This window comes from Micromonospora sp. NBC_01699 (genome assembly GCF_036250065.1).
In the GTDB taxonomy this organism is placed as follows: Bacteria; Actinomycetota; Actinomycetes; order Mycobacteriales; family Micromonosporaceae; genus Micromonospora_G.
In genome coordinates this window covers 1-57,671 of sequence record NZ_CP109199.1, presented here as the reverse complement: position 1 = coordinate 57,671, position 57,671 = coordinate 1, and the positions used below count along the sequence as shown (strand labels likewise).

The following is a 57,671-nucleotide window of genomic DNA, read 5'->3' as shown; positions in this document are numbered from 1 at the left end:
GTCGACACTCCGCCGTCCCGGTCGGCGCTGGACTTCCTGGACGCGCCGGCCCGGCTGTCCCGCTTCCTCGACGGGCGGATGCTGCGGCTGTTGCTGGCGCCGGCCCGGTCCGGTGGGCGGAGCATGTTCAGCCTGGTCACGGCGTCGTTCGGGATGTTCTCGCGGGCGGTGCAGAAGGTTCTGGGCGCCCAGTTGCTGACTGACCTGTCCGGCTTCGTCGCGGCGCTGGACTCGATGTTCGGCGGTTTCCGGCAGCGGGCGGAGCAGACGTACCGGATCCTGCAAGCCAGGGAGACGGCGTTCCTGCTGGTGGCGGCACCGGAGCCGGACGCGGTACGGGAGGCGGCGTACTTCGCCGGGCGGCTCGGCGAGGAGCGGATGCCGCTGGCCGGGCTGGTGATGAACCGGGTGCACCGCACGGTGGTGGACGAGCCGACGGCGCAGGAGAGTCTGGCCGCCGCCGATCGGCTGGCCGAGTTGGGCGGTCACGAGACGACGGTGGAGACGCTGCGGGTGCACGCCGCGCTGGCCCAGCAGGCGGCCCGGGAGCAGCGGGTGGCGGCGGCCTTCACGGACGCGTACCCGCAGGTGCCGACGGTGGCGGTCACGGCGCAGCCCGCCGACGTGCACGACGTCGACGGGCTGCGAACGATAGGCGCCGCGATCAGCCGGTCGTGACCAGAGACTTGTCCTTGTTCTTCAGCGCGGCCTCGAACATCTTGCGCCAACTGGCCACCTGCGGGTGTCGACGCAACAGGGCCCGCCGCTCCCGCTCGGTCATGCCACCCCAGACGCCGAACTCGATTCGGTTGTCGAGCGCGTCGGCCAGACACTCGTAGCGCACCGGGCAACTTCGGCAGATCCGCTTCGCTACGTTCTGTTCTGCGCCCTGTACGAACAGCGCGTCAGGGTCACCGTTCTGACATGCCGCCAAAGTGGGCCAGTCTGTGATCATGCCCATCTGTTCACGTCCCCCCTTGCTTTCCCGCTACCGACTCGTGCCGATCAGCCGGCCACTAACCCCCCGGCCATCCGTCGCGCCTGCCCCCAGGCGGCACGGACGACGTGCGATTTCCCTCGCCGGACCATCATGCTCTGTAGTCGACTGATTACGCAACGTTGTCGGCCAAATTCATTAATCCGGACACTCCGGGCTTCTTGCCCGGTCGTCTGTGCTGTCTACCCGGCTGCGATGTACGAAAACGCTGCGGAGATCCGTCGGATAGAGGAGACTCGGCAGCACGGTGCCCGCAACCGCATGCCTGGGTCCGTGCGTTTAGCACAACGAGAGCAGCGCCCGCAGGAAATGGGGAAAGTACGCGGAGCGCGACCTCGATGCTGACTCACGTACCCTGACGAGGTGACCCGGATGCGGAAACGCGACCACAATGTCTTTGCCAACGGCGCATCGCTACTGATCTGTGGCCTGCTGGCCGGGGTGGTGGTCGCTGCGGCCGCCTTCCCCGCGGTGGCGATGTCCGGCCTGGCCGCCAAGGCCGGCGCCGAGACCTTCGACAAGCTGCCGACCGAGCTGACGGTCAAGATGGCGCCGCAGATCAGCTACCTCTACGCGTCGGACGGCAAGACGGTGCTCGCCACCATGTACGACGAGAACCGGCGCGACGTTCCGCTCAAGGACATCGCCCCGATGATGCAGAAAGCCATCATCGCCGCCGAGGACCACGACTTCTACGAGCACAACGGCGTTGACATGAGGGGAATCGCCCGCGCCTTCGTCGCCAACAACAGCGCCAACCAGACCACCCAGGGCGCCTCCACCCTCACCATGCAGTACGTCCGGCAGGCGATCGCGTACTCGGCGACACACCCGCAGGACGTGGTGGCGGCCACCGAGGACACCACCGCGCGCAAGCTGCGCGAGATGCGCTACGCCCTCCAGATCGACAGCGAACTCTCCAAAGAGGAGATCCTGGAGCGCTACCTGAACATCGCGCCCTTCGGCAGCGGTGCGTACGGCGTCTTCGCGGCCAGCCAGGTCTATTTCAACAAGCACCCGAGGGACCTGACGATCGAGGAAGCGGCGATGCTCGCCGGCCTGGTCAAGGCACCCTCGGAGTACAACCCGACCACCGCCAGCGGCTACCCGCAGGCGGTCACCCGGCGTGATTACGTCATCGAGAACATGGTCGACATCGGCGCGATCACCCGGCAGGAGGCTGACACCGCAAAGGCGGTCAAGCTGGTCATCACCGGCAAGCGCGCACCAAACGGATGTGTGGCTACCAGCAAGAACCACTGGGGCTTCTTCTGCGACTTCTTCTACCGCTGGTGGATGGACCAGGAGACCTTCGGCGCCACCACGTACGACCGGGAGCGGCGGCTGAAGTCCGGCGGCTACAGCATCGTCACCACGCTCGACATTCAGGCGCAGGAGGCGGCGAAGAAGTCGGTCGAGAAGTACCTCCCGACCTCGCGCAAGGAAGCGTTGATGCTCGCCGGCATCGAGCCCGGCACCGGCCGCGTACGCACCCTGGCGGTCAACCGTAACTTCAAGCTCGACGACCCGGACAAGCCGGCGAACGGGCCCTCCACCAACCCGAAGGCCCGCAAGGGCGCCCGGGGCACCTACCCCAACACCACGAACCCGCTACTCAGCGGCGGTGGCGACATCACCGGCTACCAGGCCGGCTCGACGTTCAAGATGTTCACGATGGTGGCGGCGCTGGAGAAGGGCCTGCCGCTGGCGACGACCATCAACGCGCCGGAGGAGTACGTCTCCAAGTACCCGGTCGGCTTCAACAGCGACGCCGCGTGCAAGGGCACCAACAAGTACTGCCCACGCAACGCCAGCAAGAGCATGGCCGGTCCGCACAACATGTGGAGCGCCTTCGGTGCCTCGGTGAACACCTACTTCGTCCCACTGGAGGAGCAGGCCGGCGCGCTCAACACGATCAACGTGGCGAAGCGGCTCGGCATCCAGTTCCGGTCGAGCAAGGACGCCGACATGGCCACCGCGGAGGGCGGCGGCGACCTCTGGGGCGCGTTCACCCTCGGTGTCTCCGCGACCACGCCGCTGGACCTGGCCAACTCGTACGCGACCCTGGCGGCCGACGGCAAGTACTGCGAACCGATCCCGGTGCAGGAGATCCGCGACCTGAGCGGTAAGACGCTCGACATCGCGAACCCCCGCTGCGAGCAGCGGTTCAAGACCGAGGTCGCCCGCGCCGCCATCGACGCCGCCCGCTGCCCGGTCGGGGACAACTCGTCGACCACCCAGTGCAAGGGCCGCACCGCCGCCGGCGTACGCGGCATCGTGGGCAAGCCGGTCGCCGGCAAGAGCGGCACCACCGACTCGGACCGGACCGCCAGCCTGGTCGTCACGACCAAGCAGCTCGCCGTGGCCGGCATCCTGGCCGACCCGGACTGGCCCGAGACCACCGAGAAGATGGACCACGACAAGGTCAACCCGGCCGTGTACGAGACGCTGCGGGACGCGATGAAGGGCAAGCCGGCCCAGCAGTTCGTCGCGCCCAGTGGCAAGCTGGTCCAGGGCGACCAGCGGTCCATCCCGAACGTCGAGTGCCAGTCGATCGAGTCGGCCCGGTCCCGGATCAAGGGCGCCGGCTTCGAGGTGGACGTGGCCCGGTCGCAGATCAACTCGAAGTGCCCGGCCGGCACCGCCGCCGGCACCAGCCCCGACGGACGCACCATCAAGGGCGGCGTCGTGGTGATCCAGGTCAGCAACGGCAAGGGCGGCGGCAGCCCCACGCCGGGCGGAAACGGCCCCGTCCGGCCCGGTACCGGCCCGGACGGCCCCAACGTGGTCCGACCCCCGGGCGACTGACCAACGGGTACGCAGAACAGTGATGGGCGGGCACCGGAGGGTGCCCGCCCATCGTCGTCATGTCCACCGGTGCCGCCACCCGGACCCATCGATCGGGACCGGAGCCGGCGAGCCGGTCAGGAACCGGCGAGCCGGTCAGGAACCGAGCTGTCGCCGTACCTCGGCCGCGACCCGACCACCCTCGGCCCGGCCGGCCACCGCAGCCTGGCTCGCCTTCATCGCCGGGCCCAACTGGGCCTTGCCGTCGAAGCCGCCGACGGCGAGCGCGCCCCGGACCAGCTCGGTCAACTCCTCGTCACCGAGCTGCTTCGGCAGGTAGCGGTCCAGCAACTCGCCCTCGGCCCGCTCCTTGGCCGCCTGCTCGGTACGGCCCGCGTCAGCGAACGCGGTTGCCGCCTCCCGGCGCTTCTTCGCCTCCTTGGTCAGCACCGACAACACCTCGTCGTCGGAAAGCTCCCGCTTCACCTTGCCGGCGACCTCCGCGTTGCCGATGGCGGCGAGCGCCAACCGCAGGGTCGACGTGCTCAGCTCGTCCCGCGCCTTGAGAGCGGTACGCAGGTCAGCGGTCAGGAGGTCCTTCAGCGTGCTCATGACTCGTCAAACTACCCTGGTCGCCATGCAGAAGCGCACCGTATTCCGACTGGCAGCCGGCACCGTCGCGGCCGGAGCGGCCACTCTCGCGTACGCCTCACTCGTCGAGCGAAACCTGTTCACCCTCCGCCGGTTCGACGTACCGGTGCTCGACACCGACGCGGAGCCGCTGCGCATCCTGCACCTCTCCGACCTGCACATGACCCCCGACCAGCGGCGCAAACAGCGCTGGGTCGCCTCGCTCGCCGCCACCGACCCGGACCTGGTGGTGGTGACCGGCGACAACCTGGCCCACCCCGAGGGCGTACCGGGGGTGCTGCGGGCGTTGCAGCCGCTGCTGGACGTACCGGGCGCGTTCGTCTTCGGGTCCAACGACTACCGGGGCCCGGTCTGGAAGAACCCGCTGAGCTACGTCCTGCCGGAACGGGACTACGTGCAGGGCGTCGACCTGCCGACCGAGGATCTGCGCGACGTACTGGTCGGGGCCGGCTGGGCCGACCTGAACAACTCCCGTACGACCATCAGGGCCGGCGGCCGTACGGTCGAACTGGTCGGGGTGGACGACCCGCACGTCGAGCGGGACGACTACGCGTCGGTGTCCGGGCCGGTGTCCGAGCAGGCCGACCTCACCATCGGGCTGACCCACTCGCCCGAACCACCCCTGCTGGACGAGATGGCGGCCGACGGCTTCCAGCTGCTGCTCGCCGGGCACACCCACGGTGGCCAGGTCTGCGTGCCGTTCTACGGCGCGCTGACGACCAACTGCGACCTGCCGCTGTCGATGGCCAAGGGCCTGCACCGGTGGCCCGGCTCGGACGCGTGGCTGCACGTCTCGGCCGGGGTCGGCACCCACCCCACCGCCCCGGTCCGGTTCGCCTGCCGGCCCGAGGCGTCGCTGCTGACCCTGATTCCGCGCTGACCGGCCGGACCGGACCGGGGCGTCCGGGTGGCCCGACAGGCTCCGGTCCAGGTGGGCGCCCCGCCGGGATACCGAATTTGACCACCGGGGCTGGTGGGCTACTATTTGTCGGCAGCTCGGGGTGTAGCGCAGCTTGGTAGCGCGCTTCGTTCGGGACGAAGAGGTCGTCGGTTCGAATCCGGCCACCCCGACGAGTTGAGGGCCAGGTCAGAGCAATCTGACCTGGCCCTTCGTCGTTCGTGGCGCATATTCTCACCGATCAGGCCGAGGACCTGCCATGACGAGTGGCAGGTCCTCGGCCCACCGGGTTCGGGGGTCGTCGTTTACTTCGGCGGGCCCAGCGGTTGCCAGTGCACCCCGTCCTCCGACCGGTAGATGGTGTTGTAGTCCCGGTACAGGAAGAGGTCCTTGTCCACGGCGATCGGTGCTATTCCGATCGGCGGCAGGCCGACCGGTGCGAACGGCTGGTAGACCCGGCCGTCGGTGCTCTCGAACAGCCTGATCGGAGCGGTCGGCTCCGCGCGGTCGATCACCACGTGCCGACCTCCCGCGACGACGAGGCTCCGCGGTGTCCGGGGCACGTCCCACGATCGCGCGTCGGGATTGGTCCGCTTCCAACTCTGCCCACCATCGGTGGTGCGGTAGATCCGGACCGGTCCCGCCCCGGCAGCGAACATGGCGAAGGCGGTCTGACCGTCCGCTGTCCGTACCTCCGGCCTGCTGATACCCAGACGAACCGGAGCCTGGTCCCCGACCTGCTTCTCCGCCTCGAAAATCGACGTGACCCAGCTCGCACCGCCGTCCCGACTGACCGCGACGGCCGGCCTGCGGGTGGTCGGATCCAGGCCCTCCAGCCACACCCCGGCACTGAGCGGAACGGCGATCTTCTCGTACTGGGTCAGGGGGGGCTGGTTCGCCAGCGGGGCGATCCGGCCCATCTCCGGATCGACGGCGTAGAGACGACCGCGTTGGGTGGGCTGGGTGTTCGTCGTCATCAGATCCATGACGACACCGCCCGAGGGCGGCGCCGACTCCACCGGTTCGTCATCGACAACGAGGTCTCGCCAGGTGGCTCCGGCATCAGCGCTGATCCGCAGGGTCGCTTCCTGGGCGTGCGTCGTACACTCCGGCGCCGGCCGCAGGCACGGCTCCTGGCTCGGCTTCCGTTCCCAGATGCCGGCCATGATCGCGCTCGGTCCGACGACCCGAATCAGGTCGGATTTGTCGAGCCGGAGGCTCACCGCGAGCCGGGTCTGCCACGTACGTCCACCGTCCTGCGAGCCCATCAGCCAACCCTGGCAGTCGTCACAGTCCTCGACCACCGCGTAGAGGTGGTCCGGGTCCCCGGCCAGGAGTTCGCGTACCACCGGAGGCGAACTGGACGCCGGCCTCGACGGCAGCACGGCCGGCGCCGGAGGGGACGTGGGGGCGACGGGGCCGGACGGGCTCGGGGTGGCCGCCGGAAGATCGCTCGCGGCGGGTCGGGTCACGGTCAGTCCGGCGGCGCCGAGCACCGCCACGACCGCCAGCCCGGCTCCCGCCACCACCAACTGCCTTCGGGTACGCAGCCGCCGCGCACGACGCTGTACGAGGTCGAAGCCGGGCTGCTGGGTGATCCGGCCCACGTCGACGAGCAGGCTGTGGAAGTCGGCACTGGGCACGCCCTCGCGGCCACCCGGTTCAGACAGGTTGTGGTCCAGGTCGACCGGCTCGTTCTCACGCATGGCTGATCTCCTTCCGGATGGTGGGTCGTTCTTCGGCGGGGGCGGCCGGAGGCTCGTCGGCCAGTTCGCGGGCCAGCAGGGCCCGCCCGCGGGAGAGCCGGGCCTTGACCGTGCCGACCGGCACGCCGAGCATCGCCGCGACCTCGGTCACCGGCAGGTCCGCCAGGTGGTAGAGCACCAGTGCCTCACGGGTCGGCCGGCCGAGCTTGCGCAATGCCGCGACCAGGGCGACCCGATCGGGGCTGAGCCCGGGGACCTCGTCGGACTGGTCCACCCGTCCCGAGCGGATGAGCCGGTCAAGGGCCCACCTGCGCCGGTAACGGCTGCGGGCGACGTTGAACGCGACCGTACGCAGCCACGCCTCCGGGTCGGTGATCTGGAGAAACTGCTGTGGTCGGATCAGCGCTCGGGCGTACGCCTCCTGCACGACGTCCTGCGCCTCGGGCAGGTCACCGGTCAGTCCGTAGACCTGCCCCACTAATCGCTGGTAGTACGCCTGGTATGCCTGATGCACCGCATCGACGCCATTCATCCCTGCTCCCTCCGGCATCGGTCATAGAGGGGACCAGCGACCGCAGCGCCAGGTTGCATCGGGTCCGCCACCACCCGTCAACGCGGTACGCGGACACACTCCGGGCCGGCGACAAGCCGCATGATCAACCTGTGACAGTGCCCACACGGACGGTGCCGCCGACCGGCCGCCAAGGGTGGTCAGCGCCTGGCGGCACGGCGACCTGGCCGGATTCATGATCCACTCAGGGAAGCCGCCAAGAACCCGTGGGTAATCTTGGTGACGCGCCGCCGGGCCTGCCACCTGGCGACCATCCCTCCCCTGCCCCTCCTGGAACGACAAAAGGTGCCCCCGGAACTCGAACGAGTCATCACCGCCGCAACGGCCCGCCTCCCCCTGGCGTCGACCGCTCTGGAGGCGTGCCAACTCACCGTTGCCGCCCTCGGGCGGCACGCGACGGCGCGGATCTCCGTACTCCTGCCGCTGCACGACCGGCTCCGACGGGTTGCCGCGACCGGCTCCTGGCAGATCTTCGCCACCGTCCCCCTGGACACCGGCGCCGCCGGCCGGGTCTTCACCTCCGGCCGGGCCCGGACGACCGAGGCGGCGCCCGACGGCAGGCCGTCGCCGACCTCCATCGCCGACGGCGCCCTGACGCAACCGGACGTCGTCGCCCAGACCTGCGTACCCGTGATCTCCCCGACCGGCGCCCCGATCGGGGTGCTGACGCTCGACTGGACCGAGAAGGTCGACCTGGCGGCCTGGCAGGCCACCGCCGAGCGGGTCGCGGCCCGGCTCGGCGCCCGGATCACCCAACTCGGTGGCCCGCCGGTGGAGAGCCGCGACGAGAAGCTGCTCCGGCACGCCGCCACCCTGACCGCCGCCTCGGACGAGTCGGACCTGGTCGCCGCCGCCACCAACGCCGCCCGGGACGTGTCCGGGCTCGACTCGGCGATCCTGCTGCTCTGCGCCCCCGGCGGGCTCCGGCCGGCCGATCCGGGCGGGGACGGCGGCGGGCGCGACGATGCGCAGTGCCGGCTCCGGGCCAGGCTGACCGGCGAGGACACACACGCGGCGCTGGCCCGGCTGATGGAGCGGGTGCACGACTGCGGTTCGACGTACACCCTCGCCCAGGCCGGCACGACGACCGGCGCCGACGAGTACGACCCGCCGCTGCCGGACGGGGTCGGCACGCTGATCGCCGTACCGTTGGGTCCGGCCGACACCGGCGGCCTGCTGCTGGTCGCCGACGAGCGGGTGCGGCGACCAGATCCGACCACGGTCAACCTGCTGGAGTTGCTCGCCGCGCAGGCGTGGATCTGCCTGGACCGGCTGCGTAGCCTGGCCGGGCTTCGTGAGCGGGCCGGCTCGGACCCGTTGACCGGGCTGCGCCACTACGGTTCGTTCGGGGAGCGGATCACCGCGACCACCCCGGGCCGCACGGCGCTGCTCGCCATCGACGTGGACGACTTCAAAATCGTCAACGACACGTACGGCCACCAGGCGGGTGACCAGGTCCTGGTGGAGCTGGCCCGGGCGCTGGAACTGGCACTGCGCCAGGGCGACGAGTTGTACCGTGTCGGCGGCGACGAGTTCATCGCGGTGATCGAGGTCGGGCGCCCCGAGGAGGCGGCCGGGATCGCCGAACGGCTGGTCGCCGCGGCCCGCCGGATCGGCCGCACGATCAGCGTCGGCGTGGCCCTGCAACACGACGCCGAGTCCCCCGAACTGACCCTGCGCCGCGCCGACGCCGCCCTCTACGACGCCAAACGCGAAGGCCGCGACGGCATCCGCCTCTCCGCCGCCTAACGCCCCACCCCCTTACCCCCGTTGCCCTTACCCCCTTCCCCTCGCCCCCTTGCCCCCGCGCGACCCATTCGCCCGTCGATCTAGGGCAAATACGTGTGAGTTGATCTCTAATCACCACCATTTGCCCTAGATCGACGGGGCTGGGGGTGGCGCGGGGGTACCCCCGGGGGGGGTACGGGGGTACGGGGGGCGGGGGGTTAGCGGGTGGGGGAGGAGTATTCGGCGGCTAGGAGTTCGGCGATCTGGGCGGTGTTGAGGGCGGCGCCCTTGCGGAGGTTGTCGCCGGTGATGAAGAGGTCCAGGGCTCGTGGGTCGTCCATCGAGCGGCGGATCCGGCCGACCCAGGACGGGTCGGTGCCGACGGCGTCGATCGGCATCGGGAACTCGCCCCGCTCCGGGTCGTCGACCACGATCACGCCGGGCGCGTTGCGCAACGCCTCGCGGGCGCCCTCAGCGTCCACCTCGGACCCGAAAACCGCATGTACGGCCACCGAGTGCCCGGTCACCACCGGAACCCGTACGCAGGTCGCGGAGACCTTCAGATCGGGCAGGCCGAGGATCTTGCGGGACTCGTTGCGCATCTTGAGTTCCTCGGACGACCAGCCGCCGTCGCGCAGTGTTCCGGCCCACGGCACCACGTTGAGCGCCAGCGGGGCCGGGAACGGGCCCAGCTCGTCCCCGACCGCCTGCCGTACGTTGCCGGACCGGGAGCCGAGCCCCCGGTCACCGGCGATCTTCGTGAGCTGGTCGTGCAGGGTGTCCACGCCGGCCTGACCGGCCCCGGAAACCGCCTGGTACGACGCCAGCACCAGCTCCCGCAGGCCGTACTCGCGGTGCAGGGGCGCGATCGCGACGATCATGCCCAGGGTGGTGCAGTTGGCGTTGGCGATGATCCCCTTGGGCCGGTTGCGTACCTGCTCCGGGTTGATCTCCGGCACCACCAGCGGCACGTCCCGGTCCATCCGGAAGGCCCCGGAGTTGTCGACGGTCACCACGCCCCGGGAGACCGCGATCGGCGCCCACTCGGCTGCGACCTCGTCCGGTACGTCGAACATGGCCACGTCGACGCCGTCGAACGCCTCCGGCGTCAGTGCCCGGACGGTCAACTGCTCGCCCCGACAGAGCCGCTGCTGCCCGACCGACCGCGCGGACGCGATCAGCCGGATCTCACCCCACACGTTCTTTCGCGACGAGAGCAGGTCACACATCACGGTGCCGACGGCACCGGTCGCCCCGACGATCGCAAGGGTGGGCAGCTGGCCCATGAGGGGTTACCTCCCGGTTCCGGCGTACACGACGGCTTCCTCTGTGCCACCGAGGTCGAACGCGTCGTGCACAGCGCGGACCGCGGCGTCGAGATCGGTGTCCCGGCACACCACCGAGACCCGGATCTCCGAGGTGGAAATCATCTCGATGTTCACCCCAGCCTCGCCGAGGGCAGCGAAGAAGCTGGCCGCGACACCCGGGTGGGAGCGCATGCCGGCACCGATCAGCGACACCTTACCGACGTGGTCGTCGTAGAGCAGCCCCTTGAACTTGACCGGCTCCTGGATCTTGCTGAGCGCGGCCATCGCCGTCGGGCCGTCGGTCTTCGGCAGGGTGAACGAGATGTCGGTGCGCCCGGTGCCCTCGGTGGAGACGTTCTGCACGATCATGTCGAGGTTTATCTCGGCACTCGCCACGGTCTCGAAGATCCGCGCCGCCGCGCCCGGCTCGTCCGGTACGCCGACAACAGTGATCTTCGCCTCGCTGCGGTCGTGGGCGACCCCGGTGATCAGCGCTTGCTCCACGGCGGGTTCCTCCATCGATCCGGTGACCATCGTGCCGGTGTTGGTCGAATATGACGAGCGGACATGGATCGGCAGTTGCGCTCGGCGCGCGTACTCGACGCTGCGCAAGTGCAGCACCTTCGCGCCGCAGGCGGCCAACTCCAACATCTCTTCGTACGTGATCTGCTTGATGTGACGTGCGTTGGGGACGATTCGCGGATCGGCGGTGAAGATGCCGTCGACGTCGGTGTAGATCTCGCAGACGTCGGCGTTGAGCGCGGCGGCCAGCGCCACCGCCGTGGTGTCCGAACCGCCCCGGCCCAGCGTGGTGATGTCCTTGGTGTCCTGGGACACGCCCTGGAAGCCGGCGACGATCGCGACCGCGCCCTCGTTCAGCGCCCCCTGCAACCTGCCCGGGGTGACGTCGATGATCCGGGCCTTGCCGTGCACCGAGGTGGTCAGCACGCCGGCCTGGGAACCGGTGTACGACCGTGCTTCGTACCCCAGGTTGTGGATCGCCATGGCGAGCAGTGCCATCGAGATCCGCTCGCCGGCGGTGAGCAGCATGTCCAGCTCGCGGCCGGGCGGCAGCGGGCTGACCTGGTGCGCCAGGTCGAGCAACTCGTCGGTGGTGTCCCCCATCGCGGAGACCACCACGACCACGTCATCTCCGGCCTTGCGAGCGGCGACGATCCGCTCGGCGACCCGCTTGATCCGTTCGGCGTCGCCGACGGAGGATCCGCCGTACTTCTGCACGACCAGTGCCACGACGGTCTACTCCTTCCACGGCCGGCTGACCCAGCCGACCACCACGCTGCCGACCGGCCGGTTTCCACCGGTCGGGGGCAGCCTGCTCCGATCAACCCGGAGCGTGCCGACGCCGCCGGCCACAAACCGACGGCGCCGTATGAACGACCCTCAGGGTACCGGCCCGGCAGGGACCGGGGGCAGCCACGATCCCACCATCCGGCCCACCCCGGGCGGTACGGCGGGCGGGTAGCGGTGATGCCCGCGACACGCCGAACGCCGCCGACCCGACTGACTGATCAGTACGCCCGGACGCACCCGACAATGGCACGATGCGCTCGGAAGCCGCCCCTCCCGACACCGATCCGGCCGCCCCTCGGCCCGACCGGCCCCAACCGTCGGCACCGGTCACCAATCCCGGGTCCGGGTCCGGGCGGTCTGGAACCCGTGCCGGACTCGGCGGCGGGTCGCGGGTGGTGGCGGGTGTGCTGCTGGTCGGCTGGGCGGGGCTGCTCGGCGGGTGCGGGGGCGGCGACGTACCGCCGGTCGACCCGCCGGCGGTCGACGGTTCGGTGCCGGTGAGCGAGTCGGCGTCCGCCCCGGCCGGGGTGACCGACGCGCGGGCGCAGCTCGCCGGGCTGGCCGCGGCGGCCGAGGACCGGCACCTCACCGCCCGCTACACGCTGTCCCAGTCCGGCCAGCCGAATCGGACGGTGACCCTGGTCAGTGCCGCCGACGGCAGCTGGCGGGTGGACATTCCGGGCGGGGCGCTCGGCGGCATCGCCGACGTCGCTATCGCGCAGACCCGCGACGGGATCTTCCAGTGTGGGCTGCCCTCGGACCGGCGCCCGGACCCGTCGACCTGCGTGCGGGTCGCCGCACCGGACCGGGCGCTGCCCGCCGGCATCGACCCGAGGGTGCAGCACGTCTTCACCGACTGGCGCAAGGTGCTCACCGATCGCCAGGCGTCGTTGGCGATCTCGACCAGCCAGCCGTTGCCGAACTCGCGGGGCGCGTGTTTCTCGGTCGACTCCACCGCGGCCTCGCTCAGCGCCCCACTGGACATCGGCATCTACTGCTTCGACACCGACGGCACGCTCACCGCGGCCCGGCTGGGCTTCGGCACCCTGCTGCTGACCGGCAACCCGACGGCGGCACCGCCGACGGTCACGCTGCCCGGCCCGGTGGTGTCCGGCCCGGCGCTGAAGACGGCCGCGCCGCCCACGCCGAGCGCGGACCCGACGCCCGGCAGCACCCCGACCAGATGATCTCCGTTCACGTACCGGGTGCGGTCGAACACAAGAGGTGACCCCGGCCGTCGCACAGATGGTGCGATACGGCACACTCGGGCGCATGGTGGAGCTATCCCCGCTGCTCGCGGCCAGGTGGAGCCCGCACGCCTTCGACCCGCACGCCACGGTCACCGACACCGAGGTGCTCTCGCTGCTGGAAGCGGCCCGCTGGGCGCCGTCCGCGGGCAACAGCCAACCGTGGCGGTTCATCGTGGGCCAGCGCGACGACGAGACGTTCAAGCGGATCCTGACCAACGTCGGAGCGGCCAACCAGCGTTGGGCGGGCAACGCGGCACTGCTGCTGCTCGGCGCGCACACCGCGACCATCCCGGCCGGCTGCCCGACCACCCAGGCCGCGTACGACCTCGGTCAGGCAGTGGCCCATCTCACCATCCAGGCGACCGCACTGCACCTGCACGCGCACCAGCTCAGCGGCATCGACCTGGCCGGGCTCCGGATCGACCTGGAACTGCCGGTCGGCGTACGGCCGCACGTGGTGGTGGCGGTCGGTCGGCTCGGTGACCCGCTCTCCCTCCCGGACGACCTGCGCCGCTGGGAAACGGGTCTGCGCCAGCGTCGCCCCCTCGCCGACCTGCTACTCGGCTGACCCGAGCAGCAGGTCGAGGCCGCCGATCCGCCGGGAAGCGGGTGTCGATCCGCCGGGAAGCGGGTGTCCGGCCTGCCCGGGTGCGATTCGCATCCCAGACTGCGGACCGAACTTCCCGATCCGAGGATGCTCACGTAGGGTGACCGATGTCATGTGGCAGGCGCTTCTCCTCCTTCGCTGCCGCGACGAGGCCCATCTGGCCGGCACCTCGTCGCGGAGTTGACGCGCGCCGTCCGCCCCGCCGGTTGACCATCGTCGACCAGCCGGTTCCCGCCCGACACCTCGTCCTTTCCGGCGCGAGCAGCGCCTTCAACGTCCGCTTCACGACGTCCGACGCCGCATGACCACGGGAGTCTTCGACCATGCCCAACCCAGCAGACACCGACACCGACCCGATCGCCCGGCAGCGCCCCAGCCGGATGCCGTACCAGCGTTACCAGGCGTACCAGCAGCAGTTTGCCGTGGACCTGCCGGACCGACGGTGGCCGACCCGGCGGGTCGAGGCCGCCCCCCGGTGGTGCGCGGTCGACCTGCGCGACGGCAACCAGGCGCTGATCGACCCGATGTCACCGGAGCGCAAGCGGCGGATGTTCCAGCTGCTGGTGCAGATGGGCTACAAGGAGATCGAGGTCGGCTTCCCGTCGGCCAGCCAGACCGACTTCGACTTCGTCCGGCAGCTCATCGAGCAGGACCTGATCCCGGACGACGTCACCATCCAGGTGCTGACCCAGTGCCGGGAGCACCTGATCGAGCGGACCTTCGAGTCGCTGCGCGGCGCCAAGCGGGCGATCGTGCACTTCTACAACTCGACCTCGACGCTGCAACGCCGGGTCGTGTTCGGGCTGGACCGGGCCGGCATCACCGACATCGCCACCCAGGGCGCCCGGCTGTGCCAGAAGTACGCCGAGATCCACACCCCGGACACCGACATCTACTACGAGTACTCGCCGGAGTCGTACACCGGCACCGAACTCGACTACGCGCTGGAGGTCTGCGCCGCGGTGATCGAGGTCATCGACCCGACGCCGGACCGGCCGCTGATCATCAACCTGCCGGCGACGGTCGAGATGGCCACGCCGAACGTCTACGCCGACTCGATCGAGTGGATGGACCGGCACCTGCCCCGGCGGGACAGCGTGATCCTCTCCCTGCACCCGCACAACGACCGGGGCACCGGCGTCGCCGCCGCCGAACTGGGCCTGCTGGCCGGGGCGGACCGGATCGAGGGCTGCCTGTTCGGCAACGGCGAACGCACCGGCAACGTCGACCTGATCACCCTGGGGCTGAACCTGTTCTCCCAGGGCATCGACCCGCAGATCGACTTCTCCTCGATCGACGAGATCAAGCGGGCGGTCGAGTACTGCAACCAGCTGCCCGTGCACGAGCGGCACCCGTACGCGGGTGACCTGGTCTACACCGCCTTCTCCGGCTCGCACCAGGACGCGATCAAGAAGGGCCTGGACGCACTCGTTGCCGACGCGCGGGCGGCCGGGGTGCCGATCGACGAGTTCACCTGGGGGGTGCCGTACCTGCCGATCGACCCGAAGGACCTGGGTCGCACCTACGAGGCGGTCATCCGGGTCAACTCGCAGTCCGGCAAGGGCGGCGTCGCGTACGTCATGAAGGCGGAGCACAACCTGGACCTGCCGCGCCGGCTCCAGATCGAGTTCTCCGGCGTGGTGCAGCAGGTCACCGACCACTCCGGCGGCGAGGTCGAGCCGGCCCGGATGTGGACGATCTTCGCCAACGAGTACCTGGTCGACCACCGGCCCGAACCGGCGCTGTCGCTGGTGTCGTACCGGACCGGCACGGTGGACGGCAAGGTCGAGGTCGAGGCCGAGGTCCGCTTCGGCACCGAGCACCGGTCGCTGTCCGCGGTCGGCAACGGCCCGATCGACGCGTACGTCAACGCGCTGCAAAGCCTCGGCGTACGGGTCAGGGTGCTGGACTACCACGAGCACGCGCTCTCCTCCGGTGGCGACGCCCAGGCGGCGGCGTACGTCGAGGCAGAGGTCGACGGTCGTACGGTCTGGGGGGTCGGGCTGGACGCGAACATCGTCACCGCGTCGATCACCGCCCTGACCAGCGCGGTGAACCGGGTACACGGCTGACCGCAGGGGCGTACGACGGTGGTGGGGCCGACCGGCGGGTAGCCGGCCGGCCCGACTCCGCCGCGGGCGGTCAGTCGGACCTCGGGGTTGGTTTCTCGGGCGGCGGGCGGTGGACGAACAGCAGGGCCAGCACCGCGCCCGCGATCATCAGCCCGGCGCACCAGAGCATCGCCGCCCGGAACGCGCCCGCGAGTTCGGTCGGCATCCGGTAGGCGGCCCCGGAGAGGCCGACCAGCAGCGGCAGCGCCGCCACCGCGAGCACGCTGCCAACCCGGGACGCGGCGTTGTTGAAACCGCTGGCCACCCCGGCGAACCGGTCCTCGGCGGCGGCCAGCACCGAGGTGGTCAGCGGTGCGACGACGAAGGTCAGCCCGAGCCCGAAGAGGAAGACACCCGGCACCACGTCGGTCCAGAAGGACGCGTGTTTGTCGATCCCGCGCAGCAGCAGCACGCCCGGGGCGGCGATCAGTGGCCCGACGGTCAGCGGCAGCCGGGGGCCGATCCGGGCCACCAGCGCACCGGCCCAGGGTGAGCCGACCAGCAGCAGCGCGGTCATCGGCAGGTTCGCCAACCCGGTCTTCAGCGCCGAGTACCCGGCCACGTTCTGCAACTGTACGGAGAGGAAGAAGCTGAACCCGCCGAGGCTGGCGTACACGACCACGGTGTAGAGGTTCAGCACCGAGAACAGGCGACGGCGGAACAGTGCCGGTGGCAGCATCGCTGCGCTGCCCTTGCGCCGTTCGAGCAGTACGAACGCCACCGCCGCGACCACCCCGACCACCGCCCCGACCACGACCAGCACCGGGCCGCCGCTGCTGCCCTGCTGGGCGGCCTCGATCAGGGCGAAGGTGATCCCGGCGAGTCCGAGCGCGCCGAGCAGGGCCCCGGTGATGTCGAAGCGCGGTGCGGTGCTGCCGGCCGCCCCGATCACCGCCCCGCCGGTGCCGGCCGCCGCCTGGCTCGCGGAGCCCGCGGCCCGGCTCTCCGGGGCCCAGCGCAGCGCGGCGAGCACCACGACAACCGCGAGCGGCACGTTGATCAGGAAGATCCAGCGCCAGGAGAGGGCGTCGATCAGCCAGCCGCCGAGCAGCGGGCCGAGCGCGGTCGACACGCCGGAGAAGCCGGACCAGGCGCCGATCGCCCTACCCCGGTCGTCGGGGTGGAAGCTGGCCTGGATCAGCGACAGCGAGCCGGGTGTCAGCAGCGCACCGCCCATGCCCTGGAGGAACCGGGCGGCGATCAGCCACTCGATGTTCTGCGCGATGCCGGAGAGGACCGAGGCGGCGGTGAAGCAGACCACGCCGATCAGGAAGACGCGGCGCCGGCCGTACCGGTCGCCGAGTGCGCCGCCGAGCAGGACGAACGCGGCCAGGGTGAGCATGTAGCCGTCGATCGTCCATTGCAGACCGGAGACGCTGGCGTCGAGGGACCGGCCGAGATGGGGCAGTGCCACGTTGACCACGGTGCCGTCGAGGAAGACCATGCCGGAGGCGAGGACCGCGGCGAACAGCAGCCCTCGGCCGGCCGGGCTGGCGAGCCGGATCGGCATTGACGGTTGAGGCACGTTGTCCAACATGCCTCGCGTGATACGGCGAATGTCACGAAACGCCGAAACCAGTGCCGACACTGTGCGGATACCGGGGGCAGCCCGCAAGCTTGGCGGGTGTCGTATTCGCGTACCAGATCAACAGCTCGACGGGTCACCTCGGCCGCGCTCGCCGCGGTGCTCGCCCTCGGCGGCGCCGGCTGCGCACCGGCCGGACCGGCGGCGCCGGGGTCCGACCCGACCGGCGAGGCCGGTACGGGCGGTGCGGTAAGCCAACTCGGCCAGCTGACGGTGGCGCAGGCCGGCCCGATGAAGGGGTACAGCCGGGAGAGCTTCCCGCACTGGCGCGACGCCGGCAAGAACTGCGACGTCCGGGACACCGTGTTGCAGCGCGACGGCGAGGACATCAAGCTCTCCGGCTGCAACGTGGTTGGCGGCCGCTGGTCGAGCGTCTACGACAAGAAGATTCTGACCGACCCGGCTGACGTCGACATCGACCACATGGTCCCGTTGGCGAACGCCTGGCGCTCCGGCGCGGACGAGTGGAGCGATGCCGAACGCGGCGACTTCGCCAACGACCTCACCCGGCCGCAGCTCCTCGCCGTGTCGGCGGGCAGCAACCGGGCCAAGGGCGACCGGGGCCCGGAGGAGTGGCAGCCGCCGAACCGCGACTACTGGTGCACGTACGCCCAGAGCTGGGTCGCGGTGAAGTACCACTGGAAGCTCACCGTCACCGCCGCCGAGAAGACCGAACTCGACGAGATGCTCGGCACCTGCTGAGACACGGGAAAGGGGCCCCTCCGGAGAGCGAGGGGCCCCTTTCCCGTGTTCACGGCTAGACGGTGGGGATCAGGTCACCGGTCTCGCCGGGGGTGGCCAGATCGGTCGGGCGGATCAGTTCCGGCTCGACGTCGTGCATGCCGATCCGACCGGCCGCGATGTCCTCGGCGAAGTGGCAGGCCACCCGGTGTCCGGTCGACAACTCCCGCAGCGCCGGCCGCTCGTCCCGGCAGCGGGTCGGCTGCGCCCACGGGCAGCGGGTGTGGAACCGGCAGCCGGACGGCGGGTTGCTCGGCGAGGGCAGGTCACCGGCGAGCAGGATCCGCTCCCGGCGGTCCTCGACCACCGGGTCCGGCACCGGCACCGCCGACATCAGCGCCTTGGTGTACGGGTGCATCGGCTCCCGGTAGAGGTCGTCGCTGGACGCCTCCTCGACCAGTCCGCCGAGGTACATCACGCCCACCGTGTCGGCGATGTGCCGGACCACCGCCAGGTCGTGCGCGATGATCAGGTACGTCAGTCCCCGCTCGGCCTGCAAATCCTCCAGCAGGTTGATCACCTGGGCCTGGATCGACACGTCGAGCGCGGAGACCGGCTCGTCGGCGACGATCAGGTCCGGTCCGAGGACCAGTGCGCGGGCGATGCCGATCCGTTGGCGCTGGCCACCGGAGAACTCGTGCGGGAACTTGCGCAGGGCCGAGGCCGGCAGGCCGACCGCGTCCAGGGTTTCCCGGAGCCGGCGTACGGTGTCCGCCTTGTCGTCGGCCAGCCCGTGCGCCTTGAGCCCCTCCACCAGCAGCGACTGCACCGACTGGCGCGGGTCGAGGCTGGACAGCGGGTCCTGGAAGATCATCTGCATTCGGCGGCGGGCCCGGCGCATCGCCTCGCCCTTGAGCGCGCGTACGTCGGTGCCGTCGAAGATGACCTGCCCGTCGGTCGGCTCGACCAGCCGGAGCAGGCCCCGGCCGAGGGTCGACTTGCCGCAGCCCGACTCACCGACCAGCCCGTACGTCTCACCGGCCTGGATCGACAGGGACACACCGTCGACCGCGTAGACGTAGCCGACGGTCCGGTCGACCAGCAGCCCGCTCTTGATCGGGAAGTGCACCTTCAGGTCGCGCAGCTCGATCAGCGGCGCCTGGGTCTTCGACTCCTGCGCCTGCGGCGCCTCGGTCACGGACTCGGTCATGCCGCCACCTCCTCCAGAACCGGGTTGTTGCAGCGCAACCGGCCACCGACCGCGGTCGGCTCCAGCGCCGGTGAGCCGTCCAGGCAGGCATCCACCACCCGGTCGCAGCGGGGTGCGAACGCGCACCCCTCGGTCCACGGGATGTTGTCGGAGACCGAACCCCGGATCGCGTGCAGTCGCTCGCCGCGCAGCGAGTCCAGGCGCGGCACCGAACTGAGCAACCCGTGGGTGTACGGGTGCCGCGGGTGGGCGAACAGTTCGTGCCGCTCGGCGGTCTCGACCACCTTGCCGCCGTACAGGACGTTGACGGTGTCGCAGAGGCCGGCGACCACCCCGAGGTCGTGCGTGATCATGATCAGCGCGGTGCCGGAGGAGTCGACCAGGTCCTTGAGCAGGGTCAGGATCTGCGCCTGGATGGTCACGTCGAGCGCCGTGGTGGGCTCGTCGGCGATCAGCAGGCGTGGCTTGCAGGCGAGCGCGATGGCGATCAGGGCCCGCTGGCGCATGCCACCGGAGATCTGGTGCGGGTACTCGCTCAACCGGCGGTCCGGGTCCGGGATGCCGACCGAGTCGAGCAGGTCGCGGGCCTCGCGCAGCGCCTGCTTGCGGTCCCGGCCCTGGTGGCGTTCCAGCACCTCGGCGACCTGCAAGCCGATCGGCAGCACCGGGTTCAGCGACGACAGCGGGTCCTGGAAGATCATGCCGATCTCCCGGCCGCGCCGGTCCCGCATGTCGTTCGCGCGCAGCTTGAGCAGGTCGGTGCCCTCGAACAGCACCTCGCCGCCGACCTTGTTACCGCGCTTCGGCAACAACCCCATGATCGCCAGGCTGGTGACGCTCTTGCCGCAGCCGGACTCGCCGACCAGGCCGACGGTCTGTCCCGGCTCCACCGAGAAGCTGACCTTGTCCACCGCGGTGAAGGGACGCTCACCCCGGCGGTTGAAGACCACACTCAGATCGCGTACGTCGAGCAGGCTCATACCGGTTCTCCCTCTGACCCGTGGTGCCCGGGCGAAGCGACCGGGTGTACGTGCGAAAGCATCACGATCACCGCCGGTTCTTCGGGTCGATCGCCTCGCGCATCGCCTCACCGAGCAGGGTGAAGCCGAGCGCGACCACGATGATCGCGAGGGCGGGATAGTAGGCCAGTTCCGGCCGGATCTCGAAGTAGCGCTGGCCGTCGACGCCGAGCATCAGGCCCCACTCGGCCCGGTTGATGTCCGGGTCGCCGAGACCGAGGAAGGACAGCGCCGCCGCCTCCAGGATCGCCACCGCGAAGGTGAGCGTGGCCTGGGCGATGACCGGGGTCAGCGAGTTCGGCAGCATGTGCCGCAGCACGATCGAGCGTTCCTTGACCCCGAGTGCGCGGGCGGCGAGCACGTGGTCGCTCTCCCGTTGCGCGAGCATCGCGCCCCGCAGCAGCCGGGCGAAGATCGGCACGCTGACGATCGAGACCGCGAAGATCACCGTCCACTGGCTGGACCGGCTGGCCAGTGCGACCAGGGTGATCGCCAGCAGCAGGCCGGGCAGGGCCAGCATGACGTCGGTCAGACGCATCAGGACGACGTCGACCCAGCCGCCGAACGCGCCCGCGATCGCGCCGATGACCACGCCGAAAGCGAGCCCGATCAGGGTCGCCAGGACGCCGACCAGGAGCGTCTGCCGGGCGCCGTAGACGAGTCGGGAGGCGAAGTCGCGCCCGAGCGGGTCCGAGCCCAGCGGGAATCCGTCCTTCGCCCCGGAGATGGTGTCGGCGGTCAGGCCGTCGAGCAACTCGTCGAAGCGCTGGTTCGGGTCGTGCGGGGCGATCAGCGGGGCGAAGATCGCCACCAGGACGAACAGACCGACGATCACCGCCCCGGTCACCGCGACCGGGTTGCGGGACAGCCGCCGTACGATGTCGCGGAACATGCTCACGCCGCCGGGTTCGGCGCTCGCCCGCGCCAACTCGTCCAGCCGGGCCTTCTTCCGCTCGGCCAGGGCGGTGACACCGCGCCCGCTCATCCCGCCGGTACCGGCGTCCTGCTTGTTCGGTCCGCTCACGTTCTCGGTTGGTTCGCTCACGTTGCCGCCTTGCTCACTCATCGCACACGCACCCTGGGGTCGATGACCGCGTAGGAGAGGTCGACCAGCAGGTTGACCACGATGAAGACCAGGGCGGCGACCAGGATCAGCGCCTGCAACACCGGATAGTCCCGGCTGCCGGTGATCGAGTCGGTGATCAGGGTGCCGAGCCCGCCCCAGTTGTAGACCTTCTCGGTCAGTACGGCACCGGCCAGCAGCGCGCCGGTCTGCAACCCGATGGTGGTCACCACCGGCAGCAGGGCGTTGCGCAGCACGTGCCGGCCCCGGACGGTCTGGTGGCGCAGCCCCTTGGCCTCGGCGGTACGGATGAAGTCCTCGTTCAGCACGTCCAGCACGCTGGCCCGGGTGATCCGTACGATCACCGCCAGTGGGATGGTGGCCAGGGTGACCGCCGGCAGGATCAGGTGCCAGAGCGCGTCGGCGCTGGCGTCGAACTCGCGGGTGAGCAGCCCGTCGAGTACGAAGAAGCCGGTGACGTTGGTGTTGTCCAGTCCGGTGCTGATCCGCCCGGAGGGCGGGAACCAGTGGATGTTCTGGGTGAAGACGTCCTTGAGCAGGTAGCCCAGGAAGAAGATCGGGATCGAGATGCCGAGCAGCGTCCCGCCGACGGTCAGGTTGTCCAGCGTCCGGCCACGGTGGCGGGCGGCCAGGTAACCGAGCGGGATGCCGAGCCCGACCGCGATGATCATCGCGGCGAGGGCCAGCTCGACCGTTGCGGGAAAGGACCGCCCGAGCACCTCGACGACGGAGTCGCCGGTACGGATCGAGTTGCCGAAGTCACCGGTGAGCATTCGCTGCATGAACTTGCCGTACTGAACCAGGATCGGCTGGTCGTAACCGAGCGCCTTGGTCAGGAGTTCCCGCCGCTCGGGGGTGGCCCGTTCGCCGAGTAGTGCGTCGACAGGGCCACCGGGCAGGTTCCGGAGCCAGATGAAGATCAGCGCGGTCAGCGCGATCAGGGTCACCACCAGCTGTAGCAGGCGGCGAACTATGACTCGCAACATCTTTCACACACCATGTTCTCGATACCCGCAGGCGCGGCCCGAGCCGGACGATTCGCCCGGCCCGGGCCGCAGCTGTACGCGGGATGACCGCTGGGTCAGCTGGCCGAAACCGTCACCGTGTTGAACTCTTCGGCCGTCAGCGGGCTGGCAACCAGACCCTTGACGTCCTTGGTGACGACGATCGCCGGCGGGGCGTGCCAGATCGGGATGGCCGGCAGCCACTTGCTGGCGATGTCCCGGTTGACCTGCTCCCACGCGGCCTTCTTGCCGGCCTCGTCGACGGTCGCGTCGGCGGCGGTGATGGCGGCGAACATGTCGGTCAGCTTCTCGTCACCGAACTCGGCCTTGGCCCGGCCGAAGAAGGTGCCGACGAAGTTGCCCGGGTCGTTGTAGTCGCCGGTCCAGCCGAGGATGTGCAGGTCGTGCTTGCCGAACTGCTGCACGTCGTCCTTGAAGCCACCGTTCCACGGGCGAGGAACACCGTTGACCTTGATGCCGACGCCCTGGAGGTCGTTGGCGAGAACGGTGAAGATCTCCTGCGGGTTCGGCATGTACGGCCGGGAGACGTCCGGCGGGTAGTAGAAGTTGAGCGTCAGACCCTCGGCGCCAGCGTCCTTGAGGAGCTGCTTGGCCTTCTCCGGGTTGAACTCGTACTTCTGCGCGTCCGGCGCGTAGCCGAGCACGGTGTCCGGCATGAACTGGCTGGCCACACTGGAGCCACCGGGCGCCTTGGTCTGGACCAGCTGCTCACGGTTGAGCGCGTAGGCGATCGCCTGACGTACCCGCAGGTCCGCGAGCTTCGGGTTGTTCTTCTGGTTGATGCCCAGGTAGAGGATGTTGAAGGCCGGGCGGTTGAGAACCTGGAAGCCCTCGGTCTCCAGCGCCTTGCGGTCGGCCGGGGCCGGGAAGTCGATGCCCTGGACGGTGCCCGCGCGCAGCTCCTGCTTACGGGTGGTCTCGTCCTTGATGACCTTGATGATCACCTTGTCGACCTTGGCCTTGTCGCCCCAGTAGTCCGCGTAGCGGTTCAGGGTGATCTCGTTCTTGGCCTTGTCCCAGCCACCGAAGGTGAACGGGCCGGTGCCGACCGGGTTGGTGTTCGCGAAGGCGCTGTACTCGAACGAGTCGCCGCTCTGCGTCACCTTGTCGGCGTCGTACTTCTTCAGCGCCTCCGGGCTGGCGATGGAGAGCGAGGTGAGCGCGAACGCGCCGGGGAAGGCCCCCTTGTACACGTTCAGCGAGACGACCGCGGTGCCGTCGTCCTTGGCCTCGCACTTCTCATAGATCGACTTACCGGCCGACTCCGCCTCGTTGGTCGCGAAACCACCGAAGACGTCCTGGTAGTAGAGCATCTGGCTCTGCGCCGCGGCGCCCTTCATGTTGTACCAGCGGTCGAAGTTGTAGCAGACCGCGGCAGCGTTGAAGGGGGTGCCGTCGTGGAACTTGACGTCCTTGCGAAGCTTGAACGTCCAGACCTTGCCCGCCGCGTCGTGCTCCCAGCTCTCGGCCAGGCCGCCGACCACGTCCGCGGTGCCCGGCTTGTGGGTCACCAGCGTCTCGAACATCTGCCGGACCGGCCGGAACGACTCACCGTCATCGTTGAAGATCGGGTCGAAGTTCTTGGGGTCACCGGCACCGGCGAACACGAAGGTACCGCCCGATGCGGTGCCCTCTCCGCCCTCTTCCCGGTCACTTGCCGCACATCCCGCCGCGCCGGCGGCCATCACGGCAACGGCCGCGACGGCGATCGCCGACCTGAGCCCTCTCGCCTGCATCTCTCACCTCTGTCATGCGCATGACCAACGCCGGGGTTTTGGCACGGTCCGTGAGCGGCAGGCTAATGGCCTCAGGACCTCGAACGGAACGCCTGCTTTGGAATCTCTACCAAGCCGACACCTAGAAGAGGATCTATAACGGCAGACGGCGCACTTCAACCGCCTGTGTCACATCGAGGTCCAGACCGGACGCGCCCTCGTCATCGGCAACTTCGAGCCGGAAGTCGGCCGGCGGGCCGGATCGGGGCTGAGCCAGCGGTCAACTCCGATCGGGACGACGGTTGGCACGACGGCCGGCACGACCGCTGGGACGACACCGCCGACCGGCGAGCAGTCGGCCGGTCGGCGGGCAGGTCGGGCGGGCGGGTTCCGCGGGCGGGTTCCGCGGGCGGTCAGACCGTACGGCGTCCGGCGAAGGCGCGGCCGAGGGTGATCTCGTCGGCGTACTCCAGGTCGCCGCCGACCGGCAGACCACTGGCCAGCCGGGTCACCGAGATGCCCATCGGCTTCACGAGCAGGGCGAGGTAGGTGGCGGTGGCCTCGCCCTCGGTGTTCGGGTCGGTCGCCAGGATCAGTTCCCGCGCCACACCGTCGGCGAGGCGGGCCATCAGCTCGCGGATGCGCAGGTTGTCCGGGCCGATCCCCTCCAGCGGATTGATCGCCCCGCCGAGTACGTGGTAGCGGCCCCGGAACTCCCCGGTCCGCTCGATCGCCACCACGTCCTTGGGCTCCTCGACCACGCAGAGCACCTCGGCACTGCGTCGCGGGTCGCGGCAGATCCGGCACTGTTCGGACTCGGCCACGTTGAAACAGCTGGTGCAGAAGCGCACCAACTCCTTGACCTTCCGGAGGGCCGTGGCCAACCGGGTGACGTCGGCCGGGTCGGCCGACAGCACGTGGAACGCGATCCGCTGGGCGCTCTTCGGGCCCACGCCCGGCAGTCGCCCCAACTCGTCGATCAGATCCTGGATCGCACCCTCGTACATCTGGGGTGGCTCAGAAACCGGGCAGGCCGAGGCCGCCCATGCCGCCGGTGACCGGGCCCATCTTCTCCTCGGTCAGCTTCCGTACCGCCTCGCTGGCGTTGTGTACGGCGGCCAGCACCAGGTCCTCCAGCGTCTCGATGTCCTCCGGGTCGACCGCCTTCGGGTCGATCTTGATGGCGGTGATCTCGCCGGCACCGGTGATCGTGACGGTGACCAGGCCGCCGCCGGCGGTGCCGGTCAGCTCCGCCTCGGCCAGCTCCGCCTGCGCCACCGCGAGCTGCTGCTGCATCTTCTGCGCCTGCTTCAACATCTGCTGCATATTGGGCTGTCCACCCGGACGCACGGCGACTCCTCGGAAGAGCGGAAATGGTCCACCCCAGCCTAGGCCATGTCCCGCCGACCGCTTGTCGACGGGACATGGCCCGGTAACGCCCAATGCCGGCGACCGTGCCGTTCACGGCCATCGGGACATTCTCAGTTCTTGACCACGACCGTCTTGACGATCTTGTCGGCGAGGGTCTGCCGCTTGCTGTCCCACAGCGGGAAGAGGTAGCCGATCCAGCAGATGATGCTGTCGACGATGTGGGCGAGATCGCGCAGGAACGCCTTGCCGCCACCGATCGGCTGCCCGGAGACCTCGTCGACCAGGCGGATGCCGACCGCCTTCTTGCCCCAGCTCTGGCCGGTCTTGCCCGCCTGGTACCAGCGGTTGTAACCGGAGAGCGCGACGGCGAGCAGGACGAAGACCCAGTACAGCGGGCCGGGGCCGGTGGCCAGACCGGTGTCCGGGTCGGTTCCCGGACCGTCGAGCACGACGGCGAGGATGGCGAAGGGAGCGGCGACCAGGGCATCGACGACGTACGCGCCGACCCGCGTGATCCAATTGGCGAACATCAGGGGTGTACTCCTTGGGGGAAGCTCAGCCGACGCCGAGCCGAATCAACTGGAAAACCCAGCTCGCCAGGGCGAGTAGGGCCACCCCCCGACCCATCCGTCGGCGGGCCCGAGCGGACCAGGCGACCGGCGTGGGAAGCACGCCGAGCGCGCGGAGCCCGAGCACCGGACCCACGGCCACCGCCAGTGCGGCAAGGCCGAAGATCACCGGATTCGCCCGGAACGCGCCGACGACGTCGCCGTGTACCAGTGCGACCGCGGCCGTGGTGAGGCCGCAGCCGGGACAGGGCATTCCGGTCAGCCAACGCAACGGGCACGGCGCGGCCAACCCGGTGCTGCCGGTCAGCCACGGCCAGACCGCCGCCACCGGGGCTACCGACAGGCCGAACAGGCCGAGTCGCTCCGGTACCGAAAGTTCTCGCCGCACTGGTCCTGACCATTCGAGAGGGGGCGGCTGATCTTAAGAGATTCGCCCCGACTCCGCTAACCCCATTTTTCTAAATGCTCCATAATGGACGAACGGCCATTCACCGCAGTCGTACTATTTCCGGACAGCAGATCGGCCGATTTCCCGACCCGCGACTACTTCGTGTTGTCGATGTCGCCGATCCGTTCGGCACCGAGCTGTTCCCGCAGCAACTCCATCGCCTGCTGCTCGCTGGTCTGCCGGGCGGTCCGCTCGTCGACCACCTCGTCGAGCGGCTCGTCACCGGGATCGAAACCCTCGTAACCACCGCCGGCAGGCCGAGCCGGACCGTCATAGTCGGGGTCATAGGGCGGATCACCGGCCCAGTCGCGGTCCGCCGTACGCACCGCCGGCTGGGGCTTGGGGCCACGACCCGCCGCCGCCGCACGCGCGGCCGCGAGACCGGCGCTCGGCTGTGCGGCACCGACCGGACCATTGCGTACGGCACCGTTGGCCGGCGCCGCCGGAGCAGCGTCCACCCGAGCCCCCGGTACGGAATCCGACCGGCCCCCTGATGCGGAGTCCGACCGGCCACCCGACGAGGAATCCGACCGGCCACCCGGCGCGGAATCCGACCGGCCACCCGGCGCGGAATCCGACCGGGCACCCGGCGAAGGCGCCGGCACCGGACCGGTGCCACCGGGGCGGGCCGGCTCCGGCCAGTCGCTTCCTCCGGCGGCCGGTGCGGGAACGGCTGCCGCCCCACCCGGACGGGCCGCCTCGGGCCAGTCGGTGTCACCCGCGCCGCTCACCACGGCGGCCGCGCCGGCCCGCGCCGGACCACCACCGGTACGCGCGCCCGGCACGTTCTCCCGGACCGGCGCACCGGCACCGGCGGCGCCGGGCGTCGTGTCCCACGGCGGCGGGTCGGCCGGACCGTTGTCTGCGGGTGCCCCGGCACTTCCCGCCGCCTCGTCCCGTGGCCGCGCACCCGCCGGCACCGCCTCCCGAGGCGCCGCCACCTCCCTGGGTGCCGCCACCTCCCGAGCCGGTACGTCACGCGGCGCGGCCTCCCGGGCCGGAGCCGCCGGGATGGTCGGGGTGGCTGGGATGGCCGGGGTCGCTGGGGTGGCTGAAACGGCCGGGGTGGCTGAAACGGCCGGCGTGGCTGGAGCGGCCGGGGCCGGGCGCGGTCCGGCGGCGGCACCCGCCGACCGCTGGTCACCGGCCACCTCGCAACGGATCTGCCAGCGCTGTCCGAACTCCTGGTAGATCGCCTCGGTGACCACCTCGACGTTGCTCACGAGCATCTGGGCGAGCACCGGGGACTTGACCGTCAGCACCAGGGTGTTGCCGTCGAGGTCCCGGACCACGGCGTCGCGTACCAGGGCGGCGATCCGCTTGTGGGTGCGATTGATCATGCCGACGACGTCGGCCCACTGCCGGCGGACGGCAGCGGCGTCCAGCGTGCCGGGGGTGGCGGAGCCGGGAACCACCGGATCGGGGGTGGCCGGATCGGGCATCACCGCGGAGGGCGGCACCGCCCGCCGGGGCGTGACCGACGCGGGCTGTTCTGATCCCGTCGACGCCGGCTCGGACCCGGTCGACGCGTACGCGGTGGGTTCCGGTGTCCGGCCGACCGGGGCGGACGGTACGGCAGGCGCCGGTCGTACCGGGGCGGGATCGGTGACCGACGCGGGACCGGCGGCGGCCGACGGACCGGGATCGCCGACGTGCGTCAGCCGACGTTCCATCCGCTCCAACCGCTGCAACAGCCCGCCGGTCGAATCCTCGGCACCGGGCAGCAGCATCCGGGCACAGACCAGCTCCAGCAGCAGCCGAGGCGCGGTGGTGCCGCGCATCTCGACCAGGCCGTTGTGCACGATGTCGGCGCACCGGGACAGCGTCGCCGGGCCGAGCTTCTGCGCCTGGGCGGTCATCCGCTCGATCTGGTCGGACGGGCCGTCGATCAGACCCTTTGCCGCCGCGTCCGGCACCTGTTGCAGGACAATCAGGTCCCGGAGCCGTTCCAGCAGGTCGGTGGCGAACCGGCGCGGGTCGTGCCCCGCCTCGGCCACCCGGTCGACCGTCCCGTACGCGGCGGCGCCGTCACCGGCGGCCAGCGCGTCGCACATCTCGTCGATCAACGCGGCGTCGGTGACCCCGAGCAGGGCGACCGCGCGGGCGTAGCTGACGCCCTCCGGGCCGGCCCCGGCGATAAGCTGGTCCAGGACCGAGAGCGAGTCCCGGGCGCTGCCGCCACCGGCCCGGACCACCAGCGGGAAGACCGCCGGCTCGACCTTGACCCCCTCGGCCTCGGTCAACTGCTCCAGGTAGGGCCGCAGCACACCCGGCGGGATCAGCCGGAACGGATAATGGTGGGTACGCGACTTGATCGTGCCGAGGACCTTCTCCGGCTCGGTCGTCGCGAAGATGAACTTGACGAACTCCGGCGGTTCCTCGACCAACTTCAGCAGGGCGTTGAAGCCGGCCGGCGAGACCATGTGCGCCTCGTCGATGACGTAGATCTTGAACCGACTGTTGGCCGGCGCGAAGAAGGCCCGCTCCCGCAGGTCACGGGCGTCGTCCACACCACCGTGACTGGCCGCGTCGATCTCGATCACGTCGAGCGACCCGGCACCGTCCCCGGCGAGGGACCGGCACGAGTCACAGACGCCACAGGGCTCCGGAGTCGGCCCCTGCTCGCAGTTGAGCGAGCGGGCCAGGATCCGGGCGCTGGAGGTCTTGCCACAGCCACGGGGCCCGGAAAAGAGGTACGCGTGGTTCAACCTGCCCGTACGCAGTGCCTGCGACAGTGGCTCGGTGACGTGTTCCTGCCCGATCACCTCGGCGAAGGTGCGCGGCCGGTACTTGCGGTAGAGCGCGAGTGCCACTCGTCCCGCCTCCTCTCGACCGAGCCATTCTCCGCTGCACCACCCGGTACGGCCACTTCGCCCCGCCACCGACGGACAGGTTGGGCGATTGTTGGCGCTCCGGGGTGTTCACGAGGCCCGCTGATGCTGGGGTCCGGCGCGTCACCGGATGTGGCTGAGGCCGCCCTACCAGGGCCGGAGCGACGGGACCGGGACGTAAAGGCCCCCCGTGCACCCGCCAGAGCCCGCTTATCCTTGCTGCCTTCCGGCCCTGGGGAGGTTCACAGGATGACGCCACACGGGGGGTACCGCAGAGTGTACCCGGCCGGGTGGTCGATCTTCAGGGAAGGTACTGGGTTAGAAGATCCCGGCGGAACCTGTAGTCTGTCCGACGGAGGATTCGCCTAGAGGCCTAGGGCGCACGCTTGGAAAGCGTGTTGGGTTTACACCCTCACGAGTTCGAATCTCGTATCCTCCGCTCTTCTGAGCAGCACGAACGCAAGGGCCGGCCCCACCGGGGTCCGGCCCTTTGTCGTCGGGCCCCTTGTCGTACGCAAGAGAGCCGGCCGTCGAGACACGGGCTGACGGATGGCGGCTCTCGGGGGCGGGGAGCAGACTGCCCGACATGGTGATCTACGACAGCATCGGCACGACGTACAACACCACGAGGCGACCAGACCCCAGAGTCGGCGCCCGGATCAACGCAGCCCTCGGCGGCGCCCGTACGGTGATCAACGTCGGTGCCGGCGCGGGCTCGTACGAGCCGCCGCAGACCGTGCTCGCGGTTGAACCCAGCGCCGTAATGATCGAGCAGCGGCCGGCCGTAGCCGCCCCGGTCCTTCAGGCGTTCGCCGAGGCCATCCCGGTCGGGGACAACGCCGCCGACGCGGTGATGGCCCTACTGACCGTGCATCACTGGACCAACCTCGAAGCCGGGATCGCCGAACTGCGGCGGATCGCCCGACGACGGGTTGTCATCCTGACCTGGGACCAGCAGGTCACTCGACGATTCTGGCTGCTCAGCGACTATCTTCCCGAGGCGGCGGCGTTCGACGACGCCCGAGCGGTGCCGGTGGAACGGCTCGCCGCGCTGCTCGGTGACGCCAGGGTGGAGGTGGTGCCCGTGCCGCACGACTGCTCCGACGGGTTCGGGGCGGCCTACTGGCGCCGGCCGGAGGCGTACCTCGATCCAGCCGTACGAGCTGGCATGTCGATGTTGGCCCAGACCGGCGAGGAGGTGATCCGGCCTGGTCTGGAACGGCTGGCCGCCGACCTGGACTCGGGACGGTGGCACAAGCGTCACGCTGACCTGCTGGAACTGCCGGAGTTCGACGCCGGCTACCGACTGCTCGTCGCCGAGCTGTAGTCACGCGCCGTTGACTGGCGAGTTGGCCGGACATCGATCGGAGTTGGACTATCGACGGATCGGGGCGGATGGCGGCAGAATCCGTTGGTGGGTTGGCAGATTTTCATCGCGGAGATGACCGGACACCTGGCCTGGCCGACCGCCGTGGTGGTCGTACTCCTGATCTTCCGCCGGCCGCTGCGGGCCCGGATCAGCCAGCTTCGGTCGGTGTCGGCCGGCAGTTTCGGGGCCGAGTTCGGCGAGGCCGACCGCCAGGTCGGCGAGGCGGTGGCGGTCGAGGCCGCCCGTTCCAGCGAGGCTGCCCGCTCCACCAAGGCCCGGACCGGAGCGCGGCCGGGACCGGCCGACCCGTGGGCCACCTTCGACCCGCCACCGGAGGCCCTTCCCGAACCGACGGGCTCACCGATCGGCGAACCGACCGGTCCGCCGATCGGCGGACCACCGCCCCGGCCCCGGACGGCGCCGGGTCGCGGCGCGGGCGGCAACAGGTCCGCCGCCGGCTCCTCCGCGCAGCTCGACCGCGGCTTCCGGGACATCGCGCTGCGGGCCGAGCAGAACCCGGCGTACGCGGTGGACGCCGCCTGGTCAGCGCTGGAGGACGCGATGTCCGGGGCGTTGAACGACGTACGGACCGGCGGGTTCGTGGACCGGGCCGGAGCGGCGGTACGCCGTCAGGGTGTCGCGCTCGCTCAGACGCTGCTCGACCACGGGGCGATCTCGCCGGTGACGTACCAGGCGATCACCAGTTTGGGGCGGCTACGGGACCAGGTCACGCACGGCAGCATGTCGCCGCAGCCCGGAGCGGCGGTCGGCTACGTACGCTCCGTCAACGACATCGCGCGGGCCGTGCGGACCGGGGTCACGACGGTCCAACAGGACCAGCACTGGGGCGTAACCTGATCCGTCGTACACATGTTCTATCCACAGGATGTGGATAGAGGCAGCAACCTTCTGCCGTCCGCTCCGTTGTGCTCCCGGAGGGGATATATGAAAGCCCGCAAAACGGTACTGATCACCTGTTTGTTGGTGGCGCTCATCGCGTCCACCAGCGGCAGCGCCCCAACCGCGCCCGACAACCCGGCCGCGGAGACATTCGGGCCCGACGTGGTCCACCTGTCCGGGGTACGCAACATCTCCTTCGGCGACACCGAAGGAGAACTGACCGCCCGGGGCGTACTCCAGATCGAGGCCGAACCTGCCGACTGCGCCGCGCAGATCGCCGGCCTCGACACGGTCGGCCCGGTCTTCGACCGGGAACGGCTCGTGCTGATGTGGGTGAGCCCGCCGATGCACACCCCGGAGGGCGTGACCGTCGGCACCTCGGTCAACACCGTGCACGCCCGGTATCCGGCGGCCACGGCTCTGATCGCTCCACAGGGGACGTACCGGTTCGACGGGCTGCTCGCCAGGGAGGGCGATCGCGCCTTCCTGTTCCTGCACGACGGCCGGGTCGTACGCAAGACCATCGCCGGCTACGCCGCCTACGCCCAGAAACTCTTCGACGAGGGCTTCGGCCTCTGCTGAAGCAGACCGCCTGGTCAAGGGCCGCCACGATCGGCTGTTGGCTCGGGGATCCCAGAACGGCGAAACGCCCGGTTCGTCCTTGCGGACATGCCGGGCGTTCTGCCTGCTTGCTGGCGGTGGCGGCGGGATTTGAACCCGCGGAGGGGTTACCCCCTCACACGCTTTCGAGGCGTGCTCCTTAGGCCACTCGGACACGCCACCGCCGAGAAGGGTACCGGACGCCCGGCAGACCCGTCACGGCGGTATGGCTCAGCCGGACCTGGCAGGATCATCAGCCATGAGTACGCACATCGGCGCGAAGCCGGGCGAGATCGCCGAGCGGGTCCTGATGCCGGGCGACCCCCTGCGGGCCAAGTGGATCGCGGAGACCTACCTGGAGGATGCCAGGTGCTACTCCTCGGTCCGAGGCATGTACGGGTACACCGGCACCTGGTCCGGGGTCGAGGTATCCGTCCAGGGTTCCGGGATGGGCATGCCGTCCGCCTCGATCTACGCCCACGAACTGATCAACGACTACGGCGTACGGACGCTGATCCGGGTCGGCTCCTGCGGGGCGCTCAGCGAGGACCTGCAACTGCGTGACGTACTGGCGGCGAGCGGGTCCTCGACCGACTCGAACATGAACCGCGTACGTTTCGACGGGTTGATCGACTACGCCCCGGTGGCCGACTTCGGGCTGCTGCGTACGGCGGTCGAGGTCGCCGAGCGGCGCGGCATCAGCATGCGGGTCGGACCGGTGCTGGCGGCGGACGCCTTCTACACCGACCGCCCGGACCTCTACGACACCCTCGCCCTGTACGGCGTCCTCGCTGTGGAGATGGAGTCGGCGGCCCTCTACACGATCGCCGCCCGCTTCAAGGCCCGCGCCCTGACCGTCCTCACCGTCAGCGACCACATCAAGACCGGCGAGAAAACCACCTCCCAGGAACGCGAACAAACCTTCGGCCAGATGATCGAGATCGCCCTAGACACCGCCATCGCCTAGCCCCTCCCCCTCCCTCCCTCTCTCCCTCCCTCCCTCTCCCTCCCGCGCCCGCCCCTCTCCCCGTCGATCTAGGGCAAATACGTGCTAGTGGATCTCCAATCACCACCATTTGCCCTAGATCGCGGGTGGGTGGGGCGCGGGTGCGTGGCGTGGCGTGGGTGGGGTGGGGCGCGGTGGGGTGGGGCGCGGTGGGGTGGGGCGCGGTGGGGTGGGGCGCGGTGGGGTGGGGCGCGGTGGGGTGGGGCGCGGTGCGGTGGGGCGCGGTGCGGGTGGGGAGTGGGGGTCGGGGGTGGGCCGGGGTGGTGGATGCCGGGGGCGGTCGGGTGTAGGGGTGGGTGGGGGCATAGCAGGTTTGGTGGGGTGGTGGGGGTTATCCACATGGGGTGGAGTTATCCACAGGTGAGGGGTTGGCGGGTCGCGGTTGGGCGGGGAGCGGAGCAGGCTGCCGGGCCATGGATCTCTATGCCGAGGCGATGCGTCTGCCCTTGGAACTGCTCCGTCGCTCCAGGCCGCACCCCGTTACGTACCGTGAACTACGGTATCGGGGGCTGAGTAGGGAAGCTGTCCGGTGGCGTGTGTCCCGGCAGCGGCTGCTCCGCTCGCATCACGGGATCTACCTCGGGTTCCCGGATCTACCCGACCTGCTCGACCGAGCGCGGGCCGCCCTGCGCGCGGCACCACCGCTCGCCGTGCTCGGCGCACACACCGCCGCCCAGCTGTACGGATTCGGCGTCGCGCGGACCAACACGATCCACCTCCTCCTGCCGGCCGGAACGCCGTTTCCGCAGCGCCCCGGCATCACCGCCCACCAGGTGTCCCTGCCGATCGGTCCGCCGGTCGAGCTGTTCGGCCTCCCCTGTGCGCCGCCCATGCGTTGCGCGGTCGACCTTGCCCGATTGCTGCCGCGACGAGACGCCCTACCGGTGCTGGACGCCGCGCTCTTCGCCGGCGTCTGCGAGCCGGATCAGCTGTCGCTGGAGGTGCTCCGGCACCGCGGCCTGCGGGGCGTACGCCAGGCTCGGGAACTCATCTCGCTGGCGGACCCGCGTCCGGAGTGCCGCCAGGAAAGCCAACTCCGCCTGATTCTGCACGACGGCAAACTCGACGGCTTCGTCCCGCAGTTTCCCGTACTTGACGACTTTGGGCGCGTACGGCATCGGGTTGATCTCGGCGACCCCGACCGCCTGATAGCGGTCGAGTACGACGGCTCCAGCCACCTCGACCCGCACCGGCTCCGCGCCGACCGCACCCGCCACAACTGGCTCTCCCAACGCGGCTGGTCCGTCCGCTACTTCACCTCCACCGACCTCTACCAGTACCCCCAAAAAATCCTCACCACCATCACCGCCGCCCGCCGCCCCTCCCCCGCCACCCCCTCTCCCCGTTGATCTAGGGCAAATGGTGGTGGATAGAGATCAACTAGCACGTATTTGCCCTAGATCGACGGGGAGAGGGGCCGGGCACGCGCGGGCATGCGGGGGGCACGCCCGCGGGGAGGAGGGGAAGGGGTGGGGTGGGTCACTGGGGTGGGGGAACTATGCGACCGATCGGTCGTATAGTTGTAGGCTCGCGATCATGACGGTCGACGGTCGGGCGGTACGGGGTGAACGCACCCGGACCATGGTGCTCGACACCGCCGTGGCCCTGGCCACCGAGGCCGGGCTCGACGGGCTCTCCCTCGGGCAGCTCGCCGAACGGCTCGGTGTCAGCAAGTCCGGCCTGTTCGCGCACTGGCGCTCCAAGGAGGAGCTGCAACTCGCGACCGTCGAACGGGCTCGCGAACTCATGCTCGACGAGGTGATCCGGCCGGCGCTGCGGGCACCCCGGGGCGTACGCCGGCTCTGGGCGCTGCACGAGCACCGGCTCGCCTACTACGGCAAGGGAACACTGCCCGGCGCCTGCTTCTTCGCCAACGCCGAGTTCGAGTACAACGTGCATCCCGGCCCGGTCCGTGACCGGCTGGCCGAATCACTCGCCGAGTGGCTGTTACTTGTCCGGCGGCTGGCCACCGAGGCCGTGGCCGCCGGCGAACTGGCCGCGCACACCGACGTCGGACTGCTCGCGTACGAGTTCGAGGCGCTCGGCCTCGCCGCCGCCATGCAGTCCCGGTTGATGCCCACCGAACCCAGTTACCGGTACGCCCGGCAGGCGGTGCTCGACCGGCTGCGCGCCCTCTGCCCCGAACCGGATCTGCTACCCGAAGGATGATCGACATGACCAGTGCCAACGGCACGATCACCCCGCCCGACGTCCCGTTCGGTCATGCCGAGCCGGTCTGGGTGCACTTCGACGACCTCGACATGATGGGCATCGTCCACAACGCGAAGTACGCCGTGCTGCTGGAGCGGGCGCTGACGCCGTACTGGTCCGAGCGCGGGTTCTCGTTCGAGAACGGGCGGATGAGCGCCCCGGACATCTTCCACGCCGTACGCGAGCTCTCGATCAGCTACCGCGCCCCGATCCGCGGCACCGGCCCGATCCTGGTCCACTTCTGGTTCGAGAAGTTCGGCACCACCAGCGCCGAGTACGGCTTCCGCCTGCTCTCCACCGACGGCGGCACCGTGTACGCGCAGGGGCGGCGGGCGATCGTCCGGCTCGACCCGGCGACGCTGCGCCCGACTCCGTGGACCGACGGGGCCAAGGCGGTCGGCCAGGCCCTGCTCCGCCCGGAGTCCAGCACCGCGTGACCGGGTCGCCATCACCGGATATCCACACCTGATATCCACAGACGATCCGACGTTATCCACAAGGTGTGCACAACGTCGGCAGCAACGATCCACAGTTATCCACAGCCTTGCGCACAGGGGTGGTGAACCGTGGCACGGGTCAGCGGAAGAAGGCGCGCAACAACGCTGCGGACTCGGCCGCCAGCACGCCGCCGTACACCTCGGGGCGGTGGTTGAGTCGGCGGTCGCGTACGACGTCCCAGAGCGAGCCGACCGCGCCGGTCTTCGGTTCCCACGCCCCGAAGACCAGGGTGGAGATCCGGGCCAGCACCAGCGCGCCCGCGCACATGGTGCACGGTTCGAGGGTCACCACCAGGGTGCAGCCGTCCAGCCGCCAGGCGCCGCGCGACTCGGCCGCCCGGCGCAGCGCCAGGATCTCGGCGTGCGCGGTCGGATCACCGGTACGCTCGCGCTCGTTGCGGCCGATGGCCAGTTCGACCCCGTCCGGGTCATAGAGCACCGCGCCGACCGGCACGTCGTCGAACGGGTCACCGGCGTCGGATGGGTCACCGGCCGCGCCCGGCAGACCGTCGGCGGCGGCGGCCACCGCCAGGGCCCGCCGCATCCACGCCTCGTGCCGCTGCCGCCGGCCCGAAGCTTCGGCCGGGCCAGATCCCGCCAGGCCAGATCCCGCCGGGCCAGATCCCGCCGGCTCGGATCGCGGCGGGTCAGCGGCGCCCTGCCCGTTCACGCCTCGCGCAGTTCCTCGATCACGTCGCCGCAGCCGATCACCTTGCCGAGTTCGACGGTGACGTCGGCCGGGAGCATCCGTTCCTGGGCGCACAGGGCGAGCAGGCGGTGGGCCGAGATACCCAGGTTGGCGAGCAGGTCGGCGTCGCCGATCGGGTCCGCGTCCGGGTCGGCGGCCGGCTGCTCGCTCTCCTCGTCGGTGGACGAGGCGAGCGCGGGCGTGGCCGGCTCGACCACGTCGTCCATCTCCAGTGCGGGTGACTTGATGTCGCCGAGCAGCAGGGCACCGAGTCGGGACTCCTCGGCGAAGGCCGAGTCGGAGCCGAAGACGCGCAGGTCATCGCCGTCGTCCAGGCGCAGGATGGCCAGGTAGGTGTCGTCGGATTCGACGAAGAGCAGCGAGGTTTCGGCGTCCGGCTCCACCTCGCGCAGCAGCTCCGCGACCTCGTCTATGTCCGCGGCACCACCGAGGTCGAGTTCGGCTGCGCTCCAGCCGGTCGAGCCCCGCACCACGGCCGCCGCGAAGTACGACACCGGTCCCCCCAACAACTCACGGCGTACCGCCGGCCACCACTGTCGACTGCCTGTCACGCGTGACGGTATCCGGTCGGGTCCGGGCTCGACCGCGCAACTCCCCGAAGGACGGGGACGTAATCGAGCGGATCCCGGTGGGTCAGCCGGCCAGGCGACGACGGGTGGCGATCAACTCGCGCAACCGGTCGACCCGTACCCGGCGCGGCTGCGTCCGCTCCCGCACCGACTTCGCCCCGGCCAACTCCGCGAGGAGCTGTATCCGCCGTCGGGTGCGCTCAGGGTCGAGCCGCTGCTCTGTCCAGGCCATAGTGGCGAGGGTGCCCAGTCGCGCGGCGTTCGTCAAGCCCGGTCGCGGTGTGCCACCGAGCGGGTACCCACCGCCCTAGATCGCGTACCCGGTGCGGTGGCTCGACAGCGCAGTGTCACCAAAGCGGCCAACCGGTGGTACTCCAGCGAACCGCGACCGCGAGCGCGGCGGTCGACCACCCGATTGCGGTGACCATCGCCACACCGACGGCAGCGCCCCGGTCGCCGAACCGGACCAGCAACAGGGCGGCCGTGAGGGCCACCACTCCGGCCAGCACCGTCCACCACACGTAGCCGCGCAGGTCGCTGCCGAGCAGCCCGAACAGGAGCAACCAGGCCGCCGCCGAGCCGGCACCGGCGGCGAGCGCGGAGCCGCGTACCGGGTGTGGCTCGCGGTAGATCGGCCGCGACGGCAGGCCGGACGGGAACAACCCCGACGGCGTACGCGGCGGTTGGCCGGCCTCGGGCCAGGTGCGTGACGTCGGTTGCTCGGCCATCACCCTCGCTCCTCCGCTCGGTTACGGCGTCGGCGGTCCGCGACGACAGACCATCGCCTCGCGCGCCGAGCCGGCCGGTCGCGGAGCAGGGCCACGCCGCCCGGCCATGGTGCAGAGCCACGCCGCTGGCTCGCAGCGTACCCGCGCTGGAGCCGACTCGCCCGGCCACTCGGCGGGACGACCGGCGTCCGCGCGATCGCGCCGGTTCTGCCAGGATGGCGGGATGGCACGGGACGAAACGGGTACGCGGCGCCGGAACGGGCGCCTTCCGGCGTACCCGATCGCCCTGCTGCTGACGGCGCTGGCCGCCGCCGGCTGCGCGCAGAGCCGCCCGGCGGTCTGGTCCTCGCCGACCAACCCGGCGAGCGCGACGCCGACCGGCTCGGCCGAGGCGGCGCCCTCGGTGACGCCGCCGCCCGCCACCCCGCCCGGTACGCCCCCGGCGAGCCTGACCCCGGCCCGGTACGTCTTCCCGGTGAACTCGGCCGCCGCCTCCTACCACCCGACCCACGGCGCGTACGCGGCCACGGACATCTTCGCCTCCTGCGGCACCCCGGTCCTGGCGGTCACCGACGGGGAGATCCTTGAGGTGACCCGGGTGGACGGGTATAAGAAGAACGGCCCGCAGGGTCCGCTCAACGGGGGCAAGGCGGTGTCGCTGCTCGGCGACGACGGGGTCCGCTACTACGGCTCGCACCTGTCCGAGCTGGCTACCGGATTGGACGCCGGGGTACGGGTCCGCGCCGGCCAGCAGGTCGGCCGGGTCGGCAAGACCGGTAACGCGAACAACGTGTGCCACCTGCACTTCGGCATCTCACCGCCGTGCGACCGGACCGAGGACTGGTGGACCCGCCGGGGTGTGGTCTGGCCGGCGCGTTACCTGGACGCGTGGCGCGACCGGACGAACCGGTCGCCGGTGGACGAGGTGACCGCCTGGCAGCGCAAGCACAGGTGCCCGCCGGCGCCCTGAGCACCGCCACCGGGAGCGGCGGCGGCAGTGGGCGAGCCTTGCCGGCTGGCGAGCGGGCCGGTGTGCGAGAGTCACCGGCGTGAACGTCGCGGTTATCGGCCTCGGACTCATCGGCGGCTCCGTGCTGCGCGCACTGGCCGCGACCGGCCACCGGGTGCTCGGTTACGACGCCGACCCGGCCACCCGGGCCACGGCCAGGACCGCCGCCGCCCAGGCCCCGGCGGGCGACCGCTGGCAGGTGACGCCGACCGTACGGGACACCGTCGCCCGCGCCGAACTGGTGGTCCTCGCGGTTCCGCTGCCCGCCGTCGGCGGGGTGCTGGACCAGTTGCGCGACGCCGGCTACGCCGGGCTGGTCACCGATGTCACCTCCGTCAAGGGCCCGGTCGCGACCCTGGTCGAGGAACGCCTGCACCGGCAGCCGCAACGGCTGGCCGGGTTCGTCGGCGGTCACCCGATGGCGGGCCGGGAGACCTCCGGTTTCGGCGCGGCCGATCCCGCGCTGTTCGCCGGCTGTGCCTGGGTGCTCTGCCTCGAACCGCGTGGCACCTCACTGGCCGACTGGTTGGAACTGGCCGCACTGCTGACCCCGCTGGGCGCGCGGGTGGTGCCGACCACCGCCGCCGAGCACGACCGCGCGGTGGCGGCGGCGAGTCACGTACCGCACCTGCTGGCGGCGGCGCTGGTTGCCGGGGTGGCGGACGAACCGCTGGCCGGCACGCTCGCCGCCGGCTCGTTCCGGGACGGGACCCGGGTCGCGGCGACCCGACCGGACCTGGTGGCGGCGATGTCCGGGGGGAACGCGGCGGCGGTCGGCGCGGCCCTGGACCGGGTGCTGGCGGCACTGACCGAGGCGCGGGCCGCGATCGACGCCGACGATCCGATCGCCGCCCTGCGGGACTGGCTGGCCCCGGCGTCGGCGGCCCGTGCCGCCTGGCCGCCCCGGCCGGGCACCGCGCGGGAGCTGCCGGCCCGCAGCGACGACCTGCTGGAACTGGGCCGGGCCGGCGGCTGGGTGGTCGCGGTCGCCCCGAACCGTCGTACGGTGACCGCGGTCAGACCCGTTTGCCCCGCGCCGGCCGGATAACCCGCCGGTCGGTGACGATCGCGGTGATCAGGTCGTACGGGGTGACGTCGAAGGCCGGGTTCACCGCACCGGCGCCCGCCGGGGCGGTCCGGTTGCCCCGGAACGCGAGCACCTCGTCCGGGCCCCGGTCCTCGATCTCGACGTCGGCGCCGGTCGCGGTGTGGTGGTCCACGGTGGACTCCGGGGCGACGACGACGAACGGGATGCCGGCCCGCTGGGCGCCGAGCGCGTGCGCGTAACTACCGATCTTGTTGACGGTGTCGCCGTTGGCGCAGATCCGGTCGGCGCCCAGGATCACGGCGTCAATCTCGCCCCGGGCCATCAGGAACGGTCCGGCGCCGTCGACGGCTACCCGGCACTCGATCCCGGCCCGGCCCAGTTCCCAGCTGGTCAACCGGGCGCCCTGCAACAGCGGTCGGGTTTCGCTCGCCACCACGGCGCCGAGCCCGCCGCGCCGGTGCAGTTCGATCACCACACCGAGCGCGGTGCCGCCGACGACGGCCGCCAGTGCACCGGTGTTGCAGTGGGTGAGCAGCCGGGGGCGGGGCGGGCAGAGTTCGGCGAGCAGGTCGGCGCCGCGTTCGGCCATCGCGGCGGAGGCGGCGATCTCCTCGTCGCGTACGGCCAGGGCGGTGGCCAGGACCGCGTCGGGGCCCTCCGGTAGCCGGTCCGCCGCCCGGCGGGCGCCCCGGGCCAGGTTCACCGCCGTCGGGCGGGCGTTTTCCACCAGCCGTACGGCCGCGGCCGTCGCCACCGGGTCACCGTCGTGCAGCCGGGCGGCCAGGGCCACCCCGAGTGCCCCGGCGACGCCGAGCGCGGGTGCTCCGCGTACGGCGAGGGTCTGGATCGCCGCCACCAGTTCCTCGACGCCGTGCAGTCGCCGTACGGTGAGCCGGTCCGGCAGGGCCGTCTGATCGATGATCTCGACGGCGCCGTCCACCCAGTCGATCGTCCTCATGAGCGGCAAGGCTACGACGCGTGGCCGGAGCCCGGCGCCCGGCCGGTGTGCCGGCTACGGTGAGCTGATGACCGCTCGGGATGCGCTCGCCGATCTGCGCCGGATCGCCTTCCTGCTGGAGCGGGCGAACGAGGCCACCTACCGGGTACGGGCGTTCCGCTCGGCGGCGACGACCCTGGCCGCGCTCCCCGCCGACGAGTTGGCCGCGCGGGCGAAAGTGGGCACGTTGACCGAGCTGAGCGGGGTCGGTGACGTCACCGCCCGGTGTGTGACCGAGTCGCTGGCCGGTGAGGAGCCGGTCTACCTGCGGCGGCTGACCGCGACCGAGGGCCTCGACCTGGACGAGGCGACGGCCGCGCTGCGGGACGCGTTGCGCGGCGACTGCCACACCCACTCCGACTGGTCCGACGGCGGTTCGCCGATCGAGGAGATGGCGCTGACCGCGGTCGATCTGGGGCACGAGTATCTGGTGCTGACCGACCACTCGCCCCGGTTGAAGGTGGCCCGGGGTCTGACGGCGGCCCGGTTGCGGAAACAGCTCGATCACGTGGCGGCGATCAACGCCGCACTGCCCGAGGGGTTCCGGTTGCTCACCGGGATCGAGGTGGACATCCTGGCCGACGGCTCGCTCGACCAGGACGATGAGCTGTTGGCCGAGTTGGACGTGGTGGTCGGTTCGGTGCACAGCGGGCTGTCGGACGAGAAGGCGAAAATGACCCGGCGGATGCTGGCCGCGATCGCCAACCCGCACCTGGACATCCTGGGACACTGCACCGGCCGGATGGTCGCGGGCCGGCCGCCGGGGGTGACCGGGCCGGGGGACCGGGGGCACCGGGCGCGTACCCGCCCGCCGAGCGACTTCGACGCCGACGCGGTCTTCGCCGCCTGCGCCGCGTACGGCAAGGCCGTGGAGATCAACTCTCGGCCGGAGCGGCAGGATCCGCCGAAGCGGCTGATCCGGGTGGCGGTCGAGGCGGGCTGCGAGTTCGCCATCGACACCGACGCGCACGCCCCGGGCCAGCTCGACTGGCAGCGTTTCGGCTGCGAGCGGGCGGCCCGCTGCGGGGTGCCGGTCGACCGGGTGGTCAACGCCCGAACCGCCGACGAGCTGCTGGCCTGGACCGCCGGCCACGCCGGCTGAGCCCTCCCGGCGATCGTCCCGAGGACCGGATCGGCTCAGCGGGAGACGGCTGGATCGGCCGCGCCGACCGGGCGGTCCGGGCGGTCCGGGCTCGGTTCGTCCCACTGCGGGCGGCGGCGCGGGCCACGGAAGATCAGGCGTTGCGACACGGCGACCCCGAGCAGCACGATCACCGCGCCCACCGGCTGATACCAGGCCAGGCGTTCGTGCAGCGCGAGCACCCCGACCAGCACCGCGAAGATCGGGATCAGGTAGGTCACGGTCGAGGCGGTGCTCGCCCCGGCCAGCCGGATCGTCCGCAGGTTGATCACGAAGGCGAGGCCGGTGCCGACCGCGCCCAGCGCGAGCACGCTGGCGATCACGTCGGGCGACAGGCCGGTCGGCGCCGGCGGAGCGCCGGCCACCAGCGGCGCGACGATCGCGAGCTGCACGGTCGCGACCAGCAACTGGCCCGCCGTGAGCGCCAGGCCCGACTCGGGTCGGTCCGCGATAAACCGCTTCTGGTACGGGATGGAGAGCCCGTAACAGACGGCGGCGCCGAAGCAGAAGAGTTGCCCGGTGAACTGTGCCCCGCCCAGTCCCTGCCAGGCGCCGAGCACCACCAGCACCCCGGCGAAGCCGAGGACCAGGCCGGTCGCCCGCCGCGCGGTCATCCGCTCGGTGCGGAACACCAGCACCGCGATCGGCAGTACGACCAGCGGGGTGGTGGCGTTCCAGATGCCCGCGAGGATCGAGGAGACCCGCTGCTCGCCGTACCCGAACAGGGTGAACGGCACGGCGACCCCGACGGTCGCGACCACCGTCAGGTGCAACCACAGGATCGGGTCGCGGGGCAGTCGGTCACGCAGCACGGCCAGCGCCACGAGCAGGGTCAGCGCGCCCGCGCCGGCTCGGCCGAGGGTGACGTAGAGCGGGTGCAGCTCGCGTACGCCGATCTTGATAAAGAGGAAGCTCGCCCCCCAGATCACGGCGACGGCGAGGAAACCCGGCAGCCAGGCGCGTACGTTGCTGTCAGGAGCGGCAGGGGTGTTCACCCCTGACACTCTGCCGCACCGGTCCGACAGAAGTCGCGCGGGTTCCAGACCTCGGGCCGGGCCAATCGGCGACCCGTGGCCTGCCCGGAGGGTTCGGGCGGTGAACGCGGACGGTGGCCGGGACAACCGTCACCGGCAGGCACAAATGGCTCGACCCGGCGGCCGGTCGGTCACGTAGGGTCGGGTCGTGGGACAAATCGATGACCTCGCCAACCGCTACGTGGCCGAGTGGGCGCCGCTGAACCCGACCGGTGCCACCTTCGTCGGCATCACCGGCTACGACGACCAACTCGGCGACCTGTCGCCGCAGGGCTACGCCGCGCAGGCCGAACTCAACCGGCGGACCCTTGCCGAACTCGACGTACTCGAACCGACCTCGGTGTCCGAGCACACCGCGAAGGAGGCGATGCAGGAACGCCTGGGCCTCGAACTCGCCCGGTACGACGCCGGCGAAACCGCCAGCGAGATCAACGTGATCGCGAGCGGTCTGCACGAGATCCGCCAGGTGTTCGACCTGATGCCGACCGAGGGCCCGGAGGCGGTCGCCAACGTCGCCGCCCGGCTCAACACGTTCGCCGCCGCGCTGGCCGACTACCGGACCACGCTGCTCACCGCCGCCGACGCCGGACACGTCAGCCCACGGGCACAGATGATCGAAGTCGCCAAGCAGTGCGACATCTGGACCGACCCGAAGCAGGACAACTTCTTCCACGGGCTGGTCGAGCGGCTCGGCGCCGACGGCACGCTCGCCACCGAACTGCAACGTGGCGCGGCGGCGGCAACGGCGGCGACCGCCGAATTCGGCCAGTTCCTGCGTACCGAGCTCGCACCCCGTGGGCGGGACAAGCAGGCCGCCGGACGGGAGCGGTACCAACTCGCCTCGCAGTACTTCCTCGGTGCCCGGATCGACCTCGACGAGACGTACGCCTGGGGTTTCGACGAACTGGCCCGGCTCGAAGCCGAGATGCGCGCGGTGGCGGCCCGGATCCTCTCCCCCGGCGCGACCGTCGACGAGGCCGTCGCCGCCCTCGACGCCGACCCGGCCCGCTGGATCGAGGGCAAGGAGGCGTTCCGCGACTGGATGCAGAACCTGGCCGACAAGGCCATCGCCGACCTGCACGGCACCCACTTCGACATCCCCGAGCAGGTACGCCGGATCGAGTGCCGCCTCGCCCCGACCAGCGACGGCGGGATCTACTACACCGGTCCCAGCGAGGACTTCTCCCGGCCGGGCCGGATGTGGTGGGCGGTGCCGCAGGGGATCGACCGGTTCTCCACCTGGCGCGAGGTGACCACGGTCTACCACGAGGGCGCACCCGGTCACCACCTCCAGATCGGCCAGACCCAGGTCCGCGCCGAGCTGCTCAACCGCTGGCAGCGGCTGCTCTCCTGGGCCTCCGGGCACGGCGAGGGTTGGGCGCTCTACTCCGAGCGGCTGATGGACGACCTGGGCTACCTCGACGACCCCGGCGACAAGCTCGGCATGCTCGACGGGCAGGCGTTCCGGGCCGCCCGCGTCATCGTCGACATCGGCATGCACCTCGAACTGGAGATCCCGAGGGACAACCCGTTCGGCTTCCACCCCGGGCAGCGGTGGACCCCCGAACTCGGCTGGGAGTTCATGCGCGCCCACTGCCGGGTGCCGGACGAGAACCTGCGCTTCGAACTCAACCGCTACCTCGGCTGGCCGGGACAGGCGCCGGCGTACAAGGTCGGCGAGCGGATCTGGCTCCAGGCCCGTGACGACGCCAAGGCCCGTAGGGGGCCCGACTTCGACCTGAAGCAGTTCCACCTCGACGCGCTCAACCTCGGCTCGCTCGGACTCGACCCGCTGAAGTCGGCACTGGCCCGGCTCTGACCGCCGCGCCGGGCTCCCGCCACGGGTCACCCGCCACCACCGCCGGTACGCCGACCGGGACCATCCCCGGTCGGCGTATCCGGTGGGGGCGCTGTCCGTACCCGGTGGGGGCGCTGTCCGTACCCGGTGGGGGCGCTGTCCGTACCCGGTGGGGGCGCTGTCCGTACCGTGTCGGGGCGTTGTCCGCGCCGTGGCCGGCAGACCGGGGCCGGCGGACTAAAGTATGGACGCGAGCCGCGGGCCGCAGCCGCCGAGGTTCGCGGGCGAAGGAGTTCTGGTGCACCTCACTGATCTACGTGGTCGACGCGTCGCCGTCTGGGGCACCGGTCGGGAGGGCGTCGCCGCGGTCAACACGATCGCCCCGGTCGGCCCGGCCGACCTGGTCACGGTGCAGGACCGGGAAACCTTCCTGGCCCGACCGTGGGAGGGCCGGCTCGCCGAACTCGCCCCGCTGCACACCGGCCCGGAAGCTCTCGACCTGCTGCTGCGCGCGGACGTCGTGGTCCGGTCCCCGGTGATCGGCGAAACCCACCCGTGGATGATCCGGCTGCGCGAACGGGGCGTGACGGTGACCGGCGGCACCGCCCTCTGGATGGCCGACCACGCGCCCACCACCATCGGGGTCACCGGCAGCAAGGGCAAGAGCACCACCACGGTCCTGATCAGCCACCTGCTGACCGCCGTCGGCCAGCCCAACGAGATCGGCGGCAATATCGGCACCGCCGTGCTCGAACTGCCCCCCGCCGACCGGTACGTGCTGGAGCTGTCCATGTACCAGTGCGCGGACCTGCTGGTCTCGCCGCAGGTGGTGGCCCTCACCGCGCTGGTTCCGGAGCACCTCGACTGGGCCGGCAGCGAATCCGAGTACTACCGGCACAAGCTCAACATCGTCGAGCACGGCCCCGGCCGGGTGGTGTTCAACGCCAACGACGAGCAACTCGTCGCACAGCTCGCCGCCCGTCCCGGACTGCCGCTGGTCGCCGCCGGTCGCCCGGACACCACCCACGTGGCGCCCGGACCGGACGGCACCCGCTGGGTGCACCTCGCCGACCGGCCGCTCTTCCCCCGCTCGGCGTTTCCACTGGTCGGACGGCACAACGAGTGGAACCTCTGCGTGGCGCTGTCCGTACTGGAGTCGGTCGGCGTGGACCTGGTGGCGGAGGCCGACCGGCTCGCCGAGGCGGCGGCCGCGTTTCCCGCGCTCGAACACCGGCTGACCCCGATCGAGGACCCGTCCGGCATCACCTTCGTCGACGACTCGCTCTCCACCATCCCGCAGTCGGCGATCCACGCCATCGAGGCGTTCTCCCACCGGCCGCTCACCGTGATCGTCGGCGGCGAGGACCGTGGGGTGGACTACGCACCACTGCGCGACTTCCTCGCCGCGCAGGCCGTCGAGGCGACCCTGATCGGCGTACCGGACAGTGGGCCACGCATTCTCGAAACGGTCAAGGACCTGCCCGGGATCACCACCATCGGTGCGGACGACCTGGTGGAGGCGGTCCGGCTCGGCCGCGTACACACGCCCGCCGGAGGGGTGGTGCTGCTGTCTCCGGCCGCACCGAGCTACGGCCGGTTCGACAACTACGCACACCGGTCACGGGTGTTCCGCCAGGCGATCTCCGACACCGCCGGCTGACCCGGCGACCCGGTCGGCTCCACTACCGGCTCGTACCGGTTGATTTTCGTCCTTTCGGCCGTCGGGCCCGCGTCCATGGTCCAGTAGCGTGAGAGATTCGCGGAGGCGAATCCACCGCAAGCCCATGCGGGCTGTCATCCGGTGCCGCGCTTGGCTACCGTAAACGTCCGGGTCGTGTCACCACGCGGGCTTGCACCGACCCCACCCCCGCCCATCCCCTGATCGAGGTTGCCCTGTGAGCCTGTACGGCGCGAAGAGACCACCCGCAGGCGAGACGCCGACCACCGAGATCGCGGCGGTGCCGCGGCAGGCCAGCGGGCCCGTGACCGGGTCGGCACCCGAGCCGCAGCAGCCGGACCTGATGACCTTCGGCACCCCCGACCACGGCGACGACCCGACCCCGTTCCCGGCCGAGCCGAAGTCCCGCCGTGGCCGACGGACGGCGCTCGTCGCCGGCGGCCTGGTCGCCGCCGTGCTGGCCGCGATCGGCGGCACCGCCGGGTACGCGTACAGCGGGGAGGTGCCGCGCGGCACCCAGGTGCTCGGCGTCGATCTGGGCGGCAAGTCCCGGGAGGCGGCGGCCGCGCTGCTGCGGACCGAGCTGGAACGGCGGGCGGACACCCTCACCGGACCGGTCACCGTGAAGGTCGGCGACCAGACGGCCGAGTTCAAGCCGATCGACGTCGGCCTGGCCGTGGACGTCACCGCCACCGTCGACGCGACGGTCGGCGCCGGTCCGGGGCCGGTCGACCTGCTCTTCAAGTCCCGCACCGTCGAGCCCGTGATCACCGTCGACGCCGGCCTGCTGGACGCCGAGCTGCGCAAGACGGTCGGGCGTACCGGCCGGCCGATGACCCAGCCGTCGATCGTCTTCCAGGGCACCACCCCGAAGCCGAACTACCCGGCTCCGGGCCAGGATCTGGACCCGGAGCAGTCGGCGCAGGCGCTGCGCGGCGGGTGGCTCAGCGGCCAGCCGGTGGTCGTACCGCTGGTCGAGGCGCAGCCGGCGACCACGAAGGAAGAGGTCGACAAGCTCGTCGCCGAACTGGCGAAGCCGGCCGTGGCCGCGCCGGTCACGGTGACCACCGAGAAGGGCTCGTTCAGCATCCCGCCGGCCGCGATCGCGAAGAGCCTGCTGCTCAACGCGGACAAGACCGGCAAGATCGCGCCGGTCGTGGACGAGAAAAAGCTCCAGGCGGCGCTGACCACCCAGCTGGCGAAGGTCGAGGTCAAGCCGAAGGAGGCCACCGTCGGTCTCCAGGGCGGCAAGCCGCAGGTGGTGGCGAGCAGCCCCGGGCACGCGGTGGACACCGCGGCGCTGAGCCGGGACCTGCTGGCGGTGCTGCCGCGCAGCGACGGACGCGAGGTCAAGGGCGTACTCAAGCCGGTCGAGCCGAAGACCAGCACCGACGCGATGGCCAAGTTGGGGATCAAGGAACAGGTTTCCACCTTCACCACCAAGTTCACCGGTGGGCTCTCCTCCCCGCGCAGTCACAACATCGTGACGATCGCCAAGGAGGTGGACGGCGCGGTGGTCAAGCCGGGCGAGACGTTCTCCCTCAACAAGCACACCGGTGAGCGCAGCTACGCGCAGGGCTACAAGGACGCGCCGGTGATCCTGGACGGCAAACTGGTGCCGGGGGTCGGCGGCGGGGCGTCGCAGTTCACCACCACCATCTTCAACGCCACGTACTACGCGGGCCTGGAGGACGTCGAGCACAAGCCGCACTCGTACTGGTTCGACCGGTACCCGGCGGTGATCGAGTCGACGATCTTCTACCCGGACCTGGACTTCAAGTTCCGCAACGACAGCCCGTACGGCGTTCTGATCGACACCTCGTGGACCAACAGCACGATCACCGTGTCGATCTGGGGCACCAAGGTGTACGACAGCGTCAAGACGGTGTACGGCCCGCGCCGCAACATCACCAAGCCGAAGCTGATCCACCTCGATCCCGGTCCGTCCTGCATCGCCACCAGCGGCATCGACGGCTTCACCCAGGACGCCTTCCGGGTCTTCGTCAAGGACGGCAAGGAGCAGAAGCGGGAGAAGTTCTCCTGGCGGTACGACGCCGAGCCCCGGTACGTCTGCGCCAAGAAGCCGAGCTGAACCCGGAACCCATCCCCGAAGGTATGACACAACCGGGATGACATCGAAGCATTGCGATACATCGCTCGGCTTCCATACGCTGCCGGCAACGTGATCTGCGCGCGCCCACAAGGCGCGCCAATCCTTTGCTTGGAGAGGGATCCCATGGTTCGCTGGCGCAAGCTCACCGGCCTGGCGGCCGCCGCGTTGACCGCGGTAACCGTCGGCAGTCTCGCACTGGTCGCACCCGCCGCCGCCTCGGACGGCGGCGTGACTCCGCTGGTCGTCGGCGGCACTCGGGCCGCCCAGGGCGAGTTCCCATTCATGGTCCGGCTCTCGATGGGCTGCGGCGGCGCCCTCTACAGCCCCCGGCTGGTCCTCACCGCCGCGCACTGCGTCGGCGCCACCGGCAACAACACCAGCATCACCGCGACCCTCGGCAACGTCGACCTCCAGGCGTCCAGCCGGATCACGGTCCGCTCCAACTACGTCTACCGGGCGCCGGGTTACAACGGCACCGGCAAGGACTGGGCACTGATCCGGCTGGCCACCCCGGTGACCACCCTGGCCACGCTGCCGATCGCCACCAGCACCGCGTACGACAGCGGCACGTTCACCATCGCCGGTTGGGGTGCCGCCCGCGAGGGTGGACCGCAGCAGCGGTACCTGCTGAAGGCGACCGTGCCGTTCGTCGCCGACAGCACCTGTGACTCCCAGTACGGCGGGGACGTCGTCGTCGCCGAGGAGATCTGCGCCGGCTTCGCCGCCGGTGGCACCGACACCTGCCAGGGTGACTCGGGCGGCCCGATGTTCCGTCGCGGCGCCAACAACGCCTGGGTCCAGGTGGGCATCGTGAGCTGGGGCAACGGCTGCGCCCGCCCCAACTACCCGGGCGTCTACACCCAGGTGAGCTACTTCAGCTCGGCAATCGCCTCGGCCGCCGCGAGCCTGGGCGGCTGACCGTACGCACAGCGGCGGCCGGTCCGGGACGACCTCCCGGTCCGGCCGCCGTTCTCGTGTACGCGACCGGCAACGACACGCTCCTGCCCGGTCGGGGCCACCCGCGCCACTGCGGCCCGAAAGCGCGCCACCCGAAGTCGCCCCGGCTCCCGAAAGCGTGGCACCGGCGGCCGCTCCGGCCGGGCGGGTTCACGGTGCGACGACGTTGCCTCCGCCGCGCCGGCCGCCCCGGCCGGAACGCCGCTGCTGGCTCTCCACCCGGTCCCGGCCGAACGCGTCGAGCCGCCCCCACCGGCCGGGTACGTCGAGCAGCTCGATCCGACCCATGCCCTCGGGTAGGGCGGGGTCGACCACCAGGTGGTCGTCGTGCGGTTCCAGGCCCAGCAGGACCCGGATCAGCATCAGCGGGGTCCCGGCAGACCAGGCGTGCGGGCTCCAGGTGGTCGGGTACTGCACCGGGTACTTGGTCAGTCCCCGGTCGTATCCGGCGAAGAGCTGGGGCAGCCGCCCGTCGAAGTACTGCGAGGCGTCGATGATCGCCTGGGTGATCCGGCCCGCCTCCGCGTCGAAGCCGTACCGTCGCAGGCCGAGGGCGATGAACGAGTTGTCGAACGGCCAGATCGCACCGGTGTGGTACCCGGTGGGGTTGTAGCGCTCCTCCCCTTCGGCGAGGGTGCGGATGCCCCAACCGGAGAAGAGTCGCGGACCCAGCAGGTGTTCGGCCACCCGGCCGGCCCGCGACGGGTCGACAATCCCGCTCCACAGCAGGTGGCCCATGTTCGACGACAGCGCGTCGACCTGGCCACCGTCCGCGTCCAGCGCCAGCGCGTAGTACTCACCGTCGGAGACCCAGAAGTCGCGGTTGAACCGGGCCTTCAGGTCGGCCGCCTCCGCCTCCAGGCGGTCGGCGTAGATCGGGTCGTGCCAGATCCGCCGGGCCAGCCGCGCCCCACGGATCTTCGCGTCGTACGCGTAGCCCTGTAGTTCGCAGGTGGCCAGCGGGAACGACGGCAGCCGCCCGTCCCGGTACGAGATCGAGTCGGGTGAGTCCTTCCAGCCCTGGTTCTCCAGCCCGCTGGCGGTGTTGCGCCGCTCGTACGAGACGTAACCGTTGCCCAGCAGGTCGCCGTACGTGTCGATCCAGTGCAGGGCGGCCCGTGCCTCGTGTTCGAGCCGGCGGACGAGTTCGATGTCGCCGGTCCAGCGCTCGTACTCGTCGAGCAGGATCACGAACAGCGGCGTCGAGTCGGCGGCCCCGTAGTACGGCGAGTGTGGCTCCTCCTCGAACGCCGACGACTCCCCGTACCGGAACTCGTGCAGGATCTTGCCGGGTTCCTTCTCCCGGAAGTCGTCGAACACGGTGGCCTGGGTTGCCGCGAAGGTGTTCAGCGTGCCGACCGCGAGCTGTGGGGTGAACGCCATGGCCTGGATGCAGGTGAGCATGCTGTCCCGGCCGTAGAAGGTCATGAACCAGGGCGTTCCGGCGGCGATCAGGTTCGCGCCGGTGGCCAGGGAGCCGAACTGGAGTGCGGCCAGGTCGATCAACCCCCTCCGGTACGCGGTCGCCAGGGCGGCGTCGTCGCAGCCGAGCTGCGGTGCGCCGGCGAGCCAGGATTCGAGGTCCCGTTGTGTCTCCGGGTTCACCGCGGGGCGGCGCGTTTCCAGGAGTTCCCGGATGTCCTGGCCGCGATGGCCGCCGGGCAGGTACGCGGACACGTACAGCGAGGTGGTCCACTGCCCGTGCGGCTCCAGTCTGAGCCGGAAGGTCATGCCGCGCTCGTCGATGTCGGCCGGGGCGCTCGACGTCACCACCGCTTCCCGTACATAGTCGCCCCGGACGTAGCGGAGCCGCAGGCCGTCGCTCTCGACCACCACGGAGGTGGTGCGTTTTGTGTCCAGCGTCTGCTTGAGTTCGAACACGTCGACGAAGTCGGCCGCCATGTCCAGCCGTACGGTGAACTCGACCGTCTCGCCCCGGTGGTTGAGTACGGTCAACTCCTCCCGCAACCCGCCGATGAGCTGGCGGTGGCGGATCACCGAGACCTTGGCGTCGAGGTAGTGCGTCGGTTCGCCGGGGACGAGGAAGTACCGGGATTCGTAGTACTGGAGGTCGTCGACGGAAAGGGCGTGCAGACGTTCGCCGTTGACGGTCAGTTTCCATTCGGAGAGGAAGCGGAGGTCGAACGAGAACATCCCGGTCGGTACGAGCGGCGACGGCTCGATGTCACCGCGTCCGTCGCTGACGACGAAGGCGTTGCCGGCCAGGATGGTGACGAACTGCTTCACTGCTGCGGCCCCCTATCGCGTCGAACGCGGGTCGAAGGGCGCCCCACCCGGCCAGGATGAACCTCCCCGGCAGGCAGCCTCCCCACTGCCACCCCGCCCACGTCACCCGCACGGGGTGAGCTTGCGCCAGACCGGTCGCATCAGTCCCGTACGTCGCACGGGCCGCCCCGGAGACAGGGGCCGGGAAACAAGTTAGGGCCACCCCGAAGGGTGGCCCTAACTAGAAAGTTGTCCGGCGGCGTCCTACTCTCCCACACCCTCACGAGTGCAGTACCATCGGCGCTGGAGGGCTTAGCTTCCGGGTTCGGAATGTAACCGGGCGTTTCCCCACCGCTATAACCGCCGTAACACTATCGACTTAACAAACAACTCAACCCAAACCACATTTGGGGTGTTGTTCGTTTGTCGGGAATCACACAGTGGACGCGTAGCACCTTAGTAATCAAGTCCTCGGCCTATTAGTACCGGTCAACTCAACCCGTTACCGAGCTTACATCTCCGGCCTATCAACCCAGTAGTCTAGCTGGGGGCCTTACCCCATTTGCATGGGTGGGATACCTCATCTCGAAGCGAGCTTCCCGCTTAGATGCTTTCAGCGGTTATCCCTTCCGAACGTAGCCAACCAGCCGTGCCCCTGGCGGGACAACTGGCACACCAGAGGTTCGTCCGTCCCGGTCCTCTCGTACTAGGGACAGCCCTTCTCAAGTATCCTACGCGCACGGCGGATAGGGACCGAACTGTCTCACGACGTTCTAAACCCAGCTCGCGTACCGCTTTAATGGGCGAACAGCCCAACCCTTGGGACCTGCTACAGCCCCAGGATGCGACGAGCCGACATCGAGGTGCCAAACCATCCCGTCGATATGGACTCTTGGGGAAGATCAGCCTGTTATCCCCGGGGTACCTTTTATCCGTTGAGCGACACCGCTTCCACTCGCAAGTGCCGGATCACTAGTCCCGACTTTCGTCCCTGCTCGACCTGTCAGTCTCACAGTCAAGCTCCCTTGTGTACTTGCACTCAACACCTGATTGCCAACCAGGCTGAGGGAACCTTTGGGCGCCTCCGTTACATTTTAGGAGGCAACCGCCCCAGTTAAACTACCCACCAGACACTGTCCCTGAACCGGATCACGGTCCGAAGTTAGATACCCAAATCAACCAGAGTGGTATTTCAAGATTGCCTCCACCCATACTGGCGTATGGACTTCACCGGCTCCCACCTATCCTACACAAGCTAATTCGGATACCAATGTCAAGCTATAGTAAAGGTCCCGGGGTCTTTCCGTCCTGCCGCGCGTAACGAGCATCTTTACTCGTAATGCAATTTCGCCGGGCCTGTGGTTGAGACAGTGGGGAAGTCGTTACGCCATTCGTGCAGGTCGGAACTTACCCGACAAGGAATTTCGCTACCTTAGGATGGTTATAGTTACCACCGCCGTTTACTGGCGCTTAAGTTCTCAGCTTCGCCCCGAAGAGCTAACCGGTCCCCTTAACGTTCCAGCACCGGGCAGGCGTCAGTCCATATACATCGAATTACTTCTTCGCATGGACCTGTGTTTTTAGTAAACAGTCGCTTCCCCCTGCTCTCTGCGGCCATACAACGCTCCACCCGCAAGGGGCTTCACGTCTCCGGCCCCCCTTCTCCCTAAGTTACGGGGGCAATTTGCCGAGTTCCTTAACCACAGTTCGCCCGATCGCCTCGGTATTCTCTACCTGACCACCTGTGTCGGTTTGGGGTACGGGCCGCTAAGAACTCGCTAGAGGCTTTTCTCGGCAGCATAGGATCACTGACTTCACCTGAATCGGCTCGGCATCACGTCTCAGCCTATATGCGTCGCGGATTTGCCTACGACACGGCCTACACGCTTACCCCGGCACAACCACCGGCCGGGCTCAGCTACCTTCCTGCGTCACCCCATCGCTTGACTACTACCCACCAGGTTCCCAGAATCAACCACCAAAACCCGAAGGCCCCAGCAGAATCAAATGGTTAGCACAATGAGGTTCACCACGGACGCTCTTTCGCGGGTACGGGAATATCAACCCGTTGTCCATCGACTACGCCTCTCGGCCTCGCCTTAGGTCCCGACTCACCCAGGGCGGATTAGCCTGGCCCTGGAACCCTTGGTCATCCGGCGGAAGGGTTTCTCACCCTTCTTTCGCTACTCATGCCTGCATTCTCACTCGTGCCGCGTCCACAACTGGATCACTCCGCTGCTTCACCCGCGGCACGACGCTCCCCTACCCATCCACACACCTGCACGCGCCCTCGAAAGAACACGCGAAGTAAAATATGAATGCCACAGCTTCGGCGGTGTACTTGAGCCCCGCTACATTGTCGGCGCGGAACCACTTGACCAGTGAGCTATTACGCACTCTTTAAAGGGTGGCTGCTTCTAAGCCAACCTCCTGGTTGTCTATGCGATCCCACATCCTTTTCCACTTAGCACACGCTTAGGGGCCTTAGCTGGTGATCTGGGCTGTTTCCCTCTCGACTACGAAGCTTATCCCCCGCAGTCTCACTGCCGCGCTCTCACTTACCGGCATTCGGAGTTTGGCTGATTTCGGTAAGCTTGTAGGCCCCCTAGATCATCCAGTGCTCTACCTCCGGCAAGAAACACGCGACGCTGCACCTAAATGCATTTCGGGGAGAACCAGCTATCACGGAGTTTGATTGGCCTTTCACCCCTAACCACAGGTCATCCCCCAACTTTTCAACGTTGGTGGGTTCGGCCCTCCACGCGGTCTTACCCACGCTTCAGCCTGCCCATGGCTAGATCACTCCGCTTCGGGTCTAGGACACGCGACTGAACGCCCTATTCAGACTCGCTTTCGCTACGGCTACCCCACACGGGTTAACCTCGCCACATGCCACTAACTCGCAGGCTCATTCTTCAAAAGGCACGCCGTCACCCCTAAAGGCTCCGACGGATTGTAGGCGAACGGTTTCAGGTACTATTTCACTCCCCTCCCGGGGTACTTTTCACCATTCCCTCACGGTACTAGTCCGCTATCGGTCACCAGGAAGTATTTAGGCTTACCAGGTGGTCCTGGCAGATTCACGGCAGATTACAGGGGTCCGCCGCTACTCGGGAACATCCACAGAAGACCAGCCACTTTCACCTACCGGACTCTCACCGTCTACGGTTGGCTTTCCCACACCATTCGGCTAGCAACTGGTTTTATAACTTCTCGACCCAATGTCAGTTGAATCAGCAGAGTCCCACAACCCCAACCACGCAACCCCTGACAGGTATCACACGCAGCCGGTTTAGCCTCAATCCGCTTTCGCTCGCCACTACTCACGGAATCACATTTTGTTTTCTCTTCCTACGGGTACTGAGATGTTTCACTTCCCCGCGTTCCCTCCATACACCCTATGTGTTCAGGTGCAGGTGACAGCACATGACTGCTGCCGGGTTCCCCCATTCGGACACCCTGGGATCACAGCTAGGTTGACAGCTCCCCCAGGCCTATCGCGGCCTCCCACGTCCTTCATCGGCTCCTGGTGCCAAGGCATCCACCGTTCGCCCTTGACAACTTGACCACAAAGATGCTCGCGTCCACTGTGCAATTCTCAACAAACGACCAACCCACAACCCACAACCACCACACCAAACCCCACCACCCAAAAAACCAGGCTCCGGAGATCCGTTTGCAGCGACAGGCCATGCCTGGCAACCCGAAACAACAAACACACAGTGTTTGTTCCTTCAGGACCCAACAGGGTGCTCATCATCCACCACCAGCCGCACCACCAACCACACTCCCACCACGATCCAAAGACCGCAGCTGTACTAGCGATTGAGTAGCCGTTGCCAGCCGTGAACTCACCAGTGTCTCCGCCATCTGAGCACCCCACCACCACACTCGGGCGATGCGGGCTCCTGACCCACCTTCGTGGGCAGGTGCTCCTTAGAAAGGAGGTGATCCAGCCGCACCTTCCGGTACGGCTACCTTGTTACGACTTCGTCCCAATCGCCAGCCCCACCTTCGACGGCTCCCTCCACAAGGGTTGGGCCACCGGCTTCGGGTGTTGCCGACTTTCGTGACGTGACGGGCGGTGTGTACAAGGCCCGGGAACGTATTCACCGCAGCGTTGCTGATCTGCGATTACTAGCGACTCCGACTTCACGGGGTCGAGTTGCAGACCCCGATCCGAACTGAGACCGGCTTTTTGGGATTCGCTCCACCTCACGGTATCGCAGCCCATTGTACCGGCCATTGTAGCATGCGTGAAGCCCTGGACATAAGGGGCATGATGACTTGACGTCATCCCCACCTTCCTCCGAGTTGACCCCGGCAGTCTTCGATGAGTCCCCGCCATAACGCGCTGGCAACATCGAACGAGGGTTGCGCTCGTTGCGGGACTTAACCCAACATCTCACGACACGAGCTGACGACAGCCATGCACCACCTGTGAACGGCCCCGAAGGACCCGACATCTCTGCCGGATTTCCGCCCATGTCAAACCCAGGTAAGGTTCTTCGCGTTGCATCGAATTAATCCGCATGCTCCGCCGCTTGTGCGGGCCCCCGTCAATTCCTTTGAGTTTTAGCCTTGCGGCCGTACTCCCCAGGCGGGGCGCTTAATGCGTTAGCTGCGGCACAGAGAACCGGAGAGGCCCCCCACACCTAGCGCCCAACGTTTACAGCGTGGACTACCAGGGTATCTAATCCTGTTCGCTCCCCACGCTTTCGCTCCTCAGCGTCAGTATCGGCCCAGAGACCCGCCTTCGCCACCGGTGTTCCTCCTGATATCTGCGCATTTCACCGCTACACCAGGAATTCCAGTCTCCCCTACCGAACTCTAGCCTGCCCGTATCGGCTGCAAGCCCGCGGTTGAGCCGCGGGATTTCACAGTCGACGCGACAAGCCGCCTACGAGCTCTTTACGCCCAATAAATCCGGACAACGCTCGCACCCTACGTCTTACCGCGGCTGCTGGCACGTAGTTGGCCGGTGCTTCTTCTGCAGGTACCGTCACTCTCGCTTCGTCCCTGCTGAAAGAGGTTTACAACCCGAAGGCCGTCATCCCTCACGCGGCGTCGCTGCATCAGGCTTCCGCCCATTGTGCAATATTCCCCACTGCTGCCTCCCGTAGGAGTCTGGGCCGTGTCTCAGTCCCAGTGTGGCCGGTCGCCCTCTCAGGCCGGCTACCCGTCGTCGCCTTGGTAGGCCATTACCCCACCAACAAGCTGATAGGCCGCGAGTCCATCCCAGGCCGAAAAACTTTCCACCACCAGTCATGCGACCAGCAGTCATATTCGGTATTAGCCCCCGTTTCCGAGGGTTATCCCAAAGCCTAGGGCAGGTTACTCACGTGTTACTCACCCGTTCGCCGCTCGAGTACCCCGAAGGGCCTTTCCGCTCGACTTGCATGTGTTAAGCACGCCGCCAGCGTTCGTCCTGAGCCAGGATCAAACTCTCCAACAAAAATCCTTGGAAAAAATGTCCCGACAACAAAAAAGTTGCCAAAGGAATCCAACCAAACCAACCTGTCCCCAAAAGAACAAGCAAGCCGGCCGGGGTAAAATCATAATTGGCACTGGCTTATCAAGCACCCTGTTGAGTTCTCAAAGAACAAACACACACCGAAC

Annotated in this window: 46 protein-coding genes, 3 tRNA genes, 3 rRNA genes, 1 other RNA gene and 1 pseudogene (1 of these 54 running past the window's edge); 25 read left to right on the top strand and 29 right to left on the bottom strand. The window is 69.4% G+C overall.

Annotated elements, in window-relative coordinates; genetic code table 11:
• Positions 1–678, top strand: the 3' portion of a protein-coding gene (locus tag OG792_RS00270) for an ArsA family ATPase (protein WP_329106187.1). It extends 471 nt beyond the left edge of the window; only the last 678 of its 1,149 coding nucleotides appear in the window; the start codon falls outside the window, past its left edge; its stop codon occupies positions 676–678.
• Here the strand turns inward: OG792_RS00270 and OG792_RS00265 are convergent.
• Complete coding sequence (locus tag OG792_RS00265) at positions 665–961, bottom strand: WhiB family transcriptional regulator (protein ID WP_326561641.1); 297 nt, start codon at positions 959–961, stop codon at positions 665–667. The two genes, OG792_RS00270 and OG792_RS00265, sit on opposite strands and share 14 nt — an antisense overlap.
• Before the next feature lie 408 nt (positions 962–1,369).
• Between OG792_RS00265 and OG792_RS00260 the strand changes: the two genes are divergently transcribed.
• On the top strand, positions 1,370–3,805 hold the full coding sequence (locus OG792_RS00260; protein WP_329106183.1) for a penicillin-binding protein: 2,436 nt from the start codon (positions 1,370–1,372) through the stop codon (positions 3,803–3,805).
• A 135-nt stretch (positions 3,806–3,940) separates the two neighbouring features.
• Here OG792_RS00260 and OG792_RS00255 read toward each other — a convergent pair whose 3' ends face one another.
• Positions 3,941–4,396 carry a GatB/YqeY domain-containing protein gene (locus OG792_RS00255; RefSeq protein ID WP_329106181.1) on the bottom strand — a complete coding sequence of 152 codons (456 nt, stop codon included), beginning with the start codon at positions 4,394–4,396 and terminating at the stop codon, positions 3,941–3,943.
• A gap of 25 nt (positions 4,397–4,421) precedes the next feature.
• Here OG792_RS00255 and OG792_RS00250 point away from each other — a divergent pair, with 25 nt between their 5' ends.
• Together OG792_RS00250 and OG792_RS00245 are read left to right on the top strand one after the other, a co-directional pair.
• Entirely contained in the window at positions 4,422–5,315 is an 894-nt protein-coding gene (locus OG792_RS00250) for a metallophosphoesterase (protein WP_329106179.1), read from the top strand.
• Positions 5,316–5,432: 117 nt separating this feature from the next.
• Positions 5,433–5,506: transfer RNA gene (locus OG792_RS00245), tRNA-Pro, on the top strand.
• A 132-nt stretch (positions 5,507–5,638) separates the two neighbouring features.
• On the opposite strand, the gene OG792_RS00240 is transcribed toward OG792_RS00245, so the two are convergent.
• Both OG792_RS00240 and OG792_RS00235 read right to left on the bottom strand, forming a co-directional pair.
• Entirely contained in the window at positions 5,639–7,039 is a 1,401-nt protein-coding gene (locus tag OG792_RS00240; protein ID WP_329106177.1) for a sialidase family protein, read from the bottom strand.
• Entirely contained in the window at positions 7,032–7,571 is a 540-nt protein-coding gene (locus OG792_RS00235) for an RNA polymerase sigma factor (RefSeq protein WP_329106175.1), read from the bottom strand. Before OG792_RS00235 ends, OG792_RS00240 begins: the two co-directional genes overlap by 8 nt.
• Positions 7,572–7,895: 324 nt before the next feature.
• Here OG792_RS00235 and OG792_RS00230 point away from each other — a divergent pair, with 324 nt between their 5' ends.
• The gene (locus tag OG792_RS00230) at positions 7,896–9,359 is read left to right on the top strand and encodes a sensor domain-containing diguanylate cyclase (RefSeq protein ID WP_329111018.1); all 1,464 of its coding nucleotides are present in this window, start codon (positions 7,896–7,898) and stop codon (positions 9,357–9,359) included.
• Positions 9,360–9,556: 197 nt separating this feature from the next.
• On the opposite strand, the gene OG792_RS00225 is transcribed toward OG792_RS00230, so the two are convergent.
• Both OG792_RS00225 and OG792_RS00220 read right to left on the bottom strand, forming a co-directional pair.
• The gene (locus tag OG792_RS00225; RefSeq protein WP_329106173.1) at positions 9,557–10,624 is read right to left on the bottom strand and encodes an aspartate-semialdehyde dehydrogenase; all 1,068 of its coding nucleotides are present in this window, start codon (positions 10,622–10,624) and stop codon (positions 9,557–9,559) included.
• A gap of 6 nt (positions 10,625–10,630) precedes the next feature.
• Positions 10,631–11,896: an aspartate kinase gene (locus OG792_RS00220; RefSeq protein ID WP_329106171.1), complete on the bottom strand. Its 1,266-nt coding sequence runs from the start codon at positions 11,894–11,896 to the stop codon at positions 10,631–10,633.
• Between the two features lie 311 nt (positions 11,897–12,207).
• Between OG792_RS00220 and OG792_RS00215 the strand changes: the two genes are divergently transcribed.
• The 3 genes from OG792_RS00215 to leuA all read left to right on the top strand — a co-directional run bounded on the left by OG792_RS00215 (position 12,208) and on the right by leuA (position 15,885).
• Entirely contained in the window at positions 12,208–13,143 is a 936-nt protein-coding gene (locus tag OG792_RS00215; protein WP_329106170.1) for a hypothetical protein, read from the top strand.
• 85 nt (positions 13,144–13,228) lie between these two features.
• A complete protein-coding gene (locus OG792_RS00210; protein ID WP_329106168.1) occupies positions 13,229–13,774 on the top strand; it encodes a nitroreductase family protein in 546 nt (181 codons plus the stop codon).
• Between the two features lie 362 nt (positions 13,775–14,136).
• A complete protein-coding gene (leuA, locus tag OG792_RS00205) occupies positions 14,137–15,885 on the top strand; it encodes a 2-isopropylmalate synthase (RefSeq protein ID WP_329106166.1) in 1,749 nt (582 codons plus the stop codon).
• A 70-nt stretch (positions 15,886–15,955) separates the two neighbouring features.
• On the opposite strand, the gene OG792_RS00200 is transcribed toward leuA, so the two are convergent.
• The gene (locus OG792_RS00200; protein ID WP_329106164.1) at positions 15,956–17,449 is read right to left on the bottom strand and encodes an MFS transporter; all 1,494 of its coding nucleotides are present in this window, start codon (positions 17,447–17,449) and stop codon (positions 15,956–15,958) included.
• A gap of 99 nt (positions 17,450–17,548) precedes the next feature.
• Here OG792_RS00200 and OG792_RS00195 point away from each other — a divergent pair, with 99 nt between their 5' ends.
• A complete protein-coding gene (locus OG792_RS00195) occupies positions 17,549–18,211 on the top strand; it encodes an HNH endonuclease family protein (RefSeq protein ID WP_329106162.1) in 663 nt (220 codons plus the stop codon).
• A 55-nt stretch (positions 18,212–18,266) separates the two neighbouring features.
• Here OG792_RS00195 and OG792_RS00190 read toward each other — a convergent pair whose 3' ends face one another.
• From OG792_RS00190 to ffs, 11 genes are all read right to left on the bottom strand, one after another.
• Positions 18,267–19,400, bottom strand: coding sequence for an ABC transporter ATP-binding protein (locus OG792_RS00190; RefSeq protein ID WP_329106160.1), 1,134 nt, complete (start codon positions 19,398–19,400; stop codon positions 18,267–18,269).
• Complete coding sequence (locus OG792_RS00185) at positions 19,397–20,380, bottom strand: ABC transporter ATP-binding protein (protein ID WP_329106158.1); 984 nt, start codon at positions 20,378–20,380, stop codon at positions 19,397–19,399. The genes OG792_RS00190 and OG792_RS00185 overlap by 4 nt, the downstream gene beginning before the upstream one ends.
• A 67-nt stretch (positions 20,381–20,447) precedes the next feature.
• On the bottom strand, positions 20,448–21,404 hold the full coding sequence (locus tag OG792_RS00180; RefSeq protein WP_329111016.1) for an ABC transporter permease: 957 nt from the start codon (positions 21,402–21,404) through the stop codon (positions 20,448–20,450).
• Between the two features lie 77 nt (positions 21,405–21,481).
• Positions 21,482–22,489 (bottom strand): ABC transporter permease, encoded by a 1,008-nt coding sequence (locus tag OG792_RS00175; protein WP_329106156.1) that lies wholly within the window; start codon positions 22,487–22,489, stop codon positions 21,482–21,484.
• A 95-nt stretch (positions 22,490–22,584) separates the two neighbouring features.
• Positions 22,585–24,264, bottom strand: a complete 1,680-nt coding sequence (locus OG792_RS00170) for an ABC transporter substrate-binding protein (RefSeq protein ID WP_329106154.1) — start codon at positions 24,262–24,264, stop codon at positions 22,585–22,587.
• 392 nt (positions 24,265–24,656) lie between these two features.
• Positions 24,657–25,250 carry a recombination mediator RecR gene (gene recR, locus OG792_RS00165; RefSeq protein WP_329106153.1) on the bottom strand — a complete coding sequence of 198 codons (594 nt, stop codon included), beginning with the start codon at positions 25,248–25,250 and terminating at the stop codon, positions 24,657–24,659.
• A 10-nt stretch (positions 25,251–25,260) separates the two neighbouring features.
• Positions 25,261–25,569, bottom strand: a complete 309-nt coding sequence (locus OG792_RS00160) for a YbaB/EbfC family nucleoid-associated protein (protein ID WP_329111015.1) — start codon at positions 25,567–25,569, stop codon at positions 25,261–25,263.
• Positions 25,570–25,724: 155 nt separating this feature from the next.
• Positions 25,725–26,144 carry an RDD family protein gene (locus OG792_RS00155; protein ID WP_329106151.1) on the bottom strand — a complete coding sequence of 140 codons (420 nt, stop codon included), beginning with the start codon at positions 26,142–26,144 and terminating at the stop codon, positions 25,725–25,727.
• A gap of 25 nt (positions 26,145–26,169) precedes the next feature.
• Positions 26,170–26,571 (bottom strand): DUF2752 domain-containing protein, encoded by a 402-nt coding sequence (locus OG792_RS00150; RefSeq protein WP_329106149.1) that lies wholly within the window; start codon positions 26,569–26,571, stop codon positions 26,170–26,172.
• Between the two features lie 155 nt (positions 26,572–26,726).
• Entirely contained in the window at positions 26,727–29,444 is a 2,718-nt protein-coding gene (locus tag OG792_RS00145; RefSeq protein ID WP_329106147.1) for a DNA polymerase III subunit gamma and tau, read from the bottom strand.
• A gap of 197 nt (positions 29,445–29,641) precedes the next feature.
• Positions 29,642–29,731, bottom strand: an RNA gene (gene ffs / locus OG792_RS00140) — signal recognition particle sRNA small type.
• An 85-nt stretch (positions 29,732–29,816) separates the two neighbouring features.
• Between ffs and OG792_RS00135 the strand changes: the two genes are divergently transcribed.
• The 4 genes from OG792_RS00135 (at position 29,817) to OG792_RS00120 (ending at position 32,313) form a co-directional block, all read left to right on the top strand.
• Positions 29,817–29,901: transfer RNA gene (locus tag OG792_RS00135), tRNA-Ser, on the top strand.
• 147 nt (positions 29,902–30,048) lie between these two features.
• A complete protein-coding gene (locus OG792_RS00130; protein ID WP_329106145.1) occupies positions 30,049–30,789 on the top strand; it encodes a class I SAM-dependent methyltransferase in 741 nt (246 codons plus the stop codon).
• A gap of 87 nt (positions 30,790–30,876) precedes the next feature.
• Entirely contained in the window at positions 30,877–31,689 is an 813-nt protein-coding gene (locus OG792_RS00125; protein ID WP_329106143.1) for a hypothetical protein, read from the top strand.
• Positions 31,690–31,776: 87 nt separating this feature from the next.
• Complete coding sequence (locus OG792_RS00120) at positions 31,777–32,313, top strand: hypothetical protein (RefSeq protein ID WP_329106141.1); 537 nt, start codon at positions 31,777–31,779, stop codon at positions 32,311–32,313.
• Positions 32,314–32,424: 111 nt separating this feature from the next.
• On the opposite strand, the gene OG792_RS00115 is transcribed toward OG792_RS00120, so the two are convergent.
• A tRNA-Ser gene (locus OG792_RS00115) sits at positions 32,425–32,514 on the bottom strand.
• A gap of 76 nt (positions 32,515–32,590) precedes the next feature.
• Between OG792_RS00115 and deoD the strand changes: the two genes are divergently transcribed.
• The 4 genes from deoD (at position 32,591) to OG792_RS00095 (ending at position 35,985) form a co-directional block, all read left to right on the top strand.
• Entirely contained in the window at positions 32,591–33,298 is a 708-nt protein-coding gene (deoD, locus tag OG792_RS00110) for a purine-nucleoside phosphorylase (protein WP_329106140.1), read from the top strand.
• A gap of 575 nt (positions 33,299–33,873) precedes the next feature.
• Positions 33,874–34,686, top strand: a complete 813-nt coding sequence (locus OG792_RS00105) for an endonuclease domain-containing protein (protein ID WP_329106138.1) — start codon at positions 33,874–33,876, stop codon at positions 34,684–34,686.
• A 187-nt stretch (positions 34,687–34,873) separates the two neighbouring features.
• Entirely contained in the window at positions 34,874–35,506 is a 633-nt protein-coding gene (locus tag OG792_RS00100) for a TetR/AcrR family transcriptional regulator (RefSeq protein ID WP_329106136.1), read from the top strand.
• Positions 35,507–35,511: 5 nt separating this feature from the next.
• Complete coding sequence (locus OG792_RS00095; protein WP_329106134.1) at positions 35,512–35,985, top strand: acyl-CoA thioesterase; 474 nt, start codon at positions 35,512–35,514, stop codon at positions 35,983–35,985.
• Between the two features lie 139 nt (positions 35,986–36,124).
• Here the strand turns inward: OG792_RS00095 and OG792_RS00090 are convergent, their stop codons facing one another.
• From OG792_RS00090 to OG792_RS00075, 4 genes are all read right to left on the bottom strand, one after another.
• A complete protein-coding gene (locus tag OG792_RS00090) occupies positions 36,125–36,589 on the bottom strand; it encodes a nucleoside deaminase (RefSeq protein WP_329106131.1) in 465 nt (154 codons plus the stop codon).
• Between the two features lie 122 nt (positions 36,590–36,711).
• On the bottom strand, positions 36,712–37,248 hold the full coding sequence (locus tag OG792_RS00085) for a tRNA adenosine deaminase-associated protein (RefSeq protein ID WP_329111012.1): 537 nt from the start codon (positions 37,246–37,248) through the stop codon (positions 36,712–36,714).
• Positions 37,249–37,387: 139 nt separating this feature from the next.
• Positions 37,388–37,555: a hypothetical protein gene (locus tag OG792_RS00080; protein ID WP_326561696.1), complete on the bottom strand. Its 168-nt coding sequence runs from the start codon at positions 37,553–37,555 to the stop codon at positions 37,388–37,390.
• Between the two features lie 115 nt (positions 37,556–37,670).
• Positions 37,671–38,051, bottom strand: coding sequence for a hypothetical protein (locus tag OG792_RS00075; protein ID WP_329106129.1), 381 nt, complete (start codon positions 38,049–38,051; stop codon positions 37,671–37,673).
• 223 nt (positions 38,052–38,274) lie between these two features.
• Between OG792_RS00075 and OG792_RS00070 the strand changes: the two genes are divergently transcribed.
• From OG792_RS00070 to OG792_RS00060, 3 genes and pseudogenes are all read left to right on the top strand, one after another.
• Entirely contained in the window at positions 38,275–39,021 is a 747-nt protein-coding gene (locus OG792_RS00070; protein ID WP_329106127.1) for a M23 family metallopeptidase, read from the top strand.
• 43 nt (positions 39,022–39,064) lie between these two features.
• Positions 39,065–39,619, top strand: a pseudogene (locus OG792_RS00065) (prephenate dehydrogenase/arogenate dehydrogenase family protein); the annotation flags it as partial.
• A gap of 6 nt (positions 39,620–39,625) precedes the next feature.
• Positions 39,626–40,108 (top strand): prephenate dehydrogenase dimerization domain-containing protein, encoded by a 483-nt coding sequence (locus OG792_RS00060; RefSeq protein WP_329111011.1) that lies wholly within the window; start codon positions 39,626–39,628, stop codon positions 40,106–40,108.
• Here OG792_RS00060 and mtnA read toward each other — a convergent pair.
• Complete coding sequence (gene mtnA, locus OG792_RS00055) at positions 40,077–41,066, bottom strand: S-methyl-5-thioribose-1-phosphate isomerase (protein WP_329106125.1); 990 nt, start codon at positions 41,064–41,066, stop codon at positions 40,077–40,079. The two genes, OG792_RS00060 and mtnA, sit on opposite strands and share 32 nt — an antisense overlap.
• Positions 41,067–41,133: 67 nt before the next feature.
• On the opposite strand from mtnA, the gene OG792_RS00050 reads away from it, so the two are divergent.
• Positions 41,134–42,207, top strand: coding sequence for a PHP domain-containing protein (locus tag OG792_RS00050; protein ID WP_329106123.1), 1,074 nt, complete (start codon positions 41,134–41,136; stop codon positions 42,205–42,207).
• 35 nt (positions 42,208–42,242) lie between these two features.
• Here OG792_RS00050 and OG792_RS00045 read toward each other — a convergent pair whose 3' ends face one another.
• Positions 42,243–43,241, bottom strand: coding sequence for a DMT family transporter (locus OG792_RS00045; protein ID WP_329106121.1), 999 nt, complete (start codon positions 43,239–43,241; stop codon positions 42,243–42,245).
• Positions 43,242–43,428: 187 nt separating this feature from the next.
• On the opposite strand from OG792_RS00045, the gene OG792_RS00040 reads away from it, so the two are divergent.
• The 4 genes from OG792_RS00040 (at position 43,429) to OG792_RS00025 (ending at position 49,787) form a co-directional block, all read left to right on the top strand.
• Positions 43,429–45,099 (top strand): DUF885 domain-containing protein, encoded by a 1,671-nt coding sequence (locus OG792_RS00040; RefSeq protein WP_329106119.1) that lies wholly within the window; start codon positions 43,429–43,431, stop codon positions 45,097–45,099.
• Positions 45,100–45,376: 277 nt separating this feature from the next.
• The gene (murD, locus tag OG792_RS00035) at positions 45,377–46,738 is read left to right on the top strand and encodes a UDP-N-acetylmuramoyl-L-alanine--D-glutamate ligase (protein WP_329106117.1); all 1,362 of its coding nucleotides are present in this window, start codon (positions 45,377–45,379) and stop codon (positions 46,736–46,738) included.
• A gap of 235 nt (positions 46,739–46,973) precedes the next feature.
• Complete coding sequence (locus OG792_RS00030) at positions 46,974–48,848, top strand: VanW family protein (protein ID WP_329106115.1); 1,875 nt, start codon at positions 46,974–46,976, stop codon at positions 48,846–48,848.
• A gap of 144 nt (positions 48,849–48,992) precedes the next feature.
• Positions 48,993–49,787 (top strand): S1 family peptidase, encoded by a 795-nt coding sequence (locus OG792_RS00025; protein WP_329106113.1) that lies wholly within the window; start codon positions 48,993–48,995, stop codon positions 49,785–49,787.
• Positions 49,788–49,976: 189 nt separating this feature from the next.
• On the opposite strand, the gene OG792_RS00020 is transcribed toward OG792_RS00025, so the two are convergent.
• The 4 genes from OG792_RS00020 to OG792_RS00005 form a co-directional block, all read right to left on the bottom strand.
• Positions 49,977–52,073 carry an amylo-alpha-1,6-glucosidase gene (locus OG792_RS00020; protein WP_329106111.1) on the bottom strand — a complete coding sequence of 699 codons (2,097 nt, stop codon included), beginning with the start codon at positions 52,071–52,073 and terminating at the stop codon, positions 49,977–49,979.
• A 230-nt stretch (positions 52,074–52,303) separates the two neighbouring features.
• Positions 52,304–52,420: ribosomal RNA gene (gene rrf / locus OG792_RS00015) — 5S ribosomal RNA — on the bottom strand.
• Between the two features lie 91 nt (positions 52,421–52,511).
• Positions 52,512–55,620: ribosomal RNA gene (locus tag OG792_RS00010) — 23S ribosomal RNA — on the bottom strand.
• 372 nt (positions 55,621–55,992) lie between these two features.
• Positions 55,993–57,507: ribosomal RNA gene (locus tag OG792_RS00005) — 16S ribosomal RNA — on the bottom strand.
• The 16S, 23S and 5S rRNA genes sit together here, the layout of an rRNA operon.
• Positions 57,508–57,671 lie beyond the last annotated feature (164 nt).

Coding starts and splice junctions, on each gene's coding strand:
- OG792_RS00265 (WP_326561641.1), bottom strand. CDS start 961: ATGGGCATGATCACAGACTGGCCCACTTTGGCGGCATGTCAGAACGGT.
- OG792_RS00260 (WP_329106183.1), top strand. CDS start 1,370: ATGCGGAAACGCGACCACAATGTCTTTGCCAACGGCGCATCGCTACTG.
- OG792_RS00255 (WP_329106181.1), bottom strand. CDS start 4,396: ATGAGCACGCTGAAGGACCTCCTGACCGCTGACCTGCGTACCGCTCTC.
- OG792_RS00250 (WP_329106179.1), top strand. CDS start 4,422: ATGCAGAAGCGCACCGTATTCCGACTGGCAGCCGGCACCGTCGCGGCC.
- OG792_RS00240 (WP_329106177.1), bottom strand. CDS start 7,039: ATGCGTGAGAACGAGCCGGTCGACCTGGACCACAACCTGTCTGAACCG.
- OG792_RS00235 (WP_329106175.1), bottom strand. CDS start 7,571: ATGAATGGCGTCGATGCGGTGCATCAGGCATACCAGGCGTACTACCAG.
- OG792_RS00225 (WP_329106173.1), bottom strand. CDS start 10,624: ATGGGCCAGCTGCCCACCCTTGCGATCGTCGGGGCGACCGGTGCCGTC.
- OG792_RS00215 (WP_329106170.1), top strand. CDS start 12,208: ATGCGCTCGGAAGCCGCCCCTCCCGACACCGATCCGGCCGCCCCTCGG.
- OG792_RS00210 (WP_329106168.1), top strand. CDS start 13,229: ATGGTGGAGCTATCCCCGCTGCTCGCGGCCAGGTGGAGCCCGCACGCC.
- leuA (WP_329106166.1), top strand. CDS start 14,137: ATGCCCAACCCAGCAGACACCGACACCGACCCGATCGCCCGGCAGCGC.
- OG792_RS00190 (WP_329106160.1), bottom strand. CDS start 19,400: ATGACCGAGTCCGTGACCGAGGCGCCGCAGGCGCAGGAGTCGAAGACC.
- OG792_RS00185 (WP_329106158.1), bottom strand. CDS start 20,380: ATGAGCCTGCTCGACGTACGCGATCTGAGTGTGGTCTTCAACCGCCGG.
- OG792_RS00180 (WP_329111016.1), bottom strand. CDS start 21,404: ATGAGCGGGCGCGGTGTCACCGCCCTGGCCGAGCGGAAGAAGGCCCGG.
- OG792_RS00175 (WP_329106156.1), bottom strand. CDS start 22,489: ATGTTGCGAGTCATAGTTCGCCGCCTGCTACAGCTGGTGGTGACCCTG.
- OG792_RS00170 (WP_329106154.1), bottom strand. CDS start 24,264: ATGCAGGCGAGAGGGCTCAGGTCGGCGATCGCCGTCGCGGCCGTTGCC.
- recR (WP_329106153.1), bottom strand. CDS start 25,250: ATGTACGAGGGTGCGATCCAGGATCTGATCGACGAGTTGGGGCGACTG.
- OG792_RS00160 (WP_329111015.1), bottom strand. CDS start 25,569: ATGCAGCAGATGTTGAAGCAGGCGCAGAAGATGCAGCAGCAGCTCGCG.
- OG792_RS00155 (WP_329106151.1), bottom strand. CDS start 26,144: ATGTTCGCCAATTGGATCACGCGGGTCGGCGCGTACGTCGTCGATGCC.
- OG792_RS00130 (WP_329106145.1), top strand. CDS start 30,049: ATGGTGATCTACGACAGCATCGGCACGACGTACAACACCACGAGGCGA.
- OG792_RS00120 (WP_329106141.1), top strand. CDS start 31,777: ATGAAAGCCCGCAAAACGGTACTGATCACCTGTTTGTTGGTGGCGCTC.
- deoD (WP_329106140.1), top strand. CDS start 32,591: ATGAGTACGCACATCGGCGCGAAGCCGGGCGAGATCGCCGAGCGGGTC.
- OG792_RS00100 (WP_329106136.1), top strand. CDS start 34,874: ATGACGGTCGACGGTCGGGCGGTACGGGGTGAACGCACCCGGACCATG.
- OG792_RS00095 (WP_329106134.1), top strand. CDS start 35,512: ATGACCAGTGCCAACGGCACGATCACCCCGCCCGACGTCCCGTTCGGT.
- OG792_RS00090 (WP_329106131.1), bottom strand. CDS start 36,589: ATGCGGCGGGCCCTGGCGGTGGCCGCCGCCGCCGACGGTCTGCCGGGC.
- OG792_RS00080 (WP_326561696.1), bottom strand. CDS start 37,555: ATGGCCTGGACAGAGCAGCGGCTCGACCCTGAGCGCACCCGACGGCGG.
- OG792_RS00075 (WP_329106129.1), bottom strand. CDS start 38,051: ATGGCCGAGCAACCGACGTCACGCACCTGGCCCGAGGCCGGCCAACCG.
- OG792_RS00070 (WP_329106127.1), top strand. CDS start 38,275: ATGGCACGGGACGAAACGGGTACGCGGCGCCGGAACGGGCGCCTTCCG.
- mtnA (WP_329106125.1), bottom strand. CDS start 41,066: ATGAGGACGATCGACTGGGTGGACGGCGCCGTCGAGATCATCGATCAG.
- OG792_RS00050 (WP_329106123.1), top strand. CDS start 41,134: ATGACCGCTCGGGATGCGCTCGCCGATCTGCGCCGGATCGCCTTCCTG.
- OG792_RS00025 (WP_329106113.1), top strand. CDS start 48,993: ATGGTTCGCTGGCGCAAGCTCACCGGCCTGGCGGCCGCCGCGTTGACC.